This window comes from Streptomyces violascens (assembly GCF_014649955.1).
Lineage (GTDB): Bacteria > Actinomycetota > Actinomycetes > Streptomycetales > Streptomycetaceae > Streptomyces > Streptomyces violascens.
Genome location: NZ_BMUA01000021.1, coordinates 1 through 57,671, shown reverse-complemented (window position 1 = coordinate 57,671; position 57,671 = coordinate 1). Strand labels below are relative to the sequence as shown.

At 68.9% G+C, this 57,671-nt stretch carries 44 protein-coding genes and 5 pseudogenes; 14 read left to right on the top strand and 35 right to left on the bottom strand.

Annotated elements, in window-relative coordinates; genetic code table 11:
* The first annotated feature begins 277 nt into the window (after positions 1–277).
* A complete protein-coding gene (locus IE206_RS30880; protein ID WP_506005483.1) occupies positions 278–1,678 on the top strand; it encodes a tetratricopeptide repeat protein in 1,401 nt (466 codons plus the stop codon).
* A gap of 49 nt (positions 1,679–1,727) precedes the next feature.
* Here the strand turns inward: IE206_RS30880 and IE206_RS30875 are convergent, their stop codons facing one another.
* The gene (locus IE206_RS30875) at positions 1,728–2,378 is read right to left on the bottom strand and encodes a hypothetical protein (RefSeq protein WP_189967904.1); all 651 of its coding nucleotides are present in this window, start codon (positions 2,376–2,378) and stop codon (positions 1,728–1,730) included.
* 789 nt (positions 2,379–3,167) lie between these two features.
* Here IE206_RS30875 and IE206_RS30870 point away from each other — a divergent pair.
* Entirely contained in the window at positions 3,168–3,365 is a 198-nt protein-coding gene (locus tag IE206_RS30870; protein ID WP_189967902.1) for a hypothetical protein, read from the top strand.
* Between the two features lie 322 nt (positions 3,366–3,687).
* Here the strand turns inward: IE206_RS30870 and IE206_RS30865 are convergent, their stop codons facing one another.
* The 6 genes and pseudogenes from IE206_RS30865 to IE206_RS30850 form a co-directional block, all read right to left on the bottom strand.
* On the bottom strand, positions 3,688–4,014 hold the full coding sequence (locus IE206_RS30865; protein WP_189967900.1) for a hypothetical protein: 327 nt from the start codon (positions 4,012–4,014) through the stop codon (positions 3,688–3,690).
* 118 nt (positions 4,015–4,132) lie between these two features.
* The gene (locus IE206_RS30860; RefSeq protein WP_189967898.1) at positions 4,133–4,540 is read right to left on the bottom strand and encodes a hypothetical protein; all 408 of its coding nucleotides are present in this window, start codon (positions 4,538–4,540) and stop codon (positions 4,133–4,135) included.
* A gap of 352 nt (positions 4,541–4,892) precedes the next feature.
* Positions 4,893–5,015 (bottom strand): annotated as a pseudogene (locus IE206_RS43465) (IS630 family transposase); the annotation flags it as partial.
* Positions 4,973–5,143 (bottom strand): annotated as a pseudogene (locus IE206_RS42725) (IS5/IS1182 family transposase); the annotation flags it as partial. The pseudogenes IE206_RS42725 and IE206_RS43465, both read right to left, overlap by 43 nt.
* Before the next feature lie 335 nt (positions 5,144–5,478).
* Positions 5,479–6,021, bottom strand: coding sequence for a hypothetical protein (locus IE206_RS30855; RefSeq protein ID WP_189967896.1), 543 nt, complete (start codon positions 6,019–6,021; stop codon positions 5,479–5,481).
* A gap of 213 nt (positions 6,022–6,234) precedes the next feature.
* Positions 6,235–6,423: a hypothetical protein gene (locus IE206_RS30850; RefSeq protein WP_189967894.1), complete on the bottom strand. Its 189-nt coding sequence runs from the start codon at positions 6,421–6,423 to the stop codon at positions 6,235–6,237.
* Between the two features lie 528 nt (positions 6,424–6,951).
* Between IE206_RS30850 and IE206_RS30845 the strand changes: the two genes are divergently transcribed.
* Together IE206_RS30845 and IE206_RS30840 are read left to right on the top strand one after the other, a co-directional pair.
* On the top strand, positions 6,952–8,760 hold the full coding sequence (locus IE206_RS30845; RefSeq protein WP_226599135.1) for an alpha/beta fold hydrolase: 1,809 nt from the start codon (positions 6,952–6,954) through the stop codon (positions 8,758–8,760).
* Positions 8,761–8,772: 12 nt separating this feature from the next.
* Positions 8,773–10,389: an alpha/beta fold hydrolase gene (locus IE206_RS30840; protein ID WP_189967892.1), complete on the top strand. Its 1,617-nt coding sequence runs from the start codon at positions 8,773–8,775 to the stop codon at positions 10,387–10,389.
* 27 nt (positions 10,390–10,416) lie between these two features.
* Here IE206_RS30840 and IE206_RS30835 read toward each other — a convergent pair whose 3' ends face one another.
* Entirely contained in the window at positions 10,417–10,566 is a 150-nt protein-coding gene (locus IE206_RS30835; protein ID WP_226599134.1) for a DUF8686 domain-containing protein, read from the bottom strand.
* A gap of 721 nt (positions 10,567–11,287) precedes the next feature.
* Positions 11,288–11,533: a DUF3592 domain-containing protein gene (locus tag IE206_RS43655; protein WP_444545516.1), complete on the bottom strand. Its 246-nt coding sequence runs from the start codon at positions 11,531–11,533 to the stop codon at positions 11,288–11,290.
* Positions 11,534–11,730: 197 nt separating this feature from the next.
* Between IE206_RS43655 and IE206_RS30825 the strand changes: the two genes are divergently transcribed.
* Complete coding sequence (locus tag IE206_RS30825) at positions 11,731–11,907, top strand: hypothetical protein (protein WP_189967888.1); 177 nt, start codon at positions 11,731–11,733, stop codon at positions 11,905–11,907.
* Positions 11,908–11,929: 22 nt separating this feature from the next.
* On the opposite strand, the gene IE206_RS30820 is transcribed toward IE206_RS30825, so the two are convergent.
* Positions 11,930–12,910 (bottom strand): LysR family transcriptional regulator, encoded by a 981-nt coding sequence (locus IE206_RS30820; protein ID WP_189967886.1) that lies wholly within the window; start codon positions 12,908–12,910, stop codon positions 11,930–11,932.
* Positions 12,911–13,026: 116 nt separating this feature from the next.
* On the opposite strand from IE206_RS30820, the gene IE206_RS30815 reads away from it, so the two are divergent.
* The 3 genes from IE206_RS30815 (at position 13,027) to IE206_RS30805 (ending at position 15,703) form a co-directional block, all read left to right on the top strand.
* Positions 13,027–13,839, top strand: a complete 813-nt coding sequence (locus tag IE206_RS30815; RefSeq protein WP_189967884.1) for an inositol monophosphatase family protein — start codon at positions 13,027–13,029, stop codon at positions 13,837–13,839.
* 48 nt (positions 13,840–13,887) lie between these two features.
* Positions 13,888–14,532 carry an NADPH-dependent F420 reductase gene (locus IE206_RS30810; RefSeq protein WP_189967882.1) on the top strand — a complete coding sequence of 215 codons (645 nt, stop codon included), beginning with the start codon at positions 13,888–13,890 and terminating at the stop codon, positions 14,530–14,532.
* A 565-nt stretch (positions 14,533–15,097) separates the two neighbouring features.
* Positions 15,098–15,703: a dihydrofolate reductase family protein gene (locus tag IE206_RS30805; protein WP_189967880.1), complete on the top strand. Its 606-nt coding sequence runs from the start codon at positions 15,098–15,100 to the stop codon at positions 15,701–15,703.
* 746 nt (positions 15,704–16,449) lie between these two features.
* On the opposite strand, the gene IE206_RS30800 is transcribed toward IE206_RS30805, so the two are convergent.
* The 12 genes and pseudogenes from IE206_RS30800 to IE206_RS43845 form a co-directional block, all read right to left on the bottom strand.
* The gene (locus tag IE206_RS30800) at positions 16,450–17,694 is read right to left on the bottom strand and encodes a sensor histidine kinase (protein WP_189967878.1); all 1,245 of its coding nucleotides are present in this window, start codon (positions 17,692–17,694) and stop codon (positions 16,450–16,452) included.
* A gap of 10 nt (positions 17,695–17,704) precedes the next feature.
* Positions 17,705–18,433 (bottom strand): two-component system response regulator CseB, encoded by a 729-nt coding sequence (gene cseB / locus IE206_RS30795; RefSeq protein ID WP_226599132.1) that lies wholly within the window; start codon positions 18,431–18,433, stop codon positions 17,705–17,707.
* A gap of 137 nt (positions 18,434–18,570) precedes the next feature.
* Positions 18,571–19,653, bottom strand: coding sequence for an endonuclease/exonuclease/phosphatase family protein (locus tag IE206_RS30790; RefSeq protein WP_189967876.1), 1,083 nt, complete (start codon positions 19,651–19,653; stop codon positions 18,571–18,573).
* 786 nt (positions 19,654–20,439) lie between these two features.
* Positions 20,440–20,817, bottom strand: a complete 378-nt coding sequence (locus IE206_RS30785; RefSeq protein ID WP_189967874.1) for a hypothetical protein — start codon at positions 20,815–20,817, stop codon at positions 20,440–20,442.
* 625 nt (positions 20,818–21,442) lie between these two features.
* The gene (locus IE206_RS30780; RefSeq protein ID WP_189968067.1) at positions 21,443–22,435 is read right to left on the bottom strand and encodes a glutathione S-transferase family protein; all 993 of its coding nucleotides are present in this window, start codon (positions 22,433–22,435) and stop codon (positions 21,443–21,445) included.
* Positions 22,436–22,544: 109 nt separating this feature from the next.
* A complete protein-coding gene (locus IE206_RS30775) occupies positions 22,545–22,874 on the bottom strand; it encodes a hypothetical protein (RefSeq protein WP_189967872.1) in 330 nt (109 codons plus the stop codon).
* Positions 22,875–23,611: 737 nt separating this feature from the next.
* A complete protein-coding gene (locus IE206_RS30770; protein WP_189967870.1) occupies positions 23,612–24,295 on the bottom strand; it encodes a chymotrypsin family serine protease in 684 nt (227 codons plus the stop codon).
* Positions 24,296–24,334: 39 nt separating this feature from the next.
* Positions 24,335–28,471 carry a hypothetical protein gene (locus tag IE206_RS30765; RefSeq protein WP_189967868.1) on the bottom strand — a complete coding sequence of 1,379 codons (4,137 nt, stop codon included), beginning with the start codon at positions 28,469–28,471 and terminating at the stop codon, positions 24,335–24,337.
* Between the two features lie 2 nt (positions 28,472–28,473).
* Positions 28,474–32,187 (bottom strand): hypothetical protein, encoded by a 3,714-nt coding sequence (locus tag IE206_RS30760; protein ID WP_189967866.1) that lies wholly within the window; start codon positions 32,185–32,187, stop codon positions 28,474–28,476.
* A gap of 380 nt (positions 32,188–32,567) precedes the next feature.
* Entirely contained in the window at positions 32,568–32,915 is a 348-nt protein-coding gene (locus tag IE206_RS30755) for a peptidase inhibitor family I36 protein (RefSeq protein WP_189967864.1), read from the bottom strand.
* 305 nt (positions 32,916–33,220) lie between these two features.
* The gene (locus IE206_RS30750; RefSeq protein ID WP_189967862.1) at positions 33,221–33,406 is read right to left on the bottom strand and encodes a hypothetical protein; all 186 of its coding nucleotides are present in this window, start codon (positions 33,404–33,406) and stop codon (positions 33,221–33,223) included.
* A gap of 365 nt (positions 33,407–33,771) precedes the next feature.
* Positions 33,772–34,078: pseudogene (locus tag IE206_RS43845) on the bottom strand (transposase); the annotation flags it as partial.
* 455 nt (positions 34,079–34,533) lie between these two features.
* Between IE206_RS43845 and IE206_RS30745 the strand changes: the two are divergent.
* Positions 34,534–35,706, top strand: coding sequence for an acyltransferase family protein (locus IE206_RS30745; RefSeq protein ID WP_189967860.1), 1,173 nt, complete (start codon positions 34,534–34,536; stop codon positions 35,704–35,706).
* Between the two features lie 962 nt (positions 35,707–36,668).
* On the opposite strand, the gene IE206_RS30740 is transcribed toward IE206_RS30745, so the two are convergent.
* The 3 genes from IE206_RS30740 to IE206_RS30730 all read right to left on the bottom strand — a co-directional run bounded on the left by IE206_RS30740 (position 36,669) and on the right by IE206_RS30730 (position 40,170).
* A complete protein-coding gene (locus IE206_RS30740) occupies positions 36,669–36,926 on the bottom strand; it encodes an acyl carrier protein (RefSeq protein ID WP_189967858.1) in 258 nt (85 codons plus the stop codon).
* 813 nt (positions 36,927–37,739) lie between these two features.
* Positions 37,740–38,660: an SGNH/GDSL hydrolase family protein gene (locus tag IE206_RS30735; protein WP_189967856.1), complete on the bottom strand. Its 921-nt coding sequence runs from the start codon at positions 38,658–38,660 to the stop codon at positions 37,740–37,742.
* A gap of 1,204 nt (positions 38,661–39,864) precedes the next feature.
* A complete protein-coding gene (locus tag IE206_RS30730; protein WP_189967854.1) occupies positions 39,865–40,170 on the bottom strand; it encodes a hypothetical protein in 306 nt (101 codons plus the stop codon).
* A 2,039-nt stretch (positions 40,171–42,209) separates the two neighbouring features.
* On the opposite strand from IE206_RS30730, the gene IE206_RS30725 reads away from it, so the two are divergent.
* Positions 42,210–43,091 carry a GNAT family N-acetyltransferase gene (locus tag IE206_RS30725; protein ID WP_189967852.1) on the top strand — a complete coding sequence of 294 codons (882 nt, stop codon included), beginning with the start codon at positions 42,210–42,212 and terminating at the stop codon, positions 43,089–43,091.
* 395 nt (positions 43,092–43,486) lie between these two features.
* Here IE206_RS30725 and IE206_RS43840 read toward each other — a convergent pair.
* Positions 43,487–43,703 (bottom strand): annotated as a pseudogene (locus tag IE206_RS43840) (ATP-binding protein); the annotation flags it as partial.
* 197 nt (positions 43,704–43,900) lie between these two features.
* Here IE206_RS43840 and IE206_RS30715 point away from each other — a divergent pair.
* On the top strand, positions 43,901–45,259 hold the full coding sequence (locus tag IE206_RS30715; RefSeq protein ID WP_189967850.1) for an FAD-dependent oxidoreductase: 1,359 nt from the start codon (positions 43,901–43,903) through the stop codon (positions 45,257–45,259).
* A 315-nt stretch (positions 45,260–45,574) separates the two neighbouring features.
* Here IE206_RS30715 and IE206_RS30710 read toward each other — a convergent pair whose 3' ends face one another.
* From IE206_RS30710 to IE206_RS30700, 3 genes are all read right to left on the bottom strand, one after another.
* Positions 45,575–45,853, bottom strand: a complete 279-nt coding sequence (locus IE206_RS30710) for an FG-GAP repeat domain-containing protein (protein ID WP_189967848.1) — start codon at positions 45,851–45,853, stop codon at positions 45,575–45,577.
* Positions 45,854–46,119: 266 nt separating this feature from the next.
* Positions 46,120–48,084: a transglycosylase domain-containing protein gene (locus IE206_RS30705; protein WP_308433964.1), complete on the bottom strand. Its 1,965-nt coding sequence runs from the start codon at positions 48,082–48,084 to the stop codon at positions 46,120–46,122.
* Between the two features lie 339 nt (positions 48,085–48,423).
* A complete protein-coding gene (locus IE206_RS30700; protein WP_189967846.1) occupies positions 48,424–48,702 on the bottom strand; it encodes a hypothetical protein in 279 nt (92 codons plus the stop codon).
* Between the two features lie 140 nt (positions 48,703–48,842).
* Between IE206_RS30700 and IE206_RS42715 the strand changes: the two are divergent.
* A pseudogene (locus tag IE206_RS42715) lies at positions 48,843–48,935 on the top strand (IS5/IS1182 family transposase); the annotation flags it as partial.
* Positions 48,936–49,114: 179 nt separating this feature from the next.
* On the opposite strand, the gene IE206_RS30695 reads toward IE206_RS42715, so the two are convergent.
* The 3 genes from IE206_RS30695 to IE206_RS30685 form a co-directional block, all read right to left on the bottom strand.
* Positions 49,115–49,741, bottom strand: coding sequence for a flavodoxin family protein (locus IE206_RS30695; protein WP_189967845.1), 627 nt, complete (start codon positions 49,739–49,741; stop codon positions 49,115–49,117).
* Between the two features lie 91 nt (positions 49,742–49,832).
* Positions 49,833–50,723: an RNA polymerase sigma factor SigJ gene (gene sigJ, locus IE206_RS30690; protein WP_189968063.1), complete on the bottom strand. Its 891-nt coding sequence runs from the start codon at positions 50,721–50,723 to the stop codon at positions 49,833–49,835.
* 402 nt (positions 50,724–51,125) lie between these two features.
* Positions 51,126–51,725 (bottom strand): transposase, encoded by a 600-nt coding sequence (locus IE206_RS30685; RefSeq protein ID WP_189967844.1) that lies wholly within the window; start codon positions 51,723–51,725, stop codon positions 51,126–51,128.
* Positions 51,726–52,184: 459 nt separating this feature from the next.
* Between IE206_RS30685 and IE206_RS30680 the strand changes: the two genes are divergently transcribed.
* Positions 52,185–52,622: a VOC family protein gene (locus IE206_RS30680; protein ID WP_189967841.1), complete on the top strand. Its 438-nt coding sequence runs from the start codon at positions 52,185–52,187 to the stop codon at positions 52,620–52,622.
* Positions 52,623–52,857: 235 nt separating this feature from the next.
* Here the strand turns inward: IE206_RS30680 and IE206_RS30675 are convergent, their stop codons facing one another.
* Positions 52,858–53,013 carry a hypothetical protein gene (locus tag IE206_RS30675; protein WP_373301007.1) on the bottom strand — a complete coding sequence of 52 codons (156 nt, stop codon included), beginning with the start codon at positions 53,011–53,013 and terminating at the stop codon, positions 52,858–52,860.
* A 117-nt stretch (positions 53,014–53,130) separates the two neighbouring features.
* A complete protein-coding gene (locus tag IE206_RS43255; protein WP_264198501.1) occupies positions 53,131–53,256 on the bottom strand; it encodes a hypothetical protein in 126 nt (41 codons plus the stop codon).
* Between the two features lie 1,727 nt (positions 53,257–54,983).
* Here IE206_RS43255 and IE206_RS42710 point away from each other — a divergent pair.
* Positions 54,984–57,014, top strand: a complete 2,031-nt coding sequence (locus IE206_RS42710; RefSeq protein ID WP_229853256.1) for a TNT domain-containing protein — start codon at positions 54,984–54,986, stop codon at positions 57,012–57,014.
* Between the two features lie 87 nt (positions 57,015–57,101).
* Here IE206_RS42710 and IE206_RS30665 read toward each other — a convergent pair whose 3' ends face one another.
* Entirely contained in the window at positions 57,102–57,545 is a 444-nt protein-coding gene (locus IE206_RS30665; RefSeq protein ID WP_189967839.1) for an Imm63 family immunity protein, read from the bottom strand.
* Positions 57,546–57,671 lie beyond the last annotated feature (126 nt).

Sequence of the window (57,671 nt, the reverse complement as noted above, 5' to 3'; positions counted from 1 at the left end):
CGGTGACGCTATCCACATCTTCCAGGCCACAACGGCCTTGAGCCGTGCGGACGTTCAATGTTTCGAAAAACTGCATGACATGGCCTTACTGTTGTAATGCCGCGGGGGCGCGGCGGAGGGAACTCGCATCGCACATGCGCCAGGGGCGGAATTCATCGCACGGGAGAAGCCCCTGCGCGCCCTGCCGCGACGCCGTTTCCGGCCTCACTCTGAAGAGTGCTCGACTGCACTCTCCAAGACGCAGTGCAGCGAGCGGCAAGATGTTGAACCGAAGCGAATGTTGAACTTCGGGAAGGGGGGCCACATGTCGCCATACACGAGACCCAGGCAGCCTCCCAATCAGCCACTGCGCCGGCTTCTCGCGGAAGCGGGTTGGACCGGGGCCCGTCTGGCCCGCGAGATCAACGCAGAGGGCGCACAGCAGGGTTGGCACCTGACTTATGACCGGACTGCGGTGGCTCACTGGCTCAAGGGCACCCGCCCTCGCTCGCCGGCTCCCGAACTCGCGGCCGAAGTCCTCACCCGAGCCCTGGGCAGACCCGTGAACGTGGTTGACATCGGGCTGAACCCCACACATGCCGCGCCCATCGATCAAGGCTCGGTTCCCTGGGGAGGTGACGTGGCGGCGATGCTGGAGCACCTGGACCAGCCGCCCGGCCAGGGCAGCGTCACCCGGAGCGGCGTCTACTCGCTCACGTCGCTGACCGTGCCGACGTGGCCGGCCCAAGGGACTTCTCTCAGCGCGTCGAAGCTCTCCGGGCGCGAGGTACCCGTCGGTCCCGAGCAGATCTCCGTCTGCCAGACCCTTCTGTCGGTGTTCTCACAGAATGACGCCGCCTTCGGCGCGGGCAGTGTGCTGGAACCCCTGCGCCGGTTCCTCGCCACCAGCGTGACCGATTGGCTGCGAGCTCCGGCCGAGCCACGCTTTCGCAGGGAACTGTGCACCGCCACTGCGCAGATGGCCTACCTCTGCGCATTCGCCCACTTCGACTCCAATCTGCACCCCCAGGCCCAGCAGTACTACCTCGCCTCCCTGTCCCTGGCTCACGAGGGGGGCGATCGGGCCGGGTACGCCGTGGGCCTGCGGGGGCTGAGCGTCCAGGCCCACGCCCTCGGTCACTTCCAGCACGCCGACCGCCTCGCCACCCAGGCGGTGCATCTCGGCATCCCGCACGCCTCCCCGCCCCAACAAGCTTTCCTCCTTGGTCAGTTGGCGGTGACGAGGGCAGTGGCAGGGGACTTGAGGGCATCGAACCATCACCTGTCGGCCGCCGAACAGCGACTGGAGTCGGCTCATTCGGCGTGGGCTCCGGTCGGGGCGTACCACCCCGCCTCCCTTGCGCTGCAGCACGCCACCGTCGCCAGGGGCTTGCACGATCACCAGCGGGCAGTCAGGGAACTGCAGTTGTCGCTACGGTACCGGCCCGAAGGGGAGAACCGCTCGCGCGCCATCACGCTGGCGCACCTGGCGGAGGCCCAACTCAGCCTCGGTCACCTGGATCTCGCCTGTCACACCTGGGCCGAATTCCTCGCCCTCTATCCGCAGATCGCCAGCGCGCGAGCCGATGATCTGCTCAAGTCGCAGGTGGCGAGCCTGCGGCCCCATCGCCGCAACCGCACGGCCGGGTCCCTCCTCGAACAGGCGCTCTACTTGAGGCAGCTGCGCTACAGAAGCTGAAGCGGCAGGCGCACGGCTGCCACCAGCATGTACGGAGGTCCACGCCCCTTCAGTCGGCCGACCGGCCAACCGCCCCGTTGTTCCCAGTGGCCACGGCACTCGCGACGCACTCGCCGCCCACCCGCGTGCGGGTGGTCCGCTCGACGGTGCTCAGCGGGCCAAGACCGGACAGGACCCGCAGCACCAACTCGCCCACCGCCGTGTGCGAGCCGGTGAGCGCGATCGTGGGCGCGTCGATGTGGTGGACGAACAGGTCATTGAGTCCACGGATGCGGTGGGCCGGGGTGCCGCAGCCGCTCGCGCGCACCGCCGCAGTGTGCGGCGTCTCAGCGTCCCCGGCCAGCAGCACCGTGTCGCTCTCCGCCAGCACCGACCGGGACGTGGCGAGAAGGTCGGTCATCGTGTAGCACCACCCGTCGGGGTGCTGCCCCCGCAAACGCGGAAACCGCGTGCGCAACACCCCGAGGATCCCGGCGATCTGGTCAGTGGCGCTGCCGGGGGCGACGACGAAAGCGAGCCGGTTCTGGTCCCGGACGCGCAGACAGGCGGCGTCCTGCGGGGAACGGACCGTTCGAACACCGCCGTCCTGGCCCACGGTCGGAGTGACGCAAGCGTCGGCGGGTGATACCGGCTCGCCCACCAGCAGGACCTCGTCGCCGCTGGCCAGGTAGGAGCGGACAGCCGCCGCAGCGCCCTTCACCGCATCGCAGCGGTTCCGCACCGGGCAGCCGCAGGCTCGCCACAGCGCATCCGGAACTCCGGGTTGAGCCGGAACTCCCGCTGTCACAGGAGAGGCCGGCCGAGGGGAGCCGGCTGTTGCCCGAGCCAGCGGACCGAGGAGCAGGACCCGCCGGGTGCGCAGGGCTGGGCGCCACCGAGTGATCTCCTCACGTGCCCAGGCCGCCGCTCGGCTGTCTGTGGGATGCGCGGCGATCGCGAGGCCGAGGTGGTGCTTCTCCGGGGCCTGATAGGACAAGGCGAAGAGCCGCCCCATGCCCGGAGCCCGAGACGTGGCAGGAAGACCAACATCCAGGTCCGCCGACCGGACCGCCACCCCGGCGCGTTCCGCGGCGGCGACCAGCATCGGATGCGCCGGACAGTCAATTCGGCCGCGCTCAGGGTGTGTCCACGAACGAGCGACGATCGCGACGCCGCTTCCCACTGGCACGTGGTCGAAACTCTCCAGCCGCACACTGCGGTTCATGGTCTCACTCTCATGGGTCCGGCACGGGGTCCGGCGGCCACCACCCGCAGGGAGGGCTCCTGCCGTAGACGGGACCATCATCAACTGTCCGGGCGCGTTCCCCAGTCATTCGAACGGCAACACGCCTGCCGACGCCCCTGACAACGCCAGACGGACCGCAGGTGACCTGACTGATCATCACGAGGCGCATCCATCCACTCGTTGAGCAGCGATTTCAGCGAGGCGGATCAGCGTGGCGCCGTGAGCGCGGCGGTGTGTTCCAGGCAGGCGCGAAAGCAGCCCTCGATGGAGGCTCCGCGTACACAGCCATTCGACGACCGGAAGCGCCGGCCGACCGTCACAGGATCCGACCACATCAGCTTCACCGACCTGCCCGTCCTCGCCTCCCAGTTGAACGTGCCCACCCCTGGTGCGACCATCTCCGGCGAGCGCGAGGCCGAGATCACCGCGCTTACGTCGCGGCTCTCCTCGACCTCCACGTGAGGAGCCTTTGGCGGGCGATGTCGAGCATGGCCTGGTGCACGCCGTCGCCCTTGAGGCGACGGTCCCGGATCTTTTCAAGGCACGGCCGACCTTCTGGGTCCGGAGCGGGCTGGGACAGTCACGGGAATGATCTCGTCCGGCCACGGTCCCGGCTTGCGCTGCGTATCGGCTTGGAGAACCTGGGCTGCGGTGACCGCGGCGGCGCAGGTCGGCGGAGCGGCCGCCGCAGGGCTGGAGGCCGGCGTGGGGGTGGAGACGGGCTCCGTCGGTGCCGTTCGGGAGGAGGGAGCAATGTGCTGCCCCCTCCTTCCCCTCCTTCCTGTCAGATGTGTTCGGCGGGGTTGGCCGGGAGGAAGAAGTTCCAGCTGCCCGGACCGTGGTGCTGGCCATCGGGGGAGTTTCTGGAGGCACACGCGCCGTTGGTGGGCGCGCCGTTCCACCAGAGGCTGAAGCAGTAGTTGCAGAAGCGCCAGTTGTCCTGGTAGGCCGTCACGCGGTCGGGAATGGGAAGACCTGCTGCGGCCCGCGCCTGGTTGTGCGAGGCGGCGGCGCGGGCGGCGGGGGTACCCAGTAGTGCCGCACCGGCGACAAGGGTCGCTCCTCCTGCCGCCTTCATGACCTTGCGACGGGTCTGCTGCTGATCAGTCATGTACTCACTCCTTTCGGGTTGGAGCCGACGTTGTTCTGATCCCAACCGGGCCAGGAATAGCGAATGTTGAGGATTGACGGGGCCCTGTGTGCACTCGATGCATCAAGACCCTGTCGCGCTAACCGACGTAGTGGAGGCAGATGGAGAGCGGGGCACCCCAGCCGGTGTGGACCCGGACCTGGATCGCGCTGTTCAGTACCGTGACGCCTTCGGCGTAGACGTGGGCGTCGCCGGCGCCTTCTGCGTACATTTGGCCCTCGGAGGCGGAGACCGCGACGGGCTGTGAGGGGGTGACCGGGGCGCCGTACCAAGTCAGGAGTTGTTCATCGTTCACCCCGGACCAGCAGTTGGTCTGCGCCAGTGGCGTGGTGCTGATGGATCTTTTGCTGACCAGGGTGGGCTGCGTGGGCTGTCTGACGGTGGGTGGCTGTGCTGCGCCTGCCGATGACGACTGGGTGACAAGTCCACCGCCGACCACGAGCCCGAAGCCCGTCAGCAGCATCACGAGCCGATATCGGTTCTTCATGATCCTCCCTCGCTGAGCACTGAGACGTGTGCGTGAGTGGATGCGTGCATCAGGGTCCTGCCGGCGAGGCCGCACGGGAAGGCATTTGTCGGCCGTGACACGTGTGCTCTTTCTGGACAGGCGCAACCCCGCAAGACCGTCCAGCAAGTACGGACCGTCCCTCCGCCCCCGGCCAGGTGACAGCATTAACCGGCGCCTGCCCCACCCGTCACCGCGACATTCCCTGCCCCGCACCAACTGACCAAGCCCTACGAATACCTCGCGTCACCAGCCGGGGTGTCCGGACATGGGCACTCCGCCAGATCAGGGGCACCCCGGACTCGGCCGCGTGCGGGGCAGGCTCCAGCTGGAAGCGGATGTGGGGCAGCAGGTGCAGATGAGTCTCGTCAGCGGCCCACACCACCGTTCCGGCCGACAGCAGCCGCAGCCGTTGGGTAATCGTCGCCACCACAGCGGCCTGGGCCGGATCGCCGCGAACACCGCTTCATCAGGCGTGTTCGCCGTTCTGCCATACTGCGGCCGCACTCGTTCCTGCGGAATCAACGGCCTGGAGATCCCCCACAAGCCATCGGGAACAATCCAACTCAACTCACCTCGCCCTATGTTGAGTCAACATCTGCCTCACCACATAGGACACGGTCGAACTGCATGAGGTGTCTTCTACGCGATAGCCGTAGGAGGTTGGGGTGCAGGCAGGGGACGGGGCAGGCTGGGCTGTTTCTGTTGTAGAAGTACCGGCGGGTCTGTCGATCAGGTGGTGATCCCGGGGTGCCCTATGAGCATCCCCGGCACCCCTCCCGCGGTGCGAGGGGGCAGGCGGGAGTACAACTGATGCCGCCCCGGGCGGGCTTGGTACTGGTACGAGTCGGTGATCAAGAGACCTGTAATCGAATGCTGGCGCTGCCTCCGATTACCGTGGGTATCTGTCAGGGGCGGCCTCAGGTGGCACTTTGTACTGCGGTGTCGGGGTCGATGCCTCGGTGCCGCAGACGTGCACGGACCCTCTCCCACCGCTCGGCGGGCAACTGCCAACTGATCGCCGATCCGGTGTCGCTTGCGGAGAAGGAGACTCCTGATCTCGTCGGCCCCCAGATCTCCGCGGAGATGGTGTGCGGCACCAGGGTGATGAACCATTCGCGTTGCCGTTCGTCCGTCAGGTCCAGGACGACGGCGGTTTCCCCTTCCCGAGCTCCCGTCGCGCTGGCTATGGCGGTGAGAGCGGCCCGGGCATCCGAAGGCCAGGGGAGGTCGGAGATGAGATCAATGTCCGTCGAAGCCGCGTCAGGTGTCACCTCCCGGATCACCTCTTCCACCACTGTCCGCACTGTTTCGGGTGTGGTGCCTTCCAGAAGCAAGAGGACAAGCGGGCGTGGCCTCTGGCCATCGCGGCTTCCAAAGGGCTGCGCGAATCTGGAGAGTGCGCGCGTGAGCGAGCGTTTGGCGGACATCGGGCTGTTGTCTCCTCCGGTGAGGTTCTGCACGGATCGTTTCATCGGTTGTGGCTGCCGGGCGCGTAGTTTTTCCAGGGGCTCCGGCTTCGGTGCGATGCGGGTGGTGCTCTTGTCGTGGTAGCTGAGTGCTTGGGCGATGACGGGGGCCGGTGCCTGGAGGACGAGCTGGCGGATGGCGGAGGTGCGGCCTTTCTCGACAGCGATGCCGAGTTCGCGAAGTGCGTCGCACAGGGTGGGCGGGGTTCATGGGCTGGCTCGCCCGGCGGCCGGGGATGAGCCAGGGCGAGTTCTGGTGATGGCGGGGGTGTTGGCGGGCAGGGTCTGGAGGCAGTCGAGCAGGAGGTCGGCGACCGGCTCGGGCACCGGGGTGGGCAGGTCGCCGAGCCGGGGTGCGACGTGCGAGCCGTCGCGGAGGACATCGTCGGCCGTCATGCGACGATCCGGCTGACTGGCTGGGCGGACAGCGGGACCAGACAGGCGGCGCCCTGAACTCTCAGCGAGGTGGTGCCGTCGGCGAGGACCCGTTACAGGGCAGTGACGCGTTTTGGTGGTGCTGGCCCATTGGGCGGGGGTTGGTGGTCGAGTGGTTCGCGCACGTCTGGTGGACTCAGGACCAGCCACCGCCGGCGGCTGAAGGGCGGCTGACCAGCCGGACCGCACCGCGCCGTCCTCCTTGACACTGGCTGACCACGGGTCCGGGCCGGCCGCTCGCTGTGAACCGCGCGGCCGGGAGCGAATCGTCGAGACACCCCAGAAGCGGGCGGGGGAACTGGCGCTCCTGTGCGAGGAGCTGGTGGACGAGGAGCGGCGAAGGTTACCAGCTGCCCAGGTCTGGGGCGTGGCACAGTTCGCCCCCGCGGGATCGCGGCGTCGGCCCGTTCTTCGGCGGGGAGCCGATCCGCCGCCGGCCCGGTCGGCTTCGCTGTCACGACCGGTCCTTTCTGCCGCCAGGTGCCGGGGATGCTGAAGGGCAGGAAGTTGTCGCTTTTGGTGATGACCCGGCGCCGGGCCGGCCACGACTGCCAGCCGCAGCCGGCGTTCTGGTTGCCGTTGCCGTTGCCGTTGCCGTTGCCGTTGCCGTTGCCGTTGCCGTTGCCGTTGTCGTCGACGGGACCTGCGTATGCGCGCCTGCGTGGCACCCGGTACCGTCGAGAAGGTGCGTTCCACCCCACCAGCTGCGGCTTTGGCCGGGGGCAGCCGCTGATTTCGGCAGAGGAACGAGAACACATGGCCAAGCACACCCTGAACGCGGCGGCTGCGGCGGTCACCCTGGTCTGCCTGGCAGCGCTCGGCGGCGCGACACCGAGCAGTGCCGCGTCACCACGCGTCCCCAGTCCGACCGCTTCGTCGCGGTTCATACCCGGTTCCTGTCCGAAGCCGCCCAAGCCGATCGAGGCGCTGAGCGGTGCGAAGTGCGGTTCGCTGGAGGTCCCCGAGAACCGCGCCCGCCCCGGCGGCCGGACCATCATGCTGCCTGTGGCGGTCATTCCCGCCACGGTGCCAAAGGCCGGCGAGGACCCCGTGGTGTTCATGGCGGGCGGCCCCGGAGCCGACACGTTCGACGACATTCCGTTCCTGGTCGCCTCCGGCCTGAACAAGAACCGCGCAATGATCATCATGGCCCAGCGCGGAAACCTCTACGCGCAGCCAAACCTCGCCTGCCCGGAGATCGACCGGTACAACGCGCAGGCGGTGGGCCTCCGCTACGACGCAAAGGCGTCGGAACGGCCCCTGCTGGACGCGGTGAAGAAGTGCCGCGACCGCCTCGCGGCCGAGGGAATCGACCTGGGCGCGTACAACACCACTGAGAACGCCGCGGACTTCGCCGACCTGCGTACTGCACTGGGCCTCAAGCAGTGGAACGTCTACGGCTACTCCTACGGCACCAACCTCGCCCTCACGTACTTGCGCGAGCACCCCCAGGGCATTCGCGCGGTGGCGATCGACTCGATCACACCGCCGAAGGAAACCATCCTGCCGGTGACCTGGAGGAGCGCCCGGCAGGGGATCGACGGCATCCTCGACGTGTGCGCGGCCGAGCCCCGGTGCAAGAGCCGCTACCCGGACCTTCCCCGCACGCTGAACGAGCAGGTGCGCAGGCTGGAGGCGAATCCGCTGGTGCTCAAAGCCAAGCCGCCGCACGGGGGAGACCCGGTGAAGGTCGACATCGACGGGGGCGCACTGCTAAACCTGCTGGTCGCCAACGCCGTCAAGCCTGCCGACCTTCCGGCGGCGCTCGACGAGCTCAGCCGGGGCCGTCCGGAGCGTGTGGCGCAGGCCCGCGCGGCCGATTCGGTACAGAACGTCGGCATGACCGCTCACGGCCTGTCGGAGTCGGTGGCGTGCAGCGAGTGGGTGCCGGGTTCTTCGCCGTCCGACCTGCTGAACGCGGGGCGCAAGGCTTTCCCCGGATGGCCCGACACGGTCCTGGCCCAGGCACCGCAACTTCCGTTCCAGTACGACGTGTGCCGCATCTGGAACGTTCCGGACCGCACCGCCGCACAGCGGGTGGCCACCACCAGCGCGGTACCGGCGCTCGTCATCCACGGCACGTTCGACACGAAGACCGGGGCGAGCCTGTCCGAGGACGCGGCTCGTACGCTGTCTCGCTCGACCTCCGTGGTGATCCCAGGAATCGGGCACTGGGTGGTCCCGCAGTCGCCCTGCGCGCAGCAGATCCTGGCCTCGTTCTTCTCGCGCCCGACCGCGCCCGACACCGGCTGCGCGGCCGGCGTGACACCGAAAGCGTTCACGATCGTCCCGAAGTGACTGGGAGGACAGATGGCTCTCAACCACGCGACGCGTCGTCACGGCATCGGGCGACGGCTCCACGCCAGGTCGGCCGCGGTGGCCACCGGGGTCCTCATCACGGGCCTGCTCGCGACGCCCTCCCACGCGCAGCACGGTACCGACGCGAGCAGCGGGCCCAGCACCGGAGCGGCGACCGGCACGGTCGCCCGGACGGTGGGCGACGCCCGCTTCGAGCCCGGTCCCTGCCCGAAGACGCCGGAACCGATTGCCGTGCTCAAGGGAGCGCGCTGCGGAACACTCGCCGTACCCGAGAACCGTGCCAAGCCCGACAGCCGAAGGATCAAGCTCGGTGTCGCGATCGTGGCAGCCGCGGCCGAGAAACCGAAACCCGACCCGATCGTGTGGCTCGCCGGCGGACCCGGCGACGACGCGGTCGGCGAGGCGAAGATGGCGATCGACGGCGGCCTGAACCGCGACCGCGACGTGATCTTCATGTCCCAGCGCGGGACGTACTCGGCCGATCCGGCGCTCACCTGCCCCAACGTCGACGAGTTCAACGCGCGCGTGATCGGCCTCGTCTACGACGCGCCGTCCACCGGGCGCGCGCACGTCGATGCGACGCGGGTCTGCCGTGACAAGCTGGCGGGCACCGGGGCCGACCTCAGCGCCTACAACGACACCGAGAGCGCCGCCGACTACGCGGACCTGCGCACCGCGCTGGGCCTCAAGGAGTGGAACCTCTTCGGCATCTCCTACGGAACCCACCTGGCGCTCACGTACATGCGCCTGCACCCGGAAGGACTCCGGTCGGTCGGGATCGACGGCATCCTGCCGCCCTCCAAGGCAGGCTCGGCCACGGCCTGGAGCAGCTTCCGGGAGGGTGCCGACAGTCTGTTCAAGGCCTGCGCGGAGCGGCCGGTGTGCAACCGCCGCTATCCCAACCTGAAGGCCACCTTCGAACGCCTGGTCCGTGACCTCGAAGCCAAACCGGTCACCACCACCGTCACGGTCCAGGGCCAACCGAAGCCGGTGAAGGTCGTGCTGGACGGCGGAGCCTTGGTGACCTGGATGGCCACCGCCACCCACGCCGCACCTGGGGTACCCCGCTCCCTCGACGACCTGGCCCACGGCAAACCGCAGCGGATCGCCCAGCAGTGGGCGGGCTGGAGGCTCGCCCCCCAGGCCATCGGGAGTGCCTCCCACGGTCTCGCCTACGGCGTCTTCTGCAGTGAGTGGACGCCGTACGAGACCGAGGCCCAAGCGCTCAAGGGCGGGGAGGACACCTACCCGTCGTTCCCGCGCTCGGTACTGGCCCAGGCTCCGCAGCTCACCTTCCTCCGCCCGGACTGCGAGGCCTGGAACGTCCCCGCTGCACCTCGCTCGATCCGTGACGTCACGCGCAGCGACATCCCCACGCTCGCCCTGTCGGGCGGCTGGGACGCCCAGACCGGCGCGGACAACGGGCCGTACGTCGCCCGCACGCTGAGCCGCGCAACCGTCGTCACGGTCCCCTACGAGCCCCACGTGGTGTTCGCGACGTCGAAGTGCGGACAAGAGATCACCATCTCGTTCTTCGACACTCCGACAGCGCCGAACACCGGCTGCCTCAAGGGCCTCGAACCACCCGCATTCGAGACCGGGCCCTGAATGCCGTGAACCCCGTGCTGGAAGACGTCACGCCGTGTGGATGTCGTCCAGGTGGAGGGCGGCGCTGACACGGGTGACGACCACGGCGATCAGGCAGAGAGCGATGAGGGTCTCGGCCCGCAGAAAGGCGATCCAGTCCATCGCGCAGCCGATCGGGGGCGTCCAAGGGGAGGCCACGACGCAGGGGTTGAACGGCAGGGTTCACCTGCTGGTAGTGGCCCCGGTAGCCCTTGGCAGATCTCCTGGTGAAGGATGAAAGCGTTGTGCTCGCCCTCGTCCCAGCGCCTGCGCAGGTGGCCGAGATACGGGTCGAGCGGTGAAGGCCTGCGTGGGTAGCGGCGCCGGATGCTCTCCCGCCCGGTGGCGGCGTGGGCGTACTCGCGCAGGGTGCGTCGGTTCAGTCCGAGCTCGCGGCCGATGGCGTGGTAGCTGCGGCCGGAGGCGGTGTCGGTCACCGCGTGCACCGCTTCGAACAGTCGCGTCGTGCCGTCTGGCGGGAGTACCGGTCGCCTCCGGGTCCCTGGCCTCCGCAGGCTCAGGGGTGACAGGTTGGGGATCGGGGGTCGCGGCGGGCAGGCAGCCCCGGTGGGTGGTGGCGATCTCCTGCACCCGCCTGGACAGCCCCTGCCACAAATGAAAGCGGTCGCTGACCTGTAGCGCGTCCGGTGCGCCGGCGGTGATGCCCTGTCGGGGCCGGTGAGCCGTCCCGGCATACGACCTCCACCCCGGGATGGTCGCCGAGCCAGGTGCTGAGCGTCTCCGCCGGATCAACTCCCGGGCCTGGGAGGAGTCGGCGGGCACCGGTACGGTCCGTGAGGTGAGGTCGGCCCGGAGTACTTCTACTGATCGAAGCTCAGGAAGACGAACAGCACGCCCAGCAGTGTGAACATGCCGTTGATCAGGATGCCGAAGAGGCTGCCGAACAACGGTGACCAGCTTCCCCCGCGCCCCATGATGGCGCTGTCCGGGCTGGGTTGTCGGGCCGGTACCGGACGGTGACGGTGTCACCCTGCGCGAGCAGCATGGCGTCCTCTTCGAATACGAGGTACTGGCCTTCGAGGGTGGTGAAGCCGTGGACGTGATGCCAGTAGGTGTTTCCCTCGCTGCCTTGGCTTGAGTAGCGGCGTACGCAGCGGCCTTCCACGGCGATGCCGTTCGTGATCGTGCGCAGCCGACCGATCGGCTGTTCGAGCTGGTCGATGCCGTTCTGTGCGGTGACGAGCCGGTGAAGTCGTTGGCTGAGCTGTCGCTGGTGGGAGAACACCGCCGAGGCCACGGCGGGCTGACTGGTGGAGCCGCTGTCGTGGCGAGCGGTTTCACTGAGGCGCTCGAACTGCCTGGATGGCACACGGTGTTGGCGGAACCCCGGTGAACCACCTGCGGGCGGATGGCTTTGATGTCCATGACGAGGACTCCTTCCAGCTTCCCGATCTGCCCGGCGGCGGCCTGAGCCCGCTGCGCGCGACCCGGACGCCTCCGGCGAGGATTGAGCGGGTCGTCCTGGCCTCGCAGGAATAGGCGATGTGCTCGACAACGGGAGTCAGCTTCCCTGGGCCTGTTCCCGGGCGTACTCGTCACTGCCCGGTCCGGTCATGAGGGGCTGTTGGGAGGCGGCGGTCGGTGGCGTGAACAGTGTCTGGACGGTCTCGGTGGCCAGGTCTCGCAGCCAGGTGTGGGCGCGGTCGTCGTCGTAGCGCTGGTGCCACAGCAGGTACAGGGGGACCTCGGGCAGCGGGAGCGGCGGCGGCAGTTTGGCGAGGCCGAGTTGTTCCCGGGCTGCGCGGGTGGCCGCGTGCGGCAGCGTGACGACCAGGTCGGTGTCGAAGGCGAGTTGCAGTGCGAAGGCGGCCGTGGGCCCGGCGGCGACGACGCGTCGTTCGAGGCCGCGGGAGGTCAGGGCGTCGTCGATCGGGTCGCGCAGGCTTCCGCGTCGTGAAACGGTGAGGTGTTCGGCGGCTGCGTAGCGCTCGACGCTCAGGGGGCCTTCGGTGAGGGGGTGGCCTGGTCGGACGGCGATGACCAGCCGGTCGGTGCCGACGAGGCGGTGACGGATGTCGGGGAGCGCCGGAGCGCTGGAACTCGATTCGAGGTCGACCTCGCCCCGGCGCAGCTCGGCGTCGTCCGTCCCGGGTTCGGCGGACAGCCGCAGCCGGACGCCGGGAGCCTGGCGGTGGACGGCGGTGATCAGGGCGGTGCCGCAGGCGGCGGTCAGGGCGTCGTGCCAGCGCACGGTGAACACCCGGTCCAGAGCTGCCAGGTCGAGTTCTTGCTGCGCGGAAAGAAGCTGGTGGGCCTGCTGTACGAGGGTGTGGACCTGGGCCCGCATAGCCAGTGCGCGGGTGGTGGGAACCATGCTACGGCCGGTGCGGACCAGGATCTGGTCACCGGTGGCCTTGCGGATGCGGCTCAGAGAGCGGCTCATCGCCGGTGCGGTGACATGGAGGCGTGCTGCGGCGCCGGCGACGCTGCCCTCTTCCAGTAGTGCGTCCAGGGCCCGCAGCAGATTCAGATCCAGTTGCATGGTGGTAATTCTATAGCTGAATAGCATGCACTTGTTGTTAATGACTAGGGGGCCTACCTTCGAAGTGCAGGTGCGCGACGAACCGCCCGCCCACATCGAATCCCAGGGAGCCCATCATGAGCACAGCCATGCCTTTCGCCGCCGGCACGACGCTCCTGTCCGAGGTGACCGCCGCAGTGAAGGCCGCAGGCCTCACCCTGCGCGACCGCCACACCCCGCACGCCCGGGGCGTGAGCCTGGAGGAGATCGTCTCCGAGATCCACGCCAACGACGATGCGGTGCTGGACGTGTTGCGCGAGCCGCTGCTACGGGCCCGGCAGGGATCGCAGTGGGCCGAGGACGAGCTGGCCGGCGGTGCGCTCCCGTCGGGAGAGTGGTGGGTCGTCGACCCCGCCGAGGGCAACATCAACCACGTTCACGGCATGGAGGACTGGGCCGTGACCGCCACCCTGGTCCGCGACAACCAGCCGGTGCTCACCGTCGTCCACCTGCCACTAACCGGCGACACTTACACCGCTGTCGCCGGCGGGGGTGCCCGCCTCAACGAGCGGCCCCTGAAGGTGTCCGCCAAGACCGATCTGGGCGCCGCGCTCGTCGGCACCGGCCAGGCCAGGCCCGGCGAGGACGAGCGCACCTTCCGGCGGATCGGTGACTCGGTCACCGCCATGCTCATCAACGGCCTGGTCGTGCGCGTGTCCGTTCCCGCCACGATGCAGCTCATCCACGTCGCCGCCGGACGCACGGACGCCTTCTGGCAGTTCTCCGACGTTCGCTCCGGTCTGGTCGCCGGTGCGCTGCTGGTCTCCGAGGCCGGAGGCACCGTCACCGACCTGGCGGGCAGGCCCTGGAACACGGGCAGCCGCGACTTCCTGGCCGCCGCCCCCGGCATCCACACCGCCGCCCTCAAGGTCCTGTCGCCGTTTGCCTGACCGGACACCTGTGCTCTACCCACCTCACACCGCAAGGAGCGTCATCTCATGACCAGCATCGGCATCCTGGGCGCCGGTCGCGTGGGCGCCAGCCTCGCCGGCAAGCTCTCCGCAGCCGGACACCACGTAACCCTCGGTGTCAGGAACCCGGAAGAGACATCAGCGCCTGCCGAAAGCATCGACCCCAGCATCTGCTTCGCCGACCACCGCACCGTCGCCCGCACCGCGGACATCGTGATCAATGCGACGCCCGGCGACAGCACTCTGGACCGCCTCACCGATCTGCGCACCGAACTCGCCGGAAAGATAGTGGTCGACGTCTCCAACGCGACCCGAGAAGCCGACGACGGCCTGCCCGGCGCCCTTTGCTACCCAGGCAGCAGCCTCGCCGAGCAACTTCAGGCCCTCTTCCCGGACACCCGTGTGGTCAAGACCCTCAACACCATGCTGTTCACGGTCATGACCGCCCCCGAGACCCTGGCCACCCCGCCGACCGTCTACGTGTCGGGTAACGACGAACACGCGAAGAAGACGGTCACCGGCCTGCTCGGCGACCTGGGCTGGCAGCCCGCATGGATCGAGGACCTCGGCGACATCACCACAGCCCGCGCCACCGAGGCCATGATCCTGGTGGTGCCCCACATCCTGCGCCGACACGGCTTCCAGCCCTTCGCCGTATCCATCGCTCAGTGACCCCGTCGGGGTCGGCACCACTGAGTGGGAGCCGCCCCGAAGGAGGAAGCTGCCCGCGACTTCCCCCGGGCCTGCGGGCCGGGCCGTAGGGCTCGGGTGGGGACTTGGGGGCTGGGCAGCATCAGCATCGACAAGAAGGCGCTACCGCGGCTCGTCGCCGACAGCTCTCCCGCTACGGCCCCTCCTATACTCGTTCCAGTGCCGGGAAGATGCCGGTCAGCTGGGCACGGAGCCGGACGGGCATACCGGGAGCGCACGACGGGCAGCATGGTGACCAGCAGAGACATGCCTCCCGCAGTGGCAGGCGTTCCGAAGGTTCGGAACAGGTGTCCACCACCATCTGGTGGCAAGCGTCGCGAACACTTCGCTGTCGTGGCCCAGGTCAGCCCGCTGTGCGGGTGTCATGTGGAGCGAAGAGTCACACCTCCGGGCTCTCCAAGCGGTGCCGCTCCTCCGACCTGATGGGCTGCAGCGTCATGGGTTTTCTCGCTATTCCACCGCGCGGCCGATGAGTTTGTGGCTCCCGGCCCGTCCAAGTTCGTGACACTCCAGAAAGGACACCGCCATGTCGGAGCTTCTCGTCGACTTCATCACCTCCCTCGACGGCCACGCATCGGGAGAGGGATGGCCCGGGTTCTGGGGCCTCGAGGGCCCGGAGTACCTCGCATGGCTCGGCGAGCAGCCCGAGGCCACCTACCTGATGGGAGCGAACACCTACCGCCTGATGTCGGGCTTCGCCGCAGGCGAGGTCCCGGACGGCCAAGACGAGTTCAGGCCCGAGGAGGAGGCGTCCGTCGACGAGCTCACGCAAGCGTCCAAGGTGGTGTTCTCCTCCGCACTCGAGGAGCCACTGACGTGGGCCAACTCCAGGCTCGTCCGCGACGACGCCGTCGAGGCGGTCCGCGTCATGAAGGCGAGTGGCTCGGGGCTCCTCAGCACGATCGGCAGCCTCAGCTTGTGCCGGTCCCTGCTACGGGCCGGACTCGTCGACCGCTTCCGGGTCGTGATGTTCCCGGTGATCACCGGGGCCACGGGCAAGGAACGCATCTACGACGGCTATCCGGACGTTGCCCTCGAGATGATCGGGCACCGCACCTTCGACGGCCGCATCCAGCTGGTCGAGTACAAGCCCCGCGTGCTCAAGCACCCGCCGCTCGGCGTTCCTGCGTGACGACGCCCCGTCCGCCGGTCGGACGGTCACCAGGCCGGCGCCGGCGGGCGCGGAGCAGGACCTATTAGGGGGCGAACGGCCAACGTCAGGACGGGCCCGGCCCACCTGCACCGAGCCGTCGCAGGTCAGCCCACGTACGCCCTCCCAGGCCGCAGTCTCCGCAAAGATCCATCTTCCGGATACGGGTGCGCCGCTGGATGCTTCCCTGGGCAGTGCCTCGCGAGCTGAGCGCTCTACATGGCCGATGGGGCCAACTGAAGGCCACACGGCGGTGCCGTTGCACCGAATCTTGATCGATTCTCACTGGATCCTGACGGATTGAGCTGTCTAGTCGATTCCTAATGCTGTTTGTCAAGCCGTTCCGGTTACGTGCCGACGGATGCGGGGGGGATTCAGCCGGCCTGTGTCTCGCGTGTCTCGATGGTCGTAGCTACCGATCGGCGTAGCAGCCCAGCAGCAATGAGCTCCATCTCGACCAGAGTGCCAACCAGGCCGGTCTCCTTGAGGTCGCTCGCCATCGTGCGTGCCTGGCCCAAGGGCAGATGGAGAGCCTCGCGCAGGACTCGCAGGACGGGGACGAGGCTGGGTTCGTCGTCCGCAGGGTGAAGTCGGGCAGGCCCGTGCTCTGCCGGCAGAGCCTGCCGGATCTCCTCGGGAGTCGCTCCGCCTGTGTCCTGCTCGCACCACCCATGGGGGCAGGTCTCACATGCTCCTCGAGCCGCTGCTGCCCAAGCTGACCTGAACTCTCAGGAAACGGGGCCGAGTTCGAGGGTGGCGACCGCGCCGCCGTCGGGCGCGTTGGTGAAGGTGAGCCGGGCGTTGAGGACCGCGGACTGGCCGAGCGCGATGGTCAGCCCCAGGCCGTGCCCCTGGCCACGCTCGGCGGCCTCCGTACGGAAGCGCTGAGGCCCGTGGGCGAGCAGATCGGCGGGGAAGCCGGGACCGTGGTCGCGCACGACGACCCGTGTCCCGGCGACGGTGACCTCGACGGGGGGCGCGCCGTGCCGGTGCGCGTTGGCCACGAGATTGGTGACGATCCGTTCCACCCGGCGCGGGTCGGTGCGCACGACATCGAAGTCCTCGACCCGTACCTCCGTCTCGGTCCCGCCACGGCGGATCACGTCGGCCACCAGCTCGCCGAGCGGGACCGCGTCGTGCCGGGCCTCCTCGGCCCCCGCGTCGAGCCGGGAGATCTCCAGGAGGTCCTCGATCAGATGGCGCAGGGTTCCCACTTCCTTACGGACCAGGTCCGCGGCCTCGTCGTGCCCGGGGAGCAGCCCCGCAGCGGTGACCAGACCCATCAGCGGGGTGCGCAGCTCGTGGGCGACGTCCGCGGTGAAGCGCTTCTCCGACTCCAGTCTGCGTTGGAGGGTGGCCGCCATGGCATCCATGGCCGCGGACATCTCGGTGATCTCGTCGCGCGCCCTGCCGGTGTGGCCGATGCGCGCGTCGAGGTCGCCGTCGGCGATCCGGCGGGCGGTGCGGGCGCCGTGCCGCAGCCGTCGGTTGATCGGCTCGGTGGCGAGCGCGGCCAGCGGCACGACCACGGCGAGGGCGGCCAGGACCGCCTTGACGATGCTGCGGTCCAGCAGCTGGAGGCTGCGCACCTCGGCACTCATGTCCGTGCGCACGGAAAGCACTTGGTCGCCGACCCGCACGGCGGCCCACATCCAGTACCAGTTCGGCGGCTTCTCGTCGTACCAGACGGCGTACTCACCTGGTGCGCGTGCGTCGGCCAGCTTCGCTCGCAGCGGCGCGGGAAGCTCGTCCACCGGGCCGAGCCCGGCGGCCTCGGGCCTCTTGCCCGTACGGTCGAACTCCCGCTCCGCGTCGCGCAGTTGAGTGACCGACCGGTCCTCGCCGGCCCGCCGACCATGATCCGCGGTCGCGTTGTGGACCAGTACGCCGATCACGGTGGCGACGGCGCAGCAGGCGACCGCGGCCAGCGCGGCGATCTTCCAGCGCAGGGCGCGGGGATTGAGGGATCCCATGGCGGCCGTCTCAGGTCCGCACGAGTTTGTAGCCGAAGCCGCGGACGGTCTCGACGCGGCCGGCACCGATCTTCTTGCGCAGCCGCACCACACAGAGATCGACGACCCGTGTGTCGCCCTCCCACCCGTAGTCCCACACCTCGCGCAGGAGGTGCCGCCGGTCGAGGACCGTGCCGGGGTTCTCGGCGAAGGCCAGAAGCAGACGCAGCTCGGTGGGGGTCAGCAGGACGGGCTCGCCGCCTCGGCGCACATCGAGGCCGAGCGTGTCGATGGTCAGGTCCCCGAAGACGAGCAGGCCGGGCGCGGCGGCGGGACCCGGCCTGCCGGGTGCCGTCTGCGCCGCCCCCGGGTGGAAGGTGGCACGCCGCAGCAGGGTCCGGATGCGGGCGACGAGGATGCCGATGTCGACGGGCTTGACCACATAGTCGTCGGCCCCTGCCTCAAGACCGGCCACCACATCCAGGGCGTCGCCGCGGGCGGACATCATCAGGATCGGTACGAGGCTCTCCTCGCGGATGCGCCGGCAGAGCCCGATGCCGTCCAGGCCCGGCAGCATCACATCCAGGATCAGCAGATCCTGCTTCCCGGCCCGGAACGCCTCCAGGCCGTCGAGCCCGTCGCCCGCGACCGACACCTCGTACCCATAGCGCTCCAGGGCCAGTTGGACGGCTCGGCGGATGACCGCGTCGTCCTCGACGACCAGCACCCCGACCGGGTCCGGGACGAGGGATCCAGACAAGAAGTCACCTTCTCCGCTTCTCTGCTTTTCCGCGGCATTCATGCTCATGCTGCATTCGTGCCGGTTGTTGATCGAATCGTAGTCATGAGGGCCCGGTTGCCCGGGTAGCCGGGCGGCCGCCTTGAGGTGACCAGCCATCAGATACGGAGAGACGCTCCGACGGGCAAGTGGTCGCTCCCGGTGTCGGGCAGGGTCCACGACGAGACCGGCACGATGGCCTTCACCATGATCTGGTCGAGGCGGACCACCGGGAACCGGGCGGGCCAGGTGAAGCCGAATCCGCCGCCCGCCTCCGTCTGCGCCGAACGCAACTGCCCCGTCAGTGTTTGCAGGGCCGAGTCGTCGGCCGACCCGTTGAAGTCGCCCACCACGAGGACCCGCGCCAGGGATTCGGCCCGCACGGCCGCGGCCAGTTTCGCGGCCGACTCGTTGCGGGTCTCCGTGGCGAAACCGGCCGTCGGCAGCACCCGGACCGAGGCGAGGTGCGCGACATAGAGGGCGACGGGCCCCTTCGGCGTGTCGACCGTGGCACGCAGAGCGCGTGTCCAGGGCATGATCTCCAGCGGTTCCACCGCCCTGAGCGGGTACTTGCTCCACACTCCGACGCTGCCGCGGACCGCGGAGTAGGGGTAGCCGGACGCCAGCTCCTGCTCGTACGTGGACCTTGCGGTGGCCTTGCGGGGCAGCTCCTCCAGCGCCAGTACGTCGGCGCCCGAGGCGGCCAGCGCCCGGGCGGTCCTTCCGGGGTCGGCGTTCTCCTCGTCCACGTTGTGGCTGACCACGGTCAGGTCGCCGCCCCCGGATCCCTTGTCCACGAGGGTGCCGGCGAACAGCGAGCACCAGACGACGGCCGGGGCGAGCACCGAGACGGCCGCGAGCTTGGAACGGCGCACGATGGCGAGCGCCAGCAGGAGCAGCACACTCAGGCCCGTCCAGGGCAGCACCGTCTGCAGCAGGCTGCCGAGGTTGCCGATGGTGTTGGGGACCAGGGAGTGAAGCGCCATGAGCAGGGCGCAGAGCACGGCGCCGGCGGCGATGAGCCGGCCTCGCCTCCATGTGCCCGGGCCCCATGCGTGTCCACCCCATGTGCGGGGGCGCCATGTGCTGGGCCGCCATGTGCGGCCGCCCCATACGCCGCTGTGACCTGGGGCGGGCGGCTCGGTCCCGGTGTCCGTATCGGTGGTCGTATCGGGGGGCCCGGGCGGGTTGGTCGTGCTCATGTCTGACCCCCGTGCCCGCGCGGGACCGAACGCTTCGCACCTCTGGACACCTCAGCCGCCTCCCAAAGACAGGGACGTACACCGGACTCCGGGTACGTCCACAGACTTCAGGAGGCCCGCTTCCAGCTGGTCAGCGTCAGGCTTCGACCGCCCCGCGGGTTTGTATCAGCTGTGCTTCAGCCGCCGCGTCGCTACGCCGGTTTGCGGAGCAGTCCGCCGCGACGGCGGAGCAGCGTTCCGCCGCGCATGTTCATGTCGATGTGCAGGGGGGGTGTCCTGCGTGATCACGGCCTCGGTGAAGTCGAGCGTCACATCGCACCAGGACAGTCTCAGGTCGATCCGGTCGGGATACCACCCAACGGCCGTCGCGGCGGACCGCACCGGCCTGGTCGATCCGGACGACCACCTTCACCTCCATCGCGGCGCTGCCGCGTCGGTGGTCTTCTCGCCGAATAGACGCGCATTGCCCCGGTACTGGCCTGGGGGCCGGCACCAGGGCAATGCCGCATGGAGTGTCGGCGAGGGCGCCCGCGCCCCGCCCGCTCTTCCCTGTCACCGACAACATGCGTGTCCTGGACGACGTCTGCGTCACAACGGGCGGTTCCGCCACGGCCGCCAGGGCCTGATGGTTGGTCGTCCGCGAGCAGGACGGCCGCAGTGATCACATGCACCGAGTCCTGGCCCTCGACCGGCCTCAGGCGATGGGCGTCCGCCGCCACGCCCGGACGGGCCCGGTCCTGGTGATGGGTCGTGTACGCGGACAGGGAAGGCTCGGCAATGCTGTGGCTACAGCTCCAGGAGGGGCTCCAGGGCGCGGAGTTGGCGGCGGATGTCGTCGAGGGGTGGGGTGTGGTCGCGGTTGAGGACGAGGTAGATGAAGATCCCGCCTTCGCGCAGGTGGGGCAGGGGCCGGATCATGTGGAGTTCGGCGGTGAGGGTGATGAGGATGTCTTGGACGCTGTCGGGGGTGTAGCCGAGGAGTTCAAGGGTGTAGAGCTTGGCGCGCATGACGTCGCTGTCGCCGTAGGCGACTTTGTCCATGTCCAGGCCGCTGCCGTGGTCGAGTGAGCCCAGGACTCTGCGCTGCTTGAAGTCGACGATCGCAACGCCGGTGGCCCCGTCGATCGCCAGTGCCTGCTCAAGCGCGTTCTCAAGTCCGTCCATCCGCGTCCTCCTTCGGGCAGGAACCCGGCAGGGCGCGCGCGGTGGCGCCCGGGTTTCCCGGCAGCTCAAAGTCCGCACGCTAGCGGACGGCTGTGCCTGCGGGGCACCACATCCCGAGGCATTCACTGACGGGAGGGCTGCCCGGGCGGCCCGTACAGGCCCTGTTGTCCGAAGGGGCAGCGGGCACCTGTCCAGAGCCCAGGTCCGGCCGCAGGGCGATGGGACCGTGCAGGAGAGAGTGGGGTGCTTCGGATGGTGAAGCACCGCGGCCCGCCAGGTCGGCGGGCAGTGTCTCTTCATGCCGTGGTCAACCCGCTCGCGATGGAAAGGCCACCGGGCCGTACATAGGCACGGCTGGCTCTGTGGCGCGAGGACCACGCCACTCGAACGGGTTACCGCGCACCCTCCCGCGAGGACACCATGTCCGGTCAAATCAGCGCGCCACGGGCCGAGCACAACCACGGCCCTGGCGAACGTCCCGGTACTGCGGCGGCGGTTCTCGGTGAAGAGCTGCGGGGGGTCCTGATTCACGCGGCCGGGCGTTCACGAGCCCAGACATATCCAGGCCCGCGGCGAACCGACGGAGCAAGAGGCCACAGCTGCCCCGGCCGCCTCGCTTGACGCGTCACAACTGAGGCACGGCCTCTTCGGGAGCGACCGGGCCGGGCGGGGTGCCGGTCCCGAAGGGGCGGCCGCCCAGGGATGCCCGGTCGTGGGCGTCGAGCCAGCCCGACAGGTCCGGGCCGACGGGCACGACGCCACTCGGGTTGATGTCCTGGTGGACCAGGTAATAGTGGCGTTTGATGTGGTCGAAGTCGACTGTGTCGCCGAAGCCCGGGGTCTGGAAAAGGTCGCGTGCGTAGGCCCAGAGAATGGGCATCTCGGACAGCTTCTGCCGGTTGCACTTGAAGTGGCCGTGATAGACGGCGTCGAAGCGGACGAGTGTGGTGAACAGCCGGATGTCCGCCTCGGTAATGGCGTCACCGACCAGGTAGCGAGACGTCGAGAGTCGTTCCGAGAGCTGGTCAAGACGGGCGAACAGGGAGGTGTACGCCGTGGCATAGGCCTCCTGAGAACCCGCGAAACCGGCACGGTAGACGCCGTTGTTCACGTCCTTGTAGATCGTCTCGTTCACGGCATCGATTTCTCGCCGCAGCGCGGGCGGGTAGAGATCCGGGGCTCCTTCGCGATGGTGAGCCTTCCATTCCAGCGACATGTCGATCGTGATCCGGGCGAAGTCATTCGTCACCACTTTGCCGGTCGGCACGTCGACGATCGCCGGTACCGTGACTCCGCGGTCGTAACCGGGATCGCGGGCGAGGTAGGCCTCCTGGAGCCGTTCGATTCCGAGCACCGGGTCGCGACCGTCCGGGTCCAGGTCGAACGTCCAGCTGCGCTCGTCGTGGGTCGGCCCGGCCACCGCCATCGGCAACGCGCTTTCCAGCCCGAGAAGCCGCCGCACGATGACCGCCCGACTGGCCCACGGGCAGGCCCGGCTGACCACCAGACGGTACCGGCCAGGTTCGACGGGAAATCCGTCGCGCCCGTCGGCTGTGATGCGAGTGGTGATGTACCGGCTGTCCCGCGTGTAGGAACTGCCGGGATTCACGTAGCTCATAGGTAAGAAACCCCTGTTCAGACTCCCAGACTCCCAGCGGGCGCCCGGCTCGGCCATGGGAGCGTCAGCACCCGGGGCGCGTCCGCACCCAAGACAAGAGTCCCGACTCTCAGCGCGACGCGCTCGTCGAAGCCCTGGTACGCCCGCGTCGGGCGATGACGAGGGCGTGCCAGCGTTCGTGTACGGCGTCGGAGCTGGTCAGCCGGCGCACGGCGGGGCTTGCTGGGTGGGGGAGGTTGCCCATGGCGGCGGCGATGTCGGTGAAGTACGCGAAGTCGTCGCCGGCGGTGAGGGGCTGGAGTCGGCCGATGGTCGTGGCCAGGACCTGCTGGTTGTCGCCGACGGCGGGGTGGAAGGCGAGGGCGAGGAACCGGGCGAGGCAGGGGATTCCGGCGGTGTCGATGTCGATGTGCAGGCACTGGGCGCGGGTCCGGACCAAGGTGTGTCGCAGACCGCCTCCGGCCTGGCCATCCGCTCCGATCTCTTTTGGCCCCAGAGCGTGCCCCGACGTGTCCCACGAATGCCGTAACCCGATTGTCGCAGCGGCGGCGTTGAACAGCTCGTGACGAGACAGCGGGGCCGCTACGGAACCCCCTGACGGCCTTTCGTGCGCCCAGGCAGCCACCTGACCAGCGCCGCCAGGGCTACTGCCCGGTATGCCAAGCGTTCCAGGGTGAACGCAGCTTCGGCCGGGTGGCGAACGGAGTGCACCGCAAGCGACTGGAGGCGAACGGCATCGACCCCGCACGCTGCCTCCGCTGCCTGAAGCCCGTAGGCGTCAACCTCGCCGCAGGCAGTGACTGCTCGGCCATCCCGTGCGCGTGGACGTGAGCCGCCGCGCGTGGGCGGACTCCTGTTCAGCGGGCTGCTGCCCAGCACCAACCCTGCTGCGGGGGTGGTGCGGCCGGAGGAAGTGCGTGTGGGCGCGGAGCTGTGCGACTGGGCCGGGTCATCGGGGGCCCTGGCAGTCCAAGGAAGGCGGCCGCATTCGGGTGGAGCGCCCGGCTCAATGGGAGCCCCTCACCGCCTCGTCGGTGAACCCGGGGTGCGGCAGTCCCGGGCTGGCGGTGGAGTCGGATCGCCTGACTCCGCTTCGGCCGTGGTCAGCACACTGACGTTCAGCGCGCACTCGATCTGCTTCACGCTGTGGAAGGCGAACAGGTCTGCTCGCCCGTTCTACACCCGCGGCCCGCCCGCCACCAGCATCCCGATGATCACCGCGCCGTGCACCTGGTGCCCGTCGACGACCTTGTCGACGGGCACGAACACCGGAGCTCCCGAGTCGGCCGGCTGCGACACCACGGTGTGCTCCTTCACTCCGATCGCCAAGCCGAAGGTGCAGCGCCTCGGCTGAGGCTTCTCCTCGCACTCCTTGCCCTCGCTCAGCGAGAACACCTCCACGTCGCAGAGCAGCTTGGTGACCTTGCCGCTCACACACACCTTCTGCCCGACCACGGGCGCGTCCGACTTGCCGAGCACCCTGCGGGCGACGGGCTCACCGGGGGGACCGCCGTCCGTCCAGATGGTCGGCGCGTACACCTGCGGCTTCGTCGGGGTGCCGGTGATCAGCCCGGCGTCGGATCCGTCGTCGAAGAAGGCCCGTGCGACGCTGCCGTACGTGAACTCGCCCGAGACGACCGGAACGTTCTTCTGGGCGTCCGAACAGTGCCCGGCCGTCACCATGGCGCGCTTGCCGTCCTCGACCCGGCGCACCGCGAAGCCCGCCGTGCAGTCGAACAGGGTGCTGCTGACCGTCGTCGTGATGGCGGCGCCGCCGCGGTGCGGCTGCGGATCGTTGGCCCGGTCCGCCGGGGCCCCGGCCGCGGACGTACACGGCACCAGGGCCAGAAGTGCCGTCATCAGGCAGGCCGAAAACGGTCGTCCCCACATCCTGTGCTCCTAGAGGGCGAAGTCGATGCGGCCGAGCAGGCCGACGGTGAGGCCGAAATAGTCCGCGTGCACCAGGCGCCGCGCCGCGGGCAGAGCGGTCCCGCTCACCATGACGGTGTCGGTGGCCGTGTCCTGATCGGTCCGGTACAGCTCGTACTCCTGCACGAGCAGCCGGTACAGCGTGAGCAACTGGCCGCCGGGCGCCGGGAGCCCACCCGTCCAGGCGAAACCGGCGCCGTCGGCCCGGCAGCTCAGCTCCACGGGGGCGCCGACCTGCTTCCAGTCCATGTCGTCCTCGTTGAGGCTCGCCCGGCTCTGCAGGGTCACGACGACCCGGCGGCTCGCGCCCGCCGCGACCGCCTCCGAACCGCTGAGCCCGCCGAGTTCGTTGTACGGCGCCGGACCGGTCAGCCTGACGGTGAGGCTGTCGCCGTCCCGGTGGCCCGTGACCGACCGTGGCGGCACGAGCTGCGCGAACTCCGCGCGCTCCACCTTCGAGAGCTGCAACGGCTCGACCGAGAAGGGCTGATAGCGGGCCAGAGCGAGGCGCAGATACGGGAAGTACGCCGTGTCGGTGCCGGACGCGCCGGTGAAGTCCACATCGATGTCGACGTACCACAGGCGCCGTTCCTCGTGGTAGACGGGTGTGAAGGCCACCGCGTCGACGAGGACCGGAGCCGCGTCGGGCGACTCGGCAAGGTGCAGCCCGGTGAGGACCTTCGCCGCGTTCGGGAAGTGCGCAGCTGTGGGGCGCGGCAGTCGTGTGGTGTCGCCCCAGACCGGGTCCACGCCCCACCGTGTCGCATACGGGTCCGGCAGGGAGGTTCCCGGGTCGAGGACGACCGCCAGCATCTCATCGTCGCCGGAGGAGAACCAGGGCCGGTTCAGATGAACGCGCAGCCCGGCGGAGCGGCGGCTCTGCGTCACCGTGCCGTGCCGGTCGTCAACGGTCCGCTGCCGGCGGAACGTCGGGACGGCGTAGGCCACCGATGGCGGATCGGGCCGGCGCGAGCTGGGCACCGGCACGACGTCGGAGGCCGGACCGACCCGGGTGACCTTGGCGCGGTCCTCGGTGATGCTGGGGTGGAAGTACTCGCGGAACCGGGTGACGGCGGTCGGCGTGTAGCGGACGTTGCGGTGCTTCGTGTCGCCGAACTCATGGGTCCGCGCCACCGAGGCCACGTCCTCGGTGGCGCGCAGGATGATGTCTTCGAGGTGGGTGTGCCCATCGGTCCGGCTGGGCGCAGGGTTGGTCACGTCGTCGAGCCACTCGCTCCAGCTCGCGTCCAGCTCGACGTGGCCGCTGCTCTCGGCATGACTGGCCAGGTGTCCGCTGAGGCGGGCCGCGGTCTGCTCGGCGTCGCGAGCGGTGGTGAGATGGCTGAGCTGGGGCCGGTGCACGGGCTTCTCCACCGCGTGCACCAGGGTCAGTTCGACCCAGGGCGTGAGCATCCAGTTCTCGCCGTCGGCGCTGGCCTGCGACACGAACGCCTTGTCGGCGTCGGGGAGTCCGGCCCAGAACGAGGAGGCGGTCAGCAGGTTCCACTGGCGGAGCAGCGGTAGCTTCTCGGGGTCGAGATAGCAGCTTAGCCGGACGGTCGCGACCTCGCCCTTGGTCAGGAACACGTCGAGCACCCGCTCCAGGAGACCGTCCCACCACTGCGGCTCGCCCGAGCCCTCCTTGATACGCAGCCTGAACGGCTTGGCCTGTGGCCACGGGCCGGGGAAGGGGATCTTGCGGTTCTCGGTGTCGCCGGGAAGACCGCGCAGCATGACGCCCTCGGCCAGCACGTCCGGCAGATAGGGCAGCAGCAGCTGGTCGCCACTGTGCACCACGTACTCGCCCTGCTTCAGGCCGGCGCCGCGCCGTGGCAGGGGCAGCGAGGTGAGCGGGTCGGGGTCGTGCACGTTGTGCTTGGCGATGTGGATCTCCCGCTCCTGCAGCAGGTCGTGCTCGTTGTGCGGCCACTCGGGATCGCGCACCACGGTGTCCAGGAACGACCCGGACTCGCGGGACGCGGCCTCGAAGTACTCCTCGCGCAGCCGCTGGGGCTTGTCCGCGCCGAAGACCGGGTCGAACACGCCGTGCTCCTCAGCCATCTGGAGCGCCGTCTTCGGCGGTGCGACATGGCGCTCGGAGACCGGCTTGTACCGCCGGTCCAGACCGTCCACCGCGGAGTGTGCATCGTGGTCGGGGACGTCGGAGCGCAGCACCGCGTACGCGTCGGTGGAGATCTCCCGGTCGTCGTCGGTAACGGTGCTGCGGATGACTAGGCGCTCGGTGGACTCCCCTTCGTTGAAGGGCAGCAGCGGCACCACCACAGGCTGCGGCACCGGCTCCCAGCGGCCGTAGGTGAGGGCATCGGACTGGACGGCGTCGGCGGTGCTCGCCGTGTGGTCCAGGCTGTTGCCCGCCAGGTCGACGACCCTGGCGCGCATGCGATACGTCCGTCCGTAGCGCAGTGCGGGCAGCGAGCCCGGCTCCGGAACGAACTTGGTGTCCAGCGGCACGTCGGGCGACACGGGCGGGGCGGGCGCATGCGGCTGGTCGTCGAGGCCGATGGTCCGGCCGGGGCGTGGGGCCGCGAGGCTCCAGCCCTGCCAGCCGAACACGGCCTGGTGCCCGTACAGTTGGCGGTCGTCCGCCGCGTCCACCGTCACCGTGCTGCCGCGCACCAGGCCCTCGTCGGGGGCGACCTGGACGGCGACGGGCTGCTGTCCGGGGCGGTGGATGGTGTAGCTGCCGCGGCGGCGCAGCAAGGAGCGCCACTGGGCGACCCGGCCGGTGGCCGGGTCGACGGTGCCGATGTCCACGCGGTACCCGCGTACCAGGTCGGCCGACGTCAGGTCGAGGTCCCCGGTGGCGCTCTGTCGGTCGAGGTCGGTGCCGATGAGTCCGGCGAGGTGCTGGTCGCGGTCCGCGTGCAGCAGCGTGATCCCGGCGCCCCGGGCGGCGGGGGTGCCGGTGCTCACCAGGAGCTCGGCGACCGATCCGGTGCCGGTCGGCAGACGGTCGCTCCGCATGGTGTCGACGGTGCGGGCGTAGTCGAGGTGCTTGAGGGCCGCGCCGTCCACGTCCAGCTCCGTCAGGTGCCAGGTGTCGGGGGCGCCGAGGTTCAGCATGCGGCCGCTGATCAGGCCGCTGTCGGCCGCCGCGAACACACTGCCCCGGGTGAAGCGCAGCTTCGTCCAAGGACGTCTCTCCGGTGTGTTGAGCTGTGCGGCGCCGGTGGCCCGGTCGTCGAAGCGCACCCGGATCCGCGCTCCGTCGGCGACCGCGGCGACCGCGGCGGGCACGGCGAATCGGAGATCGATGACGAGACCGAATCTGCGCTGGAGCTCCGGATAGGCGCCCAGGAGGGCGCACGCATCGTGGAAGTCGACACGGTTCTGCGGATCCTGCGCGAGCCCGGCCGGCGCCGTGCCGCGGTGGTAGAAACGCGCCGCCTCGGCCAGCGCAAGCAGCCGCCTGGCGTCGGTGTACGTGCCGCTCGTGCGGTCCATGCAGACCGGTGTGTGGTCGGTCGAAGCGCCGACGGCCGGTCCGGAGACCCGTGGAAACAGCGCGTTTTCCACAGCGGCGTACCCGGACGTGAGATCACTGCCGAGCTTCAGAACGGGCTCCGAGATCATGCCGGTCAGCCGGAACAGCGGGGGATGTTCCCAGCCCCGGTGGTCCGTCGGCGGCTCCTCGCACAGGAGTCGCTCCTCGCGCGCCCAGGCGCGGCGCAGCCTGCCCCGGGTGGTGTCCACGGCGACGGCCTCGTACAGACCGGTGATCTCGTCATGGACCATCTTCCCCGGATAGGACCGCAGCGTCTGGCGCCCCGCCGCGGCGAGCGTTGGTGGTGTCTTCGGCGGCCGTACGAAGGTGTCTTCGGTGAACAGGGTGCGCCACAAGGTGGAATCGGCGGCCGGGTAGCGGCCGGTCGGCTGCCACTCCTTGACCAGCGTCTGCGCCGGAGCGTCGAACTCCAGCCACAGCGATGGCAGCAGGGCGGCCAGGTGGCCGGGCCAGTCAGCGAAGTGGTCGGAGGCCCCGAGCCGGGCGATGCCGGTCAGCCTCGGACTGACCAGGACGGAGACGCGCACCGCATCCCCGTCCGCCACGCCGTCGGGGAGCACGGTCCACCGGATGCTGTCCATGGTCAGGCCACCTCCGCGAAGGCCGTGCAGTAGTCGAAGACCGGGTCGACCCGGGCGCCGGTCACCGGGTCGGCGTACGGCGACATGAGGTCGACGAAGGACGGTGGAGTGATGGCCGGGTCCGCCGCGGTCAGCGCGGTGTGCGAGGCGCTTCCGGCGAACCGCTTCTCGCAGTGGATCGTCACCGACTCCTCGAAGAAGCCGATCTCGATGCTGATCGTGAGGCTGGCCCGGCCGATCGCGTAGCCGTCCTCGTATCCCAGCTCCATGTACAGCTCGATGGAGGCCGAGACGATGCCGAGGACGTTCACCTCGCCGCGCGCCCGTAGGTAGCCGACCAGTTTGACGCTGTTCTGTGCCAGGTCGAGGCGGAAGTAGATGCCTGCCATCACCGACAGACTGCCGCTGGCCACCCCGAAGTTCATGGAGACGGCGGCCCCGAACTCCAGGGCGGCGTCCAGGACCGCGATCTCCTTGGGCGTCAGGACGATCCCGAAGTAGCCGCCACCGCCGAGCATCGACACGGTCAGCCGGAAGGGCGCCTCCCGGCGGCAGAAGGAGAACCCGGCCTGCAGCGGGGTGTCACCGATGAACGGCACCGAGAGCCCGGCGTTCAGCGAGAGGTTCTCCAGGCTGAACACGCCGACGGCCGCATTGGGCAACTGCATCGAGTAGTTGGCATGGATGCCCGAACCGTCCACGGTGATCGCCGGGGGGTCGCTGAACCCGTCGACGGGGATGATGTTGCGCAGCGTCTGGACGAAATCGAGGTTGCCCACGAAGTCGACGCCCGCGAACTTCACCTCGACGTCCGGCTTCTGCCCGGCGCGCATCGTGAACCGGATCTGCTCGAAGTGCAGCACCACGGCGTCGAACCCCGGCACCATGCGCAGGTCGAACCGGCCCAGTGTGCAGGTGACGTCCGCGGCCTGCGGCAGGTCCGGGCGCAGCGAGCCGCGCAGGTCGGTGGCCAGGGTCAGCTTTCCCACCGGCCAGAACACGGCGTCCTTGGCCCTCCTCGGGATCGGTTCGCCGGCTGTCCAGGCGTGGATGTCGGGCTGCCACTGAAGGTGAGAGTTGACGGCGTCGGGCAACTTGGCGCCCAGCGCGGCGAGTTGGACGGCCTTTTTCAGGGCGAGTGCCTGGCCGACCGTGCTGTCCCAGGTGGCGACCTGGTCGGCGATCCGGCCGAGCAGGAGGCGCACTCCCGTATCGACGGCTGCGGGCAGTGCGTTGCGCAGCGCGGTCAGGGCGTCGGAGAACGCGGTGAAGGCGTTCTCCACCTCCTCGATGGTGGTCGGGTCGGGGGAGTTGTCCAGCTGACTGATGAGGTAGTCGAGAAGGACCTGGACGAAGGCAGCGGCGGCGTCGGTCACCCGGATGACCAGGTCGGCGATCTCCGGGAACTGTTCCTCGACCCCGGTCAGCAGGTCGCGCAGCCCCCGGAGGTCGCCCAGGAACGAGGTGACGGCGTTGACGGTCGCGGTGAAGAAGTTCGGCGCCTTCAGGTTGTCCAGGCCGATCTCGCTCATGATCTCGGTGAGCGGGAACATCCCGAACAGTTTGGCCCCTGCCAGCGCACCGAAGTAGTCGAGGGGGTTGAACCTGCCCTGGGCGAGCTTGTCCCACTTGTCGGCCGCGCCCGCGTCGGCGCCGAGCAGGTGCGCGGGTGTCGCGGCGACCGGGCCGGTCAGCCGGGAGAGGCCGGCGACGGGAAAGTTGGGCTGGGCGAGCGCCCCGGCGGTCTGGCCCCCGTCGCGGAAGGTCAGGTCCACCGACTGGGCCAGCTCGATGAAGACCTGGCCCTTGTTCGCGTCGGTGAAGCCGTCCTGGACATAGGGCCCGGGATAGAACACCGACTGCGGCTGGTCGCCGCCGAAGCCGGTACCGAAGCGGCTCAGCACCGGGACGACGGCCCGCGCCCAGCGGACGGTGGGCACGAAGCGCGGGTTGTCGGTGGGGTCCAGGGCGAGGATGGCGTCGGTGGTGTCGGCGCCCCAGATCAGCTGCGCGGTGGACAGCGTGGTGTCGTCGGCCTTCCGGCTCGGTGCGTACGCGAGCGCCTGGCCGCGCACTTCGGCGACCACCCGGTTGGCGCCCGGTCCGGTGAGGTCGGGCGGCCCGGGCACCGCATCCGTGCCGAGCCCCTGGTAGTGCCGGATGACCGCCTGCACATCGGCCTTGGTCTCGTGCACGATCTTGCCGACGAAGGCCATGGGCGTACGGAACTCGAGGACGCGTCGGTCGAGGTCGACCATGGCAACCTGGAACGGGAAGGGATCCTCGGTATCGGTCACCGGGAAGAAGGCGAGCTTCTCGTTGGGCTCGTCACGGGTCGAGGACAGGCCGGGGATGGTCTGCGGCGGCTGGAGATCGGGCGTGGTCAGGGTGAGGAGCCGGACGCTGGTGAACGGGAACAGTCGGTGCAGGCGCTTCTGGTCGTCGTTGTCGCCTGGCCTCCCGTAGGTGCGCACGGGCTCGCGCACCATGATGAAGTACCGCTGGTTGAGATAGGCGGCGCCGTCCGGGCGGCCGTGGTCGAACTTCCGCTCGGTGACCTTCACCAGATCGGCCAGGTGCCCGAAGGGGAACAGCCGGCCCCGGTACATGACCCGTACGTAGTGGTCCCGACCGAGGGCGGCGCGGTGCCGCCACTGGGTGACGTCGAAGCCCGTGGGCGGCCGGTCCCATCGGCCGAGGGAGTCCAGCCAGCCGCCCATCGTCGACAGCATGAGGTTGTCGACGCTCAGCGGCGCGGGCCGGAAGGCGTCCGGCAGATTGGTGTTGGAGCTCAGATGGACCACCGACGAGCGGTCCTTGCGGTCCATCGCCATGGTGAACTCGCTGCCACCCTTGGGCAGCGGATGGGGGTCGGCGGGGTTGAACCCCGCGTCGCGTGTCCACACCGCGCGGGCCCGGGCGCCGACGAGCCGGGTGTGCCAGAGCTCGATCCGGTCTCCCGGGTCGGGCGGGCCGGTGGCGTGCGTCCAGGCGGCGGTCTGCGGGGGCGAGAGCAGCAGCCGGTAGGGCAACTCGATGCCGGTCCGCGGGTTGGCGGCGTCGGCGAGGGGGTTCTCGGGGCCGGGCCCGGCGGCGAGGGGCTCGGCGGGCGGCGGCCCGGGGGCCTCGGTGCGGAGTCTGGCGTCCGCCGGGCCGTCGGGTCCGTGCCGCGCGGTCAGTTCCGCGATGGTGCGGGCCAGCCGTACCGCCTGGAACACGTCGGGGGGTTGGCCGATTGCGGCCGGTTGGAGCCGGGCCGCCGCGGCCGGTTCCCGGGCCGCGTCCACCACACGCAGCCCAAGCGTCCGCATCGCGGTGAGCAGTCCGGCTTCGCTGTACTCGATGGCGTCGTCGGCGCCCACCGCGAACACCAGCACGCTGCGGCCACCGATGCGGGAGGCCACGGGTGGCGGCTTGTGAGGCTCGCTGCCGGACAGCGGGACTCCGGTTGCCGGCGCTTCGGAAGACGGGGCGCCCGAGAGCGGCGACGCCGGTTCCGGCAGGCCGGGGCTGAGCTCGAAGAAGGCCTGCTCCACGACGTGCTGTGGGCCGAACGTGGCCACGATGTAGGCCGGTTGGGCCGGATCCTGCCGAACCAGTCGGCGTGCACCGAGCAACGGCCGCTCCAGCCGCAGCCCGAGGAAGGCGAACTGGAGGTCCAGGAGGTCGGTTGCCCGTAACAGCCGGTACGGGCCTGGTGGTTGAGACGCGGCCATGTGAGTCCCCTGTCGAAAAGCCTTCAGGCCTTCGAACCGTTCACGCCATGCGAGACACGGGGCACTCTAGGAGCGCCGCGATGGCGGCGGGAGAGGCGCGACGGAACATGCCCCCCGGGGAACGGTGCGGGTTGAGCCAACTCCTGTTTACTGGCCCAGACCTGGACAGGACGCCTCGCGGTGGCCCTGCGCGGGGCGCCCGGGATACGCGCGCAGGGCCAGCGTGAACCCATCAGCAGGAAACAAGCGCCCCTCTCGCCTGCACAACGAGCTCAGCGGCTGTTTCAAGGCAGTAGAGGGGCGCATCTGGCCAAAGTGTCCATGTACGGCGACCAGTTGAGGGTCGGCGCGAGGGTCGACTACTGCCGGATCCGCGCGGCCTAGGGCACGAAGTCGAACGAGTAGTACACGTTGTTGCTGTCCTGCCAGCCGACGCGGGGATCGACGTAGGCCCTGGCTCCGCCCTGGCAGTCCCGGTCCTTGTAGAGGTAGACCCTCTTGTCGGTGCCGTTGAATCCGGCGATGGCACCGTCGTAGTACAGCTGGTAGCAGTAGTACGTGTCGGGATTGCTCTCGGTGCGAGTCACTCCCGACCGCTCGGTCCACTGGAAGTAGCAGGCCGTGCCGGGGCGGCAGGTCGGAGCGGCAGCATCCGCCTGTGCGACGCCGGATACCGTGAGCGCGAGACCGAACGCGAGCGCGAGACGTAAGGCAGCTTTGCGGTACATCACCACATACACCTCTCCATCGTGATTTAGCACTATACAAGGCGTTTGTTCGCTATACGGCATGTCTGATCCGTATACGACGGTCATATTTCCGCAACCCGACAGCCCCGTCCATCACTCGTCGGAGGGGCGCCGAGCGCTGAGCGGGGCGCATGTCCGGCGCGCGAGTCTCCGTTCTCGAATCCGGTCACCCTGCGCAACTTCACTTGATCGAGCCCCGCAGCCCGGGGCGAATTCAACAAATCGTCGCAACACAAGGGACCGCATCGTCTGTGACGACGGTGAAGGAGCCATGAGAGGACATCTCACCGGCCGGTTAACGCTGGTGGGGCGTTAGTTGGGATGTGGGTCGGGGCGTGGGCTGGTGTGTTGCAGGTCGTGTGGTAACCGGCTGTGGTGCCCCTTGTGGGGATGGCGGGTGGGCTGGCCTGGACGGGTCCGATGATCTCGATGCCGTAGTTGGGCTGGTCGGGCTCGTATGTCTCGGTCATGTGGACCTTCCATCCTGACCAGTCGGTGTCTCGCTTGGATCCGGCGCGGACGACGCTGCCGTAGGGCGAGACCAGGCGTTGTCCAGCAGGCCGGATGTTCTTCGAGTGGCGCCAGCGGACGGTCTCGTCCTCGATCTAGAACTCCTGGACCCAGGTCCGACGGAGCATCTCCACTGAGGGGACCTGGCGGAGCCACTCCGGTGTAGCCGTGTGGAAGACGGCCTGCAGCAGGCGCATGCCATCGTTCCCGGTCTCGTGCCTCCGATGCGCTCGGTTTTTGCCTGTGGAAGCCGGTGGTCCCCGATCCGGTAGGAGTACCGCTTGACCCTCTCCTCGTCGGTCAGTTCGGCAAGCCACGGGGGTGCGGCTGCGGCCAGCACGGCGTCCGTGATGCGGGTCTCCGCACTGCCCCCGACCAGCCGATCTCGGAATTCGCTCAGCACTGAATGGTCGAACCCTGGGTCCTCAAGCTCCAAGCCGAAATCGTACTTCCGGTCGATACGTGCCCTGGCAGCCAGGGGCGGCCTGGCGCTCGGACAGGCCCTCGGCAAACGGCAGGATCGACACCAGGGCGAGAACCGTCGGAGACAGGGCCGGTCGACCCCGCTGCGGGAACAGGTCGGCGAAGTCCTCGTCACGGCCCGCGTCGTACTCCGGGCCACGATCGAGGCGGCTCGGAAGAACGGCGCCGACCAGTACACGAAGAAGGAACCGAGGCCCGTCACCACGGTGCGGCGGAACGGGTGCGGATCGGTGGGCCGACGCAGGCCCGCCTGGAGCAGACCCGCATCATCGAGGTCGCCAACAAGGCATCGGGCCAGGTCGTGCCGGACTGTGCGCCGGTCCCCGATCGAGGCGGTCCGCGCCCAGCGCCGCCGCCAGGCCGCGGCGGCCGAGGACCCCGCCCTGCGACGGGCCCGTGCCGACAGCGCGTGCGGCAGGTCCAGTGCGCAAGGATACGGAACCAACGAGGCTCCCCGGCTGAAGGCTTGACACGTGAGACATCTCGCCAACAGCCAGGGAGGCCCGCCCGTTCTGTCATTCACGCCCATCACCCGATCAGGTACCACCCTGGAAAAGCTCACTGGGTATCAATTCCTGCCCCGGGGCGAAGGAGACACGGTCGCATGCTGCCCCCTACCGGCTCGGAAAGACTTCCGTCACTGACGGGGTTGCGCTTCCTCCTGGCGGCCTGTGTCCTGATGGCCCATGCCTTGTCGGGTTCGGCGATCTTCAGCGAAAGACCGCAGGCTGCGCTCTCCGTCGCAGCGGCGCCGCTCGCCACCTCCGCGGTAGCCGGGTTCTTTGTCCTCTCCGGCTTCGTACTCGCCTGGTCGTACCGGCCGGGGGATCGTGCCCGCGCCTTCTGGCGACGCCGCTTCTGGAAGATCTACCCCAACCACGCGTTGGGCTGGGCTCTGGGTGCGCTCTTCTTTGTGGTCGCGACAGCCCCCAGCCCCATGGCGGTCGGTGGCAGCGCAACCGTGCTGGGCGGGGCCGCAGAGTTGTTCCTGCTGAAGGTCTGGATGCCTGTTCCCGAAGCGTTCAACGGCTTCAACGACCCGTCTTGGTCTGTTTGTTGCGAGGCCTTCTTCTACCTGCTTTTCCCGGTGCTGATTTTCGCTGCCCGCAGGTTGAGCCGGACCGGACTGCGCTGCACGTGGCTGGCCCTGGCCTGTGCGATCCTCACGTTCCCCGCAGTGGCGATGGCGCTCGACGGGCGAGCGCTCCCGGGCTGGCCACTCGGTCTGAACGCGCTCTGGTTCGGCTACGTCTTCCCGCCCGTGCGATTGACGGAATTCATGCTCGGAATGGTCACCGCGCGCCTCGTCCAGGAGGGGGCCTGGCCACGGTTGAACGCGCCGATCCGTATCGGAGTCCTGGTGACGGTACTCGCCACAACTCCATTCCTTCCTCTGACGTATTGCCTCGGGGCCAGCTATGGCTTGCCTTTCTCCTTGATCGTTGCCGGGCTGGCCGTGCGAGACATCCAAGGCCGGAGCCGTTTGCTCGCCCGGCCGGCCATGGTCGCGCTGGGAGAGGCTTCGTATGCCCTTTACATCGTTCACTTTCCCTTGTTGATGTCCGCCCGGCAGGCCGTTGGCGTCAATCACCGGTTCGCCGTGCTGAACGGCGTCCTGTTTGCAGCGGGGCTGATGGTGGCGGCACAGCTGGTGGCCCTGCTGGTTCACCGACGCTACGAACAGCCAATCCAGGCGCGCTTCGCTCGGGGCACCCGCGCTGTGTCGTCCGGCCGCCTTGAACACAGCGCATTGCCCGCAACCGACTCCTGCGGTTGAACTCGCCGTGGCGGAAGGTGGTCTGACGTTTCGTGATCGTTGCGGTATGCGGGAGCGATGAGGCAGGCGCAGGGAGGCGGGCTGACGCAGGGGAAGCAGGCAGCTCGTGAACAGGTGAGGCTGGAGACCGCCGAGCGGTTCGCGCGTGGGGAGAGGACCAGGGACATCGCGTGTGGGCTTCGGGCCGGGGAGCGCCAGGTGGAGAAGTGGCGCAGGACGTAGCGTGAGGGTGGGGCCAAGGCGGTCGAAGGGGCCGATGTGTGTGGAGCTGTTGAGCCCCTGCGCAATGGGAGCGTCTCGTACGGGAGTCGGAGCGCGGCACCCTGGGCGCACGGGTGGGACGAGGAGCAGGGGTGGACGCTGGTGCGGATCCGAGCGTTGATCATCCGGTTGTTCCTGGTGGAGTGCTCGGTGCAGGGGGGCGTAGCGCACAACCAGCTCCAGGCCCCGTGGTCTGGGTTTGGGACAATCTCAACGAGTCGACGATCGAGCAATTCCCCAACTCCAGCGTCTTCGTCCCCACGGGACCCAAGTGGAGGCGGCGGTGTCCGGGGTGGGCCGCCCGACCTTGAAGTGTGCGGGCCGCGTCGGTCCGTCAAGGACGCCCGGCGGTGTCGCTACCGCGATGAGCTGGGCTCATCCTTGACCGCCCGCCGCGGCCCTGAAGACCGGCCGGCTATCGGGCGGACCGGGAAGTTGAGGCATCCCCCGGGTCGCGACGGAGCAACTCCGCGCTCCCCATGGGGACGCTCATGAACTTCAGCCGGGTGAATTACGCGGACTTCCACACTCAACGGGCAGCGGACGGCACGGCTGGCGCTGGACTGCCGCCCGGTGGCCTGCCGTCAGCGACGACACCGCCTTCATGGACAACCATGAGCGGAATACAGCTGCCGTGACCGAGCCCGCGCGGACTTCGCCGACTCACAGCTTTCCAGCCTGCCACCTCGAGATCTCACGTGTCACGAGGCTGTCGTCTCTGCGGCGGCGTCCCATGAGGCATCGATGACGGCGGCGATCTGGCCCACCGTCGTGTCCAGAGTGACCTGGTCATCGCTGAAGTGCAGGCCGGTCCGGTTTTCCAGAGCGACGGCGACCTCGACCCGCGTGAGCGAGTCCAGATTCAGGTCTTCCATCGTGGATTCGGGCGACAGGCCTCCTTCTGTGACCGAGAAATCCGCCACCAGTACCTCCACAACAGTGCTGTACCCCTTGCCCATACGATCTCCTTGCGAGGTTCTTACAAACCGGCTTGCCGCGTCCCCTGCACCTCTCAATCCTTACGGCGAAACTCCGAATAACCGGCTAATGGGCTGGATTTCGCGCGGATATTTCGCCTGGATGGGGCATCCTGGCTCTGGTGGCGAAGTCGGGTGACGGCTGCGTGGGACAGTGAGCGGGTGGGCCGTTGAAGTGCGTTTCCCGCCAGGAGCGTTGGGAGTGTCGCGTGTTGCGTCCTGGTGATGTCCCGCCGGTCCCCTAAGCCAGGGCTGCTCTGGCGTGGCAGGTTCATCGCGCGGCACCGATGAGACGCGGGTCCGCGACGCGCTGGATCCGCTGTTCACCGACGCCGACTTCACCACCGGCCCGGTGGCCGGGATGTACCCCGAACGGGGACAGCCGGGTCTGTGGCTTGACTTCTTAGGACCCAGAGACGTCTCGCAGATTTCGAAGTCGGCTGCGCGGATGACCCGGGCCTGCCGCAGTGGCTGACTGCGCATCGTCAAGGACGCCCCACCGCTTGCTGGTGGCATCGGCCGCAATGAACCGAAGCCGGTCTTTCGCCTCCCTGGCCGATGCTGGGTGTGAGCTTCCCCCGGTGGGGTCGCGGCGGTCCTTGCGGTGTTGCGGTGTCCGTGGGCGACGGCTGCGGCTCCGGCTGGGCGGGGAGGCCGAGGGAGCCGGGGCCGGGGCTCTGGACGGCGAGGCTGTCCCGGTCCGTCTTGCGGAACCGGCGATGCGAACCCCGTATTCAGCGCCCGTGCAGCCGTAGGGCCGGTCCTCTCCCCAATGGCCGGCCCTACGGTGCCTGCTCAACTTCCCAGTTCGTCCAGGACAGTTGCGGCCTGGTGGTCGGCGCCGAGGCGGTTCGGGTGGAAGGGGACGGCGGGACCCGGCGGGTTGCTGGACATCGGCAGCAGGCCCTCGACCCACCGCGTACCGGCCGGCTTGCACATGTCGTGCCCGAGGCTTCCCCGGTAGGTGCCGACGAATCGGGCCCCGCCCTCTGCCGCGGCGGAGGCGAGCACGGAGTTCAGGTCCCTGAGCCGTGCGCCCAGCCAGGTCAGGTCCTGGTCGAGGATCGGCACCTGCGGGTAGCAGCCGCGGTCGGTAGCGATCCCCGCGAGATAGTCGACGACCAGGACGGTGGCCCTGGGCGAGCGCTGGTGAATGCCCTCCAGTACGCGAGTGATCCGCGGCTTGACGGCGGCGATCCGCCGCGCCATCAGATCCTCGCCGTCGGGGCCCTCGAACCTGGTCCGGCACGGGGTGGAGAGCAGGGCGGGCAGCGGGGTGATACATCCGAGGACAGCACTCCCGAGCTCCGCGTCATTGCCGCCGATGCCGACGGTGACGAGGTCGGTGGTGGGAGTGAGCCGGTCGAACTGGGGCGGATTCACGCCCTGCTCGACCAGCGGTGCGCTGCCGACGTTCTGTGGCGCGGTCATCTCGGCGGTGGTGGCTCCGCCGCAGGTCGCGTCCCGGAACGTCTGCACCCCGAGCCGGGCGGCGACCTGCTTGGGATAGTTCCAGGAGCTCTGGCCACAGCCGACGGGGGCGTAGGTGTGATCGATGCCGAGCACGGTGGCGTCGGCGGACCAGGAGTCGCCCAGGGCGACGTACTCGTGAAAGCGGGGGCCCGCGTGGCGGGCCTGGTTCGCTGCGTCGGCGGAGGCGGCCGGGGTGGCCAGCAGGGTGAGGGCGAGGGCGATAAGGAGGAGGCGGGGTTTCACAGGTCCATCCACCCATTGCCAGCCAGGGTTTCGGAGCATCCTGGCCGATAGTTCACCCGGCCGGGGGTGCCCCTATGCGTTTCGTCCCAGTGGGTTTGGGTTGATGGTTGAGTTGGCGGGGGTTGTGACCTGCCCTTCAGTCAGAGATCGGTGACGGTGTCGTAGTTCGCTGCCGCGGGGGTGGTCGTGAGCGTGACGGTGTCGGGTCACTGGGGCAGTGGTTGCGTTTGTGGTGGCAGGCTCGGGCGATGGTCTGGTGACAGCGCCGCCAGGCGGACCAGGCCAGGCCGTGACTGATCCGGACCGTGGGCATCGGCTGCGTGGTCATCACGATGATGAGGCGACGGATCTCACAGGGGGCTCAGTGGCTAAGCGGCACGGAGGGAGGCATGGTCCAGGGCCGGCCCCCTCTCTGTCGCCGATAGGTCGTCATGGTGGTCGCGGGCGGCCTCGGCGGCCTGCACCGGCCAGTTAAGGCGGCGGCCAGTTGGGCAACGGAGATGTGCCGGTACCAGCCGTGGAGGGAGCGGACCTCGTAGACCGCCATCTGCGTGCTTCGCCAGCTTGATGGCCGCGGGGGCGGGCTGGCGGGTTGTGGGGACGGTGCTCAGGTCGACACCGGGGAGGGGGCGGAGCTGCGCGGGAGCACCGCTCGAGGAGCATGCCGCGGCCCCGCTGCTCCTCGGGGGGCAGGGGAGCGCGGGGCCGTGTGACGGGGTCGGACGGGGGTGTTGGACTTGCGCCAATTGCTTTGGGTGCACGGGCCAGCGGTGGGTATTTCGTGTGGAGGTTCCTAAACCCACGCCGCATCCGGGCGAGGGTGAGTTTGTTCGGCAGAGCGGATCTTTTCCCGGGACGACGGAGGTCGGCCGCCAGGGGCGGGCGAGGCGGAGCTGCGTATGGGCGGCGACGATCAGCCATGTCCATCGATCGGCTGCCTGTGGGCTGCGGAGCTGTGGTTTCGTCCCGGACACACCTTCCGAGCGATCCAACAGACGTTGGGGGCGTTGGTCTTGGACCGCCACAGCCAGACCGGCTTGTTCAGTCCGCCGGATCTGCGCAGTGTCGGGCTTCGTTGATGGCCCGGTCTGGGGTGTTCGTCCGGCCGGTGCTGGTTGCGCGGGTTGGTTGGGCGGTGTGCAGTTTCACCGGTCGTCGGCAGTGGGGTCGGGGTTGGGTGGCCGGCTCTCGGGAAAGCCGGCCCTCACCCTTCCCGGCGGCAGACGATGTCGTTCGGGGACTGGTTCCGGCAGGTGACCCCGCTCCCGGGGCCGATGAGATGCGAGAGGCGCGGTGCGAGGTCCCGCTCGCAGGACAAGGCCGGGCCGTCATCGGGCTCGGCGTTCGCCTCCCGGCAGACCCTGTCGATGACGCTGCTGCTGCTGACTTTCGGGCCGGGTGGAGGCGGGTCCGCGGAAGCCGACGGGGCGAGCAGGCTCACGGCGAGCACCGATGCGGCGAGCACCTCTGCGACCTGGGCGCGGGTCGGCCTCAGGATCCGTCGCGACATGACTGTCCTTTCGACTGGTTCATATGGATTTCCTGCGAAACGAGGCCATGATCGACGGCAGCGGCGTCGTACGGGCAGGGACACGCTCGGTGCGTTCGTGTGAACTCCGGGGTGAGCGACATCCACGTCGTCCTCGATGGTGGCTCACGTGAAAATGTCCACGCGGGACTCGCCTCAAGTTTTCCCGCCGGGCGCCGCTGGCGCTTCCGGTCCACTTCGAGGACCCCTGCTACAGTCCGGCGCCGATCGGCGCGGCCGGGGGCGGGCACTCCCGGCCGGTCCTGGGCCCCGGAGCCAACCAGGAACGCCGACAGTCCGGCCAACCCGCGCCTGCCGCAAGCCATTGACCATGCGCGACAGCGCTACCCGCAGGCGTACTTCGTCGCCGGGCATCTGCTCAACGGAGGCGTCGGCGGATCCGGCCAGCAGGCCGCCAATCCGACCATCCTGACCTCGCTGGCGAACGGCGCCCGCAAGAACCTCGACAACCGGGTCAAGGACGCCCTGACCGTCTTGGTCCGGATCTACCAGGCCCTCCACGACCTGGGCACAGACATGTCCACGCTCTGCTACGGCATCCGGGTCGAGGTGGCGACCAACGGCTCCTGGGGCACCGATTACCCCGACTCCTACATCTCCCAGGCCCTGTGGTGCCAAGCCGTGGTCGATGGCGCTCTTCCCGACGATGTGGCGGACTGCACGGATGTCGCACCTGGTGGGAGCCCTGGAAGAGCTGCTGGCAAAGGCCAACAGCAACGGCCATGTGCTCAACGACCGGCCCGCAGGCCCTGGTTCGGCCCGCGGCAGCCACGCCGCCCACCCAGTGACCGCGCCCCAGGCGGCGTACTACTCGGACCCGGACACCGACATGGAGTCGGTGTCCAGGGTCTCCTCCGACGAACACGACGACCCGACCCACCACCCCGGCAGCACCGCACACCGGTGGTCCGCCTCACCTCAGGAGAGCCGAACCCTTTTTCCTCCTGGGCCTCGCGTGCGGCCTGGCGGTGGAGGCGGGCTGCCCGTCTGGGCCGGTACCGGCGTAGGTGCCAGCGTGAGTACCGGCCTGGGTACCGGCGTCCCGGGGCGCGGGCTCGGATAGTCGCCGGTCGGGCCGTGGGGGTAAGCGGTGCAGGTGTGCTGACACCTCCCTCGCTATGGGGGAGGAGGGGCTTTCGCCTTCCCTCTGGGCAGTCGGGCCGGTTGCTGTACAGGTCGCCGTGCAGGGTGCCGTATGAGTGGCGGGGCCGGTTGCAGTACAGGTTGTTTGGAGCGCCGGGCGAGAACAGCGCTGGCGAGGCTGTGACCTGCGTGGGTCAGTGCTGCAGTGCAGGGCCCGCGGGCGCCGACACCTCCTCTCCTCTACGCGGACCGTAGCGAGAGGTTGAGTCTCCCCGGGCGGGCAGCCGGGCAGCGGCCGGGCTCGGCGGCGTCGTCCAGGAACTGCTTGCGCTCGGGCCGCCGGGATCGTGGGCCGTGGCGGCTCGTTGTGTTCCTGGTGCTCGATCCCGGCTCCGGTCGCGGGGAGTCGACCCGGCCGGGAAAGTCGTCCTCAAGGTGTGCGAGCACGGGTTGGAGGGCGTGGGCTGGCTCGCGGCGGGTTGCCCTGCAACTCGCCCCACAACTTGCTCACCAAGTTGCCTCCCAACCTGCCTTACGACTTGCCCCCAGAGCCCGGGCTGGACTTCGCGGGCAGGGGGTCTGACCTTGCGTGGTCAAGGGGTTGGCGATGGGGCTGCAGGGCGCCGACTACTTCTGTACGACACCCTCTGTGGCGTCGGCAGAGTCCAGTCTGAGGTTCCCTCGGCCCTTCGGGCCCTGGTTCTTCCACGACACGGAGTGGCTGTGACCGCAGGGTCTGTACCTGGTCTTTCGTTAACCCTTTGCCGAGGAGCCGATGGGCCAGCTAGGTTCTCCCAGCCGTCCGATGTTGTTCGGGACCGGTGCTGTCGACGAGGAGGTGTGGAGCACATGCGCAGGAGTGCCCAGCAGTTGAGTCCGCGTATTGACCTTGGCCACTTCCTCACGACGGAGACACCTTGTCGTCTCGCATCACCCCACTGACCGACCCCGTTCACGGCGCGAACAGCCGGCGTCTTGCATGGCTGGCGTCCGACGCTGATTCCATCCCCATCGGAACCGCCTTTCTGCGCCTGTTCAACAGTCCCGGACAGGAGCACCTGGCCGAACTGACCCTCGGTGTCCATCCCGCGGAACGACGCCAGCACGTCGGCTCGCAGCTCCTCAATGCCGCCGTGGCCGCTGCCCGGGCCGATGCCCGACGATGCGTCATCGCGCAGGCCGAGGCCGGATCGCCAGGCGACCACTTCCTGCCGTCGCACGGTTTCAGGAAGGTCCTCGCCCTGAGGTTCTCCCGCTTGCCACTGGCCGATGTGGACACCACCGCCCTCGCCGAAATCATCGAGCGCCCGCATCCCGGCTACCGGCTGATGTCATGGCACGGAACTGTGCCCGACGGCCTCGCCGAGACGTTCACCGACTCGCGTCGCGCCATGGACGACATGCCCATGGACGACACCGACTACGGCACGGTGACCTGGGACGTGGACCGTGTCCGGGCCGCGGCGAAAGCCGTCGAACAGCGCGGCGACCACCTGCACACCGTCGTTGCCGTCGACACCTCCGACGACTCGATCGCCGGGTTCACCGAGCTGGTCGTCCCCAGCAACGGCAGAGGTGATGGCCAGCACTACGGCACCGGCGTGCTGCCCGAGCACCGTGGACACAGCCTCGGCCGATGGATGAAGGCCGAGTCGATCCGACACGCCCATGGGCGCTATCCAGACCTCGGCGGCCTCCTGACTGACACCGCCGACAGCAACACGCACATGAGACAGATCAACGACAGTCTCGGCTACACGCCGACGCACACGACACACCAGTACCAACTCGAACTTTAGCGGCGGACGGACGGGCCGGACCTGGACATCACATCGTCCGGCCCGTCCATGCCTTCGATACACGGCTTGGGCCGCATTTCCCGCGACCATGCCGGTCTGCTGCGACCAGGACTTGATGACCACGTAGCGGCTTTCGACGGCAGCCGGGTTGCTGTGTTGCCGGAGCCTAGAAACCGACTTGGCCGAGGAACTTGTCCTCGGTCACCTCTCGGTCATTCCCATAGCCCTCCGTGTCGGGGCCTTCGGCTGGAATTGGGTTGTCACGCGGAATCTACCGGGATTCATAGGCCAAGAGCCTGCCACGCGACGGAATAGCGTTTCAGTCACGCCGGCTGCATCGTGGCGGCGCCGGGGCGCGCGCTGTGTCATGGTGCCGGGTCCGGCCCGGGTTGCGGTCAGACAGCTCCCCGCCGCTCTGAGGACTCGTTCACCTCAATGGCATCACTCCCTTCCCCGGTGGTGGCCTCGGTGAGCCGGAACGATTCACCCTGTGACCCCGACGTGAGCGTGGTGGAGGAGCCGGTCGACGGTGGCGGTGGCCAGGGCCTTGGGCATGATCTGGTCGAACCCCGAGAACGACTCGTTTGACGCGATCGCCACGCTGTTCTTCTCCTCGCGTCCGGTCAGGACCTGGTGCACAACTCGGCCTCGCGGCGGACGAGTTCCATCCAGCTGCGACCCAGTGCCGGGCACGGGATACTGGTGTCTTCTGACGACGCGGCGACCAGGGGAGCGCATCGGTGAATTCTGCGGGGAAGAGGAGTCGTTGGGGTGCGGGCGGCAGGCGGGGCGCACGGCATGCGGTCGTCGTGGGCGGGAGCCTCGCGGGGCTGCTCGCGGCGCATGTCCTCGCCGGGTATGCCGACCGGGTGACCGTCGTCGAGCGCGACCGTTTCCCGGACGGTACGAGGCCACGGCCCGGCGTATCGCAGGGCCGGCATCCGCATGTCCTGCTGGAGGGCGGGCAGGTGGCCCTGGAGTCGCTGCTGCCGGGTTTCCTGGCGGAGCTGCGGGCCGCGGGGGCACCGCGCGTGGGTCTGCCGTCGGACATGGTGCAGAGTCAGGACGGGCGCTGGTTCCGGCGGCTGCCCGCGACGACGCACATCTACACCGGTTCCCGCGCGCAACTCGAGGAGTTGGTGCGGCGGCGCGTCCTCGCCAACCCGGTGATCAGCGCGGTGGAGGGGACCGATGCCGTCGGGCTCCTCGGAGACGCCTCGCGCGTGCGGGGCGTGCTGCTGCGGGACCGCTCCGGCGACGCCCGAGGGGAGCGGCGTGCCCTTGAGGCCGACCTGGTCGTCGACGCCTCCGGCGGCGGTACGAAGGCCCCCCAGTGGCTCACGGCGATCGGGGCCGAGGCCCCGCACGAGGAGACCATCGACACGGGTCTCGCGTATGCCTCCCGCCTCTACCGCGGCAGGAGCGGTGTCCTCGACGGCGACACCTGCGGCTACTACGTCTACCCCAGCCGAGCCCAGGTCCACGGCGGTGGTGCGCTGCCGCTGGAGGACGGCACCCATCTGGTCATCGTCTCGGGGCTACACGATGACGAACCGTCCACAGACGACGACGAGTTCGTGGCGTACGCCAAGAAGAGGCTGCCGCATCCGCTCCTGCACCAGTGGCTGGACGAGGCCGAACCGCTCTCCTCGGCGTTCGGCTACCGGCGGACCGCGAACATCCGCCGCCGCTACGACCTGCCCGGCCGCCACCCGGCCGGATTCCTTGCCACCGGCGACGCACTGTGCTCGTTCAACCCGATCTACGGACAGGGCATGGCCGTCGCCGCGATGAGCGCGGTCGCCCTGCGCGACGCACTGGCCGATCCGCGCCGGATCCCCACGACGCGGCGCGTGCAGCGGGCACTCCTCGCGGCGTCCCGGCAGGCGTGGGACATCTCCGCCGGAGCGGACCGCAAGATGCCGGGCGCGGTCGGCACTGCCGTAGCCGCCGGGCCCGCGGACCGCATCGCCGACTGGTACCTGGAGCGCGTCCTGGAGCGCTACCCCGCCGACCCCGTAGTGGGGCCTGCCTTCCGTTCCGTACTGACCCTCTGCACACCCGTCACCGCCCTCTTCGCCCCGCCCGTGCTCCGGGCCGTCCTCCTCCGCCCGGCCGCGCCTACGCCCACCGAGCCGCCCACGGCACCGGAGGAACCAGGGCGCTGAGCGGATCGGCAGCTGACGGCAATTGTCCCGTCAGGCCGCGCGGCATCCCGTCCGTCCCGGAAACCCGGTGTTCGGGGACGGTTCCGTCGCGCGCGAGGAACACCGGTGGCGGCCAATCCCCCTCGCCCGCCACCCGGGCCTGTCTCATCCGCTTCTCTGTTCTTCCTGCCGTAGCAGTTGGCCGGCCACTGCCCGACCGGCTTGTCGAGTGCGGTGGCGTGGTCGGGTGCGGCCAGGGGCATGGTCCGGGGCGGGTGCGGAGGAGCTGTACCTGGCTGAGGTTGGTCCTCGCAGCAGTTCCCCGCATCTGGGGGGTCACTTCTGCTGGTCGTTCCAGAGGCTGCCAAGGTCGGTCCTGCCGTTGCCGTCGAAGTCGCCGCCCAGGATGGCCTGGACGCTCTTCCAGCTCGTCTCGGGACACATGGACATGCCGTCGCTCAGGCCGCCCTGGCCGTTGCCGTACGGCAGCAGCGGGCCGTCGCCGGTGGTGATGACGACGTCGTCGCGGCCGTCGCCGTGGAAGCCATCGGTCACGATCTTCGTGGTGTTCTTCCAGTCCTGACTGCCGCTGTGCGCGTCTTCGACGGCGTTCACGACGAGGTGAGCAGCCCGCGTTCGGTGTGAGTGGCGGATGGCAGGATCGCCGCCGGGAGGGAAGTCCCCGCTCCGGAGGCCGTGGCGGTCGACGGGGACGGGCACGTTCCCATGCCCGGTCTCAGCGATGCGCACGTCCATGTGTCGATGCACGTCCATGTGTTGCTGGGCGGGAACACAGAAGACGGCGGCCGCCGGATGTCCGCCTCCAGCTCCCGCACCTCGGCCGGCTCGGCCCAGCCGTCGCCGTTTGGCTTGGTGGACGTTCAGCCGTGCGGGTTCACGTCCATGTAGTCCGCCCAGATCTTCGCCGGGAAGGCATTCCCGCGGTGTGTGTCACCGCCCACGTCCGACATCGGCAGCAGCTGGCCGTTCTCGGGCTTCATGCGGAACATGGTCACGGCGGTGGAGGTGTTCTTCGCCCAGCCCACGAACCAGGCCGATTTCAGGCGGTCCTGGTCGCCGGTGCGGCCCGCCGCGACGGGTGCGCCGACGGCACGGCCGGTGTCCTTGCCGAGTGCCTTGCTCCCTGCTTCGCGCAGGGCGTCACTCACCTCGTCGGCGACTTCTCGGGGCAGGGCGCGCTGGGCCTTGGTACGGCTCTCGAAGCCGCCCACCGGCTCGTCGTCCTTGAGGAGCTTGGTCACCGAGTAGGGGTCGTTCCGGAGGCCGTGGTTGGCCAGCGTGCCGTACGCGCCCGCCATGCGTATCGCGCTGGGCGTGGACGTGCCGACGGAGAAGGTGTCCTCCAGCGGGGCCATGCTGTTCTCGAGCAGGCCCGAGCGGATCGCGATGTCCTTGACCTCCTCCAGGCCCACCTCCTTGCCGAGGCGGACGTACGTGGCGTTGCCGCCCTCCGCCAGGGCCTGGCGCAGGCTCGGGTGGGAGTTGTCCGGCGCGTCCGTCGCCGACGGGCTCTGGAGCTTGCCGCCGTTGCCGTAGAAGTCCCCGGAGTGCACGGACGTCCGGTCGCCGTCCTTCGTCTGCGTGCCGCGCTGAAGAGCCGCCGCGAGGACGAACGGTTTGAAGGCCGAGCCGGCCGGCACGCCAGAAGTGTCGGCGTTGTTGGTGAACTGCTTCGTCGCGTCGGGTCCGCCGTAGAGCGCCAGGACCGCGCCGTCAGAATGGCGTACGGAGGCGGCGCCGACCTGGACGTTCTGGTCGGCCTCCCGGTGCTTCGGATCGATGTCCTTGGCCAGGACGGACTCGACGGACGCGGTGAGCCGCTCCACCTGTTTCTTGTCGAACGTGGTGTGTATTCGATAGCCGCCGTGTGCCAGATCCTGGTCGGTGATCATGGAACGCGCCTTGATGTATTTGTTGGCGACATCGACGAGATAGCCGGTCTGGCCCGCGAGGCTCGTCGACTTGGACTGCTTGTGCGGCTCCGGAAAGTTCCGGTAGCTGTCGCGCTCCTGCTGCGACATCAGCCCGGCTTCGACCTCACGGTCGAGGATCCACGTCCAGCGGTCCTTCGCGCGCTCGTGGTTGGCGCTGCTCGTCGCCGGGTCGTAGAGCTCGGCGCCCTTTAGCAGGGCGGCCAGCGCGGCCCCCTGGCTCGGGTCGAGCTGCCTCGCCGGAATGCCGTAGTACGCGAGCGCGGCGGACTCGATCCCGTACGCGCCGCGGCCGAACCAGCTGGTGTTGAGGTAGCCCTGGAGAATATCTCGCTTGCTCTTGGTCTGATCGACCTTGAGCGAAATGATGAACTCCTTTGCTTTTCGGGTGACGGTCTGCTCCTGGGAGAGATATGTGTTCTTCACGTATTGCTGGGTGATGGTGGAACCGCCCTGTGTCTCCTCTCCCTCCACCGTACTGACGGCGGCCCGGAGAATTCCGCTGAGAGAGACTCCGGGATCGCTGTAGAAACTCTCGTTCTCGGCGGCTATCACCGCGTTCTGTACGGAATTCGGCACGTCCGAGAGGTGGACGACATTGCGGTTCACCTTGCCCAGGCTGACCATCTGGGTGCCGTCCGCCCAGTAGTACGTGTTGGCCTCCTGGATGGCGGCGGCGTTCTCGTCAGGGATGTCGACACTCGCATACGCCCAGGCGAACAGGCCGGTCAGACCGCCCAGGCCGAGGATGACCGTGCACAGCACCAGCCGCCACGACGGCAGCCAGCGGCGCAGACCGCGCCTGCCCATGCGCGGATAGTCGACGAACCGCTTGCGGCGCGCGTCACGTTTCGCCCGCTTTTCTCGGTTCTTCTGCTGCTGCCTCTTGCCCACGCTCTGGCCAATCCCCTGGATATCTGTGTTGCCGGGGAAGATGAACCAGAGGTGCCAAGCGGTTGGCCGCCTTCTATGAGCGTCCCATGACGGAATTATGACCGTTCCATGACAGCGGCTTTTTGTGAAAGTTCTGTGAGGGTGGGGGAGTTTCCTTGTGTTCCGGGTCATCCGGACCGGGTACTTCTTTCGGCCATGTCTGCTGCACGGAGGCAATCCACAGGCGTGCGGTGTGGCATGGTGACGGCTCCGGCCCGTCAGGTTCCCCCGTCTTGGCGGGCCGGACCACGAGGCGACCCGAGCAGCCGCAGTGCCCGGGCCGACCGGAACGCGCGTCCTTCAGCCCTCGGGCGACGCGCGGACGAGGGATTGGGCGATGTCTCCCTGGACCATGCCGGTCTGCTGCGACCAGGACTGGATGACCACGTACCGGCCGTCGACGGCTTCCTCGGCCGCGCGGATCACCGTGTCACCGGAGCCGTGGATGCCGTCCTGGCCGAGGAGCTTGTCCTCGGCCACCTCCCCGTCATTCCAATAGCCCTCCGTGCCCGCGCCGTCGGGGCGGAACTGGGTGGTCACGCGGAATCTGCCGGGGTCCATGGACCGGGAGCCTGCCATGCGGTGTTCGTCGACTGTCGCGGTGCCCTGGCCGGCGCCGCGGGTCGCTGCTTCGGTAAGAACGACGGGGCGGGGTGGGTCATTGGCGGTGTACGGCGCTGACCCAGGCGGGCAGGGCCATGGCGGCGAAGACGAGCATTCCCAAGAACGCGAAAGGCTTCGTCCTGCTGCCGCGGCGGTGGATCGTGGAAAGCCGGTGGATGCCCACCCGGTGCCTGGTCAGAGACTACGAGTGCCTCCCGCACACGCGGAAGCGATGCTCAACACGGCCGTCATCACGCTGATGACCCGCCGCTGCCCCAGCGCCGCCCCACCACGGCCCGGCGAACTCGTCCGGGCCGCGTGACGCCAGCTGTACGGGCGGCACGCGCGGGCCGGGCACGCAGGGCGCCCGGCATTCGTGGGAGGCGGATCAGGCGGCGACCGCGGCGCGACCGGCGGCGTACACCGCGGCCTGGGCGGCGACGCGCCGGCCGAGGTGTTCGGCGGTGGCTATGTCGGCCTTGTGGACGCCGTCCGGGCCCCGGTCGGTGTCGGTCTGCGCGCCGGCGCCCAGGTAGAAGCCGAGGCGGTTGAGGTCGTTCTCGGAGGCGGTGGTGGAGTGCCAGCCGGACGGCAGCCCGAGGTTGATCCAGTGCATTCCGTGCTGGGCTGCCAGCACGGAGAAGAACTGCAGGGTGTGCAGCTTGTCGCCGCTCTTTGAACCGGAGTTGGTGAAGCCCGCTGCCAGCTTGTCCTGCCAGGCGCGGGTCGCCCAGCGCTTCGAGGTGGCCTCGGCGAAGATGTGGAAGGCGCCGGACGCGGTGCCCATGTAGGTCGGCGAGCCGAAGACGATCGCGTCGGCGGTGTCGAGCAGCGCCCACTGCTCCTCGGTGATCTCGTCGACCTTGACCAGGTGGACGGTAGCCCCGGTGTCGGCGGCACCCTCGCGCACCGCCTCGGCCAGCACCGAGGTGTGGCCGAAGCCCGAGTGATGGGCGATGGCGACGACCGGCGGGACGGCAGCGGCGGAAGAAGCGGTCGGGGCAGGCGTGATCATGATGGCGGGCTCCTCAGGGTCGTGCCGCGTGGCGCGGCGCGAGGCGGTCAATTCACCAGGGAGACGAGGTAGCCCCTCCAGGTGTGACAGCTCAGAGGCGCACGAGTTTGTCGGGATTGACGACCCTGCGGTACGCGGTGATCAGACCGTCGGTGATCTGGACCGTGTCCACGGACTGGACCCGGCCTTCGCGGTAGGACACCAGGGCGAGCTCCCCGCCGACTTCAGCGAAGGCGATACGGTCCGGACGCCACCGGCGTCCCACACGCACCATGACCTCGGCAACGCGCTCGCCGCCGTGGATGAGCTTGCGTGCCGCGAATGCCTTGCCGCCGCCGTCGGTGACGAAGACGGCGTCCGGGTGCAGGAGCCTGACCAAGCCGGCCAGGTCCCCGGCCTCGTACGCGGCGCGGAAAACCGCGAGGACGCGTTGGCGCTCCGCCTTCGATGCCTGCGGCATGGACTGTTTCGCCTTGGCCACCCGCCGTCGCGCCCGCGAGGCGAGCTGCCGGGCGCCCGGCACGGAGACGTCCAGCACTTCGGCGATCTTGCCGAACTCAAGACCGAAGACATCGTGCAGGACGAAAGCCACCCGCTCCGGCGGGCTCAGCTCTTCCATGATCAGCAGCATCGCCGAGCTGACGGACTCATCGACGAGTACCGGCTGCGACGCGTCCGGCCCTGTCAGCAGCGGCTCCGGCAGCCATGGCCCGACATAGCTCTCCCGACGGAAACGGGCACTCTTGAGAATGTCGTACGACCGCCGCGCGGCCACCGTCACCAGCCAGGCCCGCAGATCACCGATGTCCCGCAGATCCGCTCCGGCCGCCCGCAACCACACATCCTGGGTCACGTCCTCGGCATCAGCCACACTCCCCAGCAGCCGGTAGGCCACACCGAAAACCGCAGGCCGGTGCCTCTCCCATCCGGCTCCGAGCGCCTCCTCCTGCTCAGACCGTCCGGGCCCGGGCCCATCACCCATACCGATCGCAACCTCCTCCAGCATGCGGATCCAGCGTAGCCACCCGAACTCGGGATCTTCGAAGGCAGCCCCGCAGAATCGGCGGTGGCGGCGCGGCATGCAGAAGGATGGCGCCGGTCTGGCCCTCGGCCCACCGCCGGTTCCAGGTGCGCCTTGAAGGGGTCGAGCTCGGTGGGGCGGGGCTGGTGACGGCCGTTGGGCATCTGCTCGGGCATCTCGGCGCGGGCGGCCCGGCGGACGGTGTTGCCACCATGTGCAGTTCCCGGGCGATCTGCCGGATGCCGTGCCCCTGGTCAAGGAGGGAGTGGACGATCGCGTGCCGCTCGCGCAACCGGGCTTCGATGGGCGACATCTCCTGCGCAGTGTCCTCCGACTTAGCGAAGGAGATGTTCACGATGCCGTTCACATCGGCTTCGGGCGGCTTGAGGCAGGTGTTGTGCCCACGGACGCAGCGTTCCACCGCAGTGCCGAGTTCTGCAACAAGCCGAGGTTCTGCAACAAGTGGAAGGGGTCTGCGACCTGGACCACATCGGGTGCTCCAGTGCGGGCGCCGTCCGCGTAGTAACCCGCTCGGTCCCGGCAAATGACCTCAGACCTCGGATGAGCCCGCAGCCAGATGGCCAGCGTCTCGGCATCCCGGTCCGCGAGCAGATCAAAAGGCTGGCCGGTCTCGCAGTTGATGAAGACGGTGCCATGGTGCTGCCCGCGGCGGGTGGCGAAGTCGTCGACGCCCAGCACTTTCGGCATCGTCCAGGGCGGGTCCGGCAGCGCCATCACCAGCCGCAACAACGTCGCGCGACCGATCGGGCTGTGCAGCACCGCGGCCAGGTGAGCGCCGACCCGGCCACCCAGCACAACTCCCACGCACTCCAAGATCCTGCGGGACGCTGGAGTCCGCCTGCCGTAGCGAAAGGTCAGGCCCGGCACCTGCTCGACAATCGTGCGGCGTGGGCGCTGCGCATTGCCGCAGTACAGCCGCCGCACCGTCAGCTCGATGCGCACCGGCTGATCGCCTACCGGCGTATCAGCCAAAGACGCCGCTGGTAGCAGCTGTGCTCACACCGCGAGGACGCTCCGCAGCCGGGGCAGGACACCAGGCGGTCCCGGGTTCTCGCCACGATGTGCACCACGCCGCCTTGCGCGAACGCCCGCTCCACCAGCACCGCATTGAGTTGCGGAAGCAGCACTTGAAGAGTCCGTCACACCCCACCACCGTCCCCGACTACGGCGGTTCACGGCCCCAGAATCACAGTGATCGCCCCCACGGAATTTGATCCAGATCCTCGTTCACACCGGCATGACCATCAATCCCGAGGAGTGAGGCACACCCCTCCGCTTTCGCTGTTTTCGCAGACTTCCGTCGAGGTCTCGGGGGCAGCCCACGGTTGGCCAAGTCAGCTGTAAATTTCGGGGAGTTGGTGGGCTTCAGTGGCTCGACGGCAGGGCCCTACGATCGAGCGCATGACAATCCAGCGGATGGACCATGTAGGTATCGTCGTCGACGATCTCGCTGCCGCAGTGGCGTTCTTCGTCGGGCTCGGGCTTGAGGTGCAACGCGAGGGGTCGGTGGAGGGCGGCTGGGTGGACCGCGTCGTGGGTCTCGAAGGTGTCAGGGCCGACTTCGCGGTCGTGCAGACCCCGGACGGCCACGGACGGCTTGAGCTGACGAAGTACCACGCGCCGACAGGCTCGGGGGGCAACCTGAATCCGTCGGCGAACACACTGGGCATGCGCCATGTCGCGTTCGCCGTCGAAGACATTGACGCCGTGGTCGCCGGCCTGCGAGGCCGTGGCGGAGAACTCGTCGGCGAGCTGGAGTCCTACAAGGACAACTATCGGCTCTGTTATGTCCGTGGCCCGGAAGGACTCATCGTCGAGCTGTCGGAGCGGATTGGCTGATCGTCGTTCTCGTAGGTCATCCGGAGGTGTCGGCGCTGGCTGTGGCCCAGGCGTGCTGGACAGTACGGATTTCGTCGGCGGTGGGCTGAGCTGGTCGGTCGCGGAAACCGGGCCGCGATGCTGACGCGGCGGAGTTTGGCGGTCGTGTCCGCGAAGGAGGGCTCGGCCCTGGTCATGTCCCACGGTGACGTCGGCGTCGCTCGGCGGCGTCGTAGGGGTGGTGGCCGAGCAGCGTCTACCAGACGACGGTGACCGTGTAGCACGACAGGGCGAAGGGAACGGTCCGCTGGACCGCACGGCGGGTACGGGACTGAGCCTGGCCCGCACCGAGATGTTCGCGTGCTTCCGCGAAGGTGCACTCGATCGACCAGCGCCACGCGTACCGGGTCACCAGTGCTGTGGCGAGAGTGTCGAGGTCGGTGGTGGCCAGGACCAGCAGTGGCTTGCCAGCGTGTCTGCCGGTCTCCCGCAGGAGCAGGACGCGGACGGTCTGGGTGTGCAGCGAGCCCTACCACAGACAGCACCGCTCGGCGATCGTCACGGTGTCGCGGCGGTGGTAACGGTCCACTGCGGCCGGGTGCCAGGACAGTTGGGCGGCGAGGTCGGCGGCGGTGCCCAGGCAGTCGCCCTTCAAACTGGGCCGGCCGCGGCGTCCGGTCCTGGGCGGCGCGAGACCGTAGAGGACGGCACTCTTGCGCAGGCGGGTGGTGAACGTGATGTTCGCCGGGAGGTGTTACAGGGACTTGCCGTGGTAGGCGCGTCCGCGACCACATGCAGTGTGCGATGCGAGTGGCAGGACGACAGCGTCCGGACCGTCGCAGCGGCCAGCTCCACCTTGGGCTTCCCGGTGCCGGGCCGCCAGAGCCGGGCCATCACCGGCAGGCACACCGGACGGGACAGGAAGGGGAGACCCACGAGCAGGCCCAGAACGACAAAGCAGGTGCCCCGCCCGACGGGACGTGGCCCCCGGGCGGCCCCTTCGTGCTGCCAGAACGCCCCGAACACCTTCTTCCCGGACCACTTGAGCAGGGGTGTCGTCCACCGCCGCGACCAGCGGCGCGTCCTCGGGCAGCAGCAGGCGGGCAATCTCGTGGGAGAGTACGAGATCGGCGTCGGCGCCGCGCCCGTTACCCCGAAGCTGTGTACTCCAAGACGTCGGCGCGCGATGTGTCTTCAACACGGGTGCGCGGGATCCGAGTTGCGGGTGTTGTGCGCCGTTGCGATGCGTCGGTGATTGTCTATGTACGTGAGCCTCCGGCTCGGCTGCCGTCGCAGCAGCCGGGACGGCAGCCGAGTGGGCTGGTGCCGGACAGGAATCCGCCTTTCCCGCCCAGCCAGCCGAGGCCGGGAACCTGACCGTCACCCGAGTCCGCTGCCTGGCGACCACCTCTGGCAGGCAGGCCATTCCCACGTGGGCTGGGTCGACTGCGGGGAGGTGCGGGTCCTGATGCGGCTGGATGCGTTTGCTCTCTTGGTGTCCGGGGGCAGGTCTCGGCTGGGCACCATGGGCCCCGTCGGGCCGTGGAATGCCCGTGTGTGGGGGGCAGTTGTGGCAGTGCCGCTGGATGCCGGGGACGGGCATTGTCCCGACTTTCCGCCGAAGTCCCCGCCTCCGCCGAAGAGGCCGGTGGAGTCCCCGAGGCCCGAAGGGGAGGCGGCAGTCTCCGCCGTGGCGGTGCGGCCGCGGCTTGTGGCGCGGATCGCGAACCGGCGGGCCGCGAACTGGACGCTGGAGAACGCCCCCTGGACGCCCGCGAAAGCAGCCCGGCACGTGGTGGGGAAGCTCGCAGACCTTGTTCGACGCATGGCGATCCGTCAGGGCAGCTCCTGGGTACCGCGAGGTTGCCCGTCGCTGGCAGACCGTCGCCGCGCGGTGCGCGGCCGCGGCCGCGGGTTTTGTCCGAGGCGGAGCTCGGCGAGGACGCGGGCACGGGAGCCGGTGAGATCCCGTCGCAGTCCCTGCCGCGGTTGGCTGCCATGGCCCTGGCGGGCGCCGGGGCCGACTTCCTCACGCAGCTCCTGGACGATCCGGAGCGGGCGATCGACCGGCGCCGTGCACTGGCGGCCATCGGCGAGTTCGGGGATGGCTGCGCATTCAGGCGTGGTTCGAAGGTGGCTGGAGGTAGTGGAGTCGGATTGCTTGGGCCTCCGCGGCTCGTGCCTGGAGGGCAAAGGATCAGCAATACCTCCAAATACGGGCGTAGTTGACTTTCCACCCATGTGAGCGCGGTCACTGCATTGGTCTGGACCAATGGTTACTGTCACGTGCCGCGTGATGCGCAGGTGTCACGCATGAGTACATATGAACGGATTTGTGTGAACCATCTCGGTCGTTTCAAACATTCGATACCCGCCTCCGGAATGAGACGAGCATCCGTCGCCGTGACAACGGCCATGGTCATGGCTCTCGGCTCCGGAGTGGCGACCGCCGCCGCCGGTGACGAACGGACGCCGGCTGCCGCCCCCGTCGGCGAGCGGCCCTCGGCGACGCCGCCTCATGTGCACGGCGAGCCGGCGCCCCAGGCGTACCGCGCGCCGGGCGCCGCAGCCGCCAACCAGGCACCCAATACGCCCCAGGCCCCCGAGGTCGGCCCGCCCTTCAAGCAGACGTCCGGGGTGTGGGTCACCGACACCGTGACCCCGACCTTGCGCAACACGGTCGTTGACGCCGACAAGGACAAGACGACCTCCACCTTCGAGGTATGGACCGCCGACGCGGCGTGGAAGCCCGTCAAGAAGGTCAACCTGACCGATGCCAACAAGTACGACGTGCTGGTCTCCGGCTACGTCGCCGCCGGTCAGGCCGCCTCGGTGAAGGTCGACCCGGGCAAGCTGACCAACAACACGAACTACCTCGTGCGCTCCAGCGCCTACGACGGCTCCGCGTACGAGACGGACTGGTCGCCGTGGGCGAAGTTCAAGACGTCCGCCACCCCCGTGGACCCGCCCGTCACGCCGGGCGACCCCAACGGTGACATCCCGGCGGACGTGAAGTCGAAGTGGCAGGAGCTGGCGAAGAAGTCGCTGGCCGCCTACGACGCCGAGCAGAAGAAGATCGCCGACACCAGGGCCCACGGCCTCGATGGCGGTGAAGTCGCCGGAAACGACGGCGGCGCCGCCTGGGCCGTCAAGCAGCTCGCCATGGACCACATCGCCGTGCCCGACAACGGCTACTACGGTGTCCCGCGCGAGTTCATGGGCGCCCGCGTCTACGACGACCGCAGCCCGAAGAGCAACCCGACCGTCACGGCCGTCGGCGGCTGCGACAGCAAGGGCGTGGACCTTCTGCACTGCACGCAGAAGTTCCGCCTTGACTACGTGCTGAGCGTCGACAGGTTCTACTGCACCACCCCGAACGTCGCGGGCAACGTCGGCTCCAAGTGCGACCCGAAGGACATCCGCTGGATCGCGTTCTCCTCCGAGGCCCAGTCCGAGGAGTTCAGCCGCGAGTACAACCGGATCACCGACGGCTGGGACAAGTTCATCAGCCAGACCCTCGGCGACATGCCGAAGATCTTCATGCAGTGTGTCTCCGGTGACACGTCCGGCCAGCCGCCCGTCGTCGCGGCCCCGCCGATCGCCCGGGCCACCGCCGATCAGTGCGCCGACACCGGCATGCAGCTCGGTGCCATGGTCACCATGGGCAAGATCGGCACCTCCGCGAAGGTCACCTCTGACCCGCTGGTCGAGCTGAAGTTCACCGCCGAGCAGATCAACAAGGCCAAGGCGGGCCTGAAGGACCTCTCCGACGGCATTGCCTCCAACGCCTACAACAAGGCGCTGGCAACGATCATCGAGGGCGCGGTCAAGGCCGACAACACCGGTGGTCTGTCGTTCGCGTTCAAGCAGGTTGCGGACATGCCGTCGATCACGGCGAAGATGACGCCCGAGGCGAAGAAGCTCATGGAGGGCTACAAGCCGACGGGCAACCTGACCATCGAGGAGTGGTTCCACCGCTTCTGGAACACCAAGGACAACTGGTTCAGCTACCCGTACTTCGACGGGTTCGAGGGCGCGGCCACCGCGTACTTCCCGAAGGTCGGCGAGCTGATGGACCGCTTCGGTTCGCCGGGCAGGTTCGACAAGGCGGCCGGGAAGGTCGAGGGCGGCGGGTTCCTCGCCCCCAAGGACGGCACCCCCTACAGCCAGCGTGCGCTGCCGCCGTCCAACGTGAGCGCGGACGTGTCCGCGTCCGGCCCCGGCTACCACGTCTACAAGTGGGTCAAGCCGTGGGGCCCGGCCGAGGTCGCCAAGTACGGCGACATCAAGGCCGGAAAGATCGCTCCGTGGTTCGACCAGCCCGGCGGCGGCACGCAGTACCTCCTGCCCGGCAAGGCCAACGTCGAGCGGCTGAAGCAGGACGGCTACCTCGTCGAGGTGCCGCAGCAGTAACACCCGGGCCTACGGCCTGAGTTAGGCGCAAAAGGGAGGGGGAGGGAACCAGTACCGGTTCCCTCCCCCTTCGCGTGTACGCGGGGTTCAGCCGAGCGGGTAGGCGTCGACGTCCTCGACGCGGACACCGTCGCAGTGGTCACCCGCCGCGATCGTGTCGCGGAACCGTGCGCCCCAGACCGGGTTCACCCGGTTCATTAGCTGGAGCTGCTTGGCCAGCCAGGCGATGCGGGTGTCGAACTCCTCGGGCTCACGGGTGCGGTTGTTCAACTCCCAGGTCGAGCCCAGGTTGCTGGCCGCATCGAAGGTGACCCGGTACAGGAACTCATCGAGGTCGGTGTAGACCGTGGTCCACACCTTCTCCCGCTCCCCGATCAGGTAGTGAGCGGCGCCGTCCTTGAACTCCACCCACGCACCGCCGTCGCCGTGGCGGTGGAACTTGACCACGTAGTCCAGCGGGACGCCGAGGGCGTCGGCGATGGACCGCAGGCTCGCCATGGCCTCCGCCTCCGAGATCACCTTTTTCGTCATGCTGACACTATATCGGGGCGGGTACCGGTCGGCCCAGCCGGCGGCCTGTGCTCTATGACACTCCACGGCTAGTAGTACTCCGTTAGGTCTTCCGGTCGGGCGTGTTCGGGAGCATGGTGGGTGGGT

Bases quoted from the DNA above. Each gene is read 5' to 3' on its own strand.
- IE206_RS30880 (WP_506005483.1), top strand. From the start codon at position 278: ATGTTGAACTTCGGGAAGGGGGGCCACATGTCGCCATACACGAGACCC.
- IE206_RS30870 (WP_189967902.1), top strand. From the start codon at position 3,168: ATGGAGGCTCCGCGTACACAGCCATTCGACGACCGGAAGCGCCGGCCG.
- IE206_RS30865 (WP_189967900.1), bottom strand. From the start codon at position 4,014: ATGACTGATCAGCAGCAGACCCGTCGCAAGGTCATGAAGGCGGCAGGA.
- IE206_RS30860 (WP_189967898.1), bottom strand. From the start codon at position 4,540: ATGAAGAACCGATATCGGCTCGTGATGCTGCTGACGGGCTTCGGGCTC.
- IE206_RS30850 (WP_189967894.1), bottom strand. From the start codon at position 6,423: ATGACGGCCGACGATGTCCTCCGCGACGGCTCGCACGTCGCACCCCGG.
- IE206_RS30845 (WP_226599135.1), top strand. From the start codon at position 6,952: ATGCTGAAGGGCAGGAAGTTGTCGCTTTTGGTGATGACCCGGCGCCGG.
- IE206_RS30840 (WP_189967892.1), top strand. From the start codon at position 8,773: ATGGCTCTCAACCACGCGACGCGTCGTCACGGCATCGGGCGACGGCTC.
- IE206_RS30825 (WP_189967888.1), top strand. From the start codon at position 11,731: ATGGCACACGGTGTTGGCGGAACCCCGGTGAACCACCTGCGGGCGGAT.
- IE206_RS30820 (WP_189967886.1), bottom strand. From the start codon at position 12,910: ATGCAACTGGATCTGAATCTGCTGCGGGCCCTGGACGCACTACTGGAA.
- IE206_RS30815 (WP_189967884.1), top strand. From the start codon at position 13,027: ATGAGCACAGCCATGCCTTTCGCCGCCGGCACGACGCTCCTGTCCGAG.
- IE206_RS30810 (WP_189967882.1), top strand. From the start codon at position 13,888: ATGACCAGCATCGGCATCCTGGGCGCCGGTCGCGTGGGCGCCAGCCTC.
- IE206_RS30805 (WP_189967880.1), top strand. From the start codon at position 15,098: ATGTCGGAGCTTCTCGTCGACTTCATCACCTCCCTCGACGGCCACGCA.
- IE206_RS30800 (WP_189967878.1), bottom strand. From the start codon at position 17,694: ATGGGATCCCTCAATCCCCGCGCCCTGCGCTGGAAGATCGCCGCGCTG.
- IE206_RS30790 (WP_189967876.1), bottom strand. From the start codon at position 19,653: ATGAGCACGACCAACCCGCCCGGGCCCCCCGATACGACCACCGATACG.
- IE206_RS30785 (WP_189967874.1), bottom strand. From the start codon at position 20,817: ATGGACGGACTTGAGAACGCGCTTGAGCAGGCACTGGCGATCGACGGG.
- IE206_RS30780 (WP_189968067.1), bottom strand. From the start codon at position 22,435: ATGAGCTACGTGAATCCCGGCAGTTCCTACACGCGGGACAGCCGGTAC.
- IE206_RS30770 (WP_189967870.1), bottom strand. From the start codon at position 24,295: ATGACGGCACTTCTGGCCCTGGTGCCGTGTACGTCCGCGGCCGGGGCC.
- IE206_RS30765 (WP_189967868.1), bottom strand. From the start codon at position 28,471: ATGGACAGCATCCGGTGGACCGTGCTCCCCGACGGCGTGGCGGACGGG.
- IE206_RS30760 (WP_189967866.1), bottom strand. From the start codon at position 32,187: ATGGCCGCGTCTCAACCACCAGGCCCGTACCGGCTGTTACGGGCAACC.
- IE206_RS30755 (WP_189967864.1), bottom strand. From the start codon at position 32,915: ATGTACCGCAAAGCTGCCTTACGTCTCGCGCTCGCGTTCGGTCTCGCG.
- IE206_RS30750 (WP_189967862.1), bottom strand. From the start codon at position 33,406: ATGACCGAGACATACGAGCCCGACCAGCCCAACTACGGCATCGAGATC.
- IE206_RS30745 (WP_189967860.1), top strand. From the start codon at position 34,534: ATGCTGCCCCCTACCGGCTCGGAAAGACTTCCGTCACTGACGGGGTTG.
- IE206_RS30740 (WP_189967858.1), bottom strand. From the start codon at position 36,926: ATGGGCAAGGGGTACAGCACTGTTGTGGAGGTACTGGTGGCGGATTTC.
- IE206_RS30730 (WP_189967854.1), bottom strand. From the start codon at position 40,170: ATGTCGCGACGGATCCTGAGGCCGACCCGCGCCCAGGTCGCAGAGGTG.
- IE206_RS30700 (WP_189967846.1), bottom strand. From the start codon at position 48,702: ATGGCAGGCTCCCGGTCCATGGACCCCGGCAGATTCCGCGTGACCACC.
- IE206_RS30695 (WP_189967845.1), bottom strand. From the start codon at position 49,741: ATGATCACGCCTGCCCCGACCGCTTCTTCCGCCGCTGCCGTCCCGCCG.
- sigJ (WP_189968063.1), bottom strand. From the start codon at position 50,723: ATGGGTGATGGGCCCGGGCCCGGACGGTCTGAGCAGGAGGAGGCGCTC.
- IE206_RS30680 (WP_189967841.1), top strand. From the start codon at position 52,185: ATGACAATCCAGCGGATGGACCATGTAGGTATCGTCGTCGACGATCTC.
- IE206_RS42710 (WP_229853256.1), top strand. From the start codon at position 54,984: ATGAGACGAGCATCCGTCGCCGTGACAACGGCCATGGTCATGGCTCTC.
- IE206_RS30665 (WP_189967839.1), bottom strand. From the start codon at position 57,545: ATGACGAAAAAGGTGATCTCGGAGGCGGAGGCCATGGCGAGCCTGCGG.